Source organism: Streptomyces sp. SAS_270 (genome assembly GCF_052543295.1).
This window is the reverse complement of sequence record NZ_JBMNDS010000074.1, coordinates 1-52,147: the sequence shown is the minus strand read 5'-3', so window position 1 is coordinate 52,147 and position 52,147 is coordinate 1. Positions and strand designations below refer to the sequence as shown.

The window sequence follows — 52,147 nt, the reverse complement described above, 5'->3', positions numbered from 1 at the left end:
GTGAAGGAAAAGCGGACAGGTCCGCTTTCCCGTCACGGGCAACCACCTTCGCCGTGACCGCGTCGGCCGGCAGCCTGCCCGCGGTGAGCGACTGGTCGTCGCCCAGGCCCGGATAGAGCACCGAGTTGTTCCAGTGGACCGCCGGCAGGCCGTTGGTGCTCTGCAGCACCGCCACCGCGCTCTGATAGGTCCAGGTGCCGCCCGCCACTCGGGCCGTGACCTCGAAGGTGACCTTGGCGGCGCCCGGTGTCACCGTCGACGAACCCGCCGAGGCGATGTGCTGGAAGGTCAGCGCCTTCAGGTGCAGGCCCTCCGCGTAGTGCCGCATCTCCGAGGCGGCCGTGTCCGCTGAGTCGGTGGCGCCCGCCGCCGCGTCGAGATGTTGCTTGGACCAGCTGTCGAGAAAGGTTCGGGTCAGCTTGACGGCCTTGGCGTCCGACGGGGGCTCGCTCGATGCCGTCGCGGGGTCGAAACTGCGCGCCGCCTTGGGCTCACTGCTGTCCGTCGTCCCGTTGGACAACGCCTGCACGACGCTGTAGGCGCCGATTCCCCCGACGACGAGCAGCGCCGTACTCGTACCGGCTATGCCGATCTTCACAGCTCTGTTCATGCAGTGGATCGTATGTTTGTTTGCACTGTGCAGGTGTCGGCTGCACATGGATCGTTACCGAACTGCCAAGGTGAGTTGGGAGCGAAGGACCAAGGGTCCCACGGACGCCGTACGGCCGCCCCACCGACCTGCTGTGGGCGCTCCATATCGATCCCGCGAACCGGCCCGCCGACAGTCCAGACATCGCCCTGTACCACCCGACGTTCCTGTGCGAGTCGCTGTGGGACCTCGGCGTGATGGTGCTGCTGCTGTTGCTCGACGCCCGTCACCACCAGCGACTGCGCCGCGGTCGGCTGTTCGCCTGTCGTGATGGAGACCACGAAGGCATCGCCACTCGCGCCCGAGCGGCCGCATCCGGGAAGGCATATGGGTCCACTGCTGCCCGCCCGACTGCGCTCCCTGACCCGCCCCCGACTGTAGGTGAGCCTTTCCCACCGACAGCGGCGGCGCCGGGTCTTGGGAGGCCGCCCGGGCCGTTCCCTTCGTACGCCTTGGCACCGGCCTCTGCTCCCGGCCGACGTGCCCCGGAGCCGCAGTAACACATGGTGCAATTGGCGACGCACTGCGCCCGGAGCGAAAACACCCCGAAGGACTGGCGATCACATTTTGCACTGTGCAACAATTGCATCTGGGAGACCGATTCGTCGGTTGAGGGTGGCCCAGCGCCCAGGAGTGACCGGCAGAATATCGCGGGTCCGGGCCGCATCGGCCGCCGGCAGGTCGCCCACCACCTGGGCCTCGGCGATGCGCCACGCTCCGGCCCTCTTCCGCCGGTCCGCGCGGCCAGCAGCGGCCCGCAGTTGTATGCCGGTCGAGGAGGAGAGAAGCCGTGGTCGCTGAAGGCCCAGGCCAGGGCGGAACACCGGGCGACGGGGACGGTGTTCCGCCCACCCCAGACGCCGTATGGCGAAAGTTCCTCCAAGACACCGAGCATGCGATCCGGGCTTCGGCACCTAGGGAGCTCTCCGCGCGGGAGCGGGCGGCCGGGATCCGCCCTCGTCCAGCTGACCCGGAGGGTGAGCGGCAGGGGCACCCAGGGGACATGCGCGAGATCGGATCCGCCCCGTTGGAAGCGGTGGGCGAGTTGTGGGAGTTGGAGGACCGGCCACCCGGTCCGGCTTGGCGGGACATGGACAGCCGGGCCAGACGCCGACGCGCGGGCCGCGTCCTGGGTATGGCCGCCGCGGTCATCCTGGCCGTGGGTGCCCTGTCCCGGCTGCCCACGGGCTCCGGCTACCCTGACGGCACGTCCGGCGACGGTACCTCGCAGCAGTCCGAAGACGTGGTGCCCGACGGAGTGCCCACCCTCCCGTCCGCAACGGCCTACACGGGCACGCTCCCACCGACCCCCCGTACCAGGTGAGACACCCGGGAGCAAAGGTCCCGCCCCCGTAGAGTTCGGCCACGAGCAGGTCGAGCAGGGTTTCGTGTTCGTCCGCCGTGGCCCCGGTCAGCGGCCGCTCGTTGTAGCCGGGTTGCTGCAGCAGGTACGGGTAGAGGCGGCGCAGATGGACCCGGGTATTCCGGAGTCGACTGACCTCGGAGGCGAAACCGAGCATGGCACGCATCATCGCCATGGGGACCAGCTCGGCTTCCGTGAGCTGCGGCGCTGTCCCTACGGTCGGCCCGCACGGAGTCAAGTCCGGCCGCTCCTTCGGCAGACCCATCCGCGTCCTCAAGCGCAGGCTCTCCGATGTCGTCTACCGGGCCCTTCTCCGCGACGCTCACCCTGTGAGGAGTCACCGAACCAACTCTCAGCAGTCGCTTGACATAGAGCAAGCGGACGTGGCCTCGAAGTCTTGGAGGACCCTCGATCATGCCAGTCGATAGACAGCCTGGTCCTGATCCGGCCTCACGATCAGGCCGTCATCGGCGAGGTCCCGGAGATGGCGTCGAGCCTCCTTTCCTGCGGCCTCATCACTTGCCGGCACGTAGCCGGCAACGCGCAGGGCCAGTACGGCACGCTGGGTGTCCCAGATCCCACCCAACGCCTGGATCACTGCGGCGAGGGCCTGCTTGTGGGTGAACAGCTTCTCAGTCATCGCAACCTCCCTTTTCATACCGCCAGAGCGCGGCACACGTAGCGACAGCGCCACGAACCTGCCGCGCGTCATATGACCCCAGGTATCCACGCTGAGACTGCCGGCCGGCCCGACGGTTCGCGCTCCTGAACGCTCATTTGCCGCCGGACACAGGGCCATTACCGGCGACTCAGGCCATGACTACTGTGTCGATATTTGTCCAGCTGTCTGACGGAGCGCGTCACCGACCGCCTGGTAGGAGTCGATTCGGTGCTGTGCGCGGCGCGCGCGTTCCTCTGGGTCTCGTACAAAGAGCGCCTGTTGCCCGGGGTGGTAAGTGCTCACGACCTTCAGAGTCCGGTCACGGACAGCATCGGGGTGTGCCTTGAGCAGGCGGCGCCACACGTCCTGGGCTTCCTTGCCTTGGAGGAGCACGACCTCTGTCTTCGGCATCACCCCCAGCAGCTGTTTCAGGACCCCGGCGCCAGCCTGGAGTTCCGCCGCCTTCGGTGAGCGGTTGATGTACCAGGGGTAGGCGTTCCAGGGAGTGATGTCATGCGGCGCTACGCCGGCCTTCTCAAAGATCTGGGCCTGAAGTTCCGCCGTCGGATCGTCGTTCTCCACACACAGGAATCCGGAGCCGGCGCCTTCCAGCGTTTTCGGACCGGGGTCTCGCAGGATGGACAAGACGCGCGCACCGGCTCCTCCGTGCCAGGGGGCGACATGCGGCATCCAGCCGCGTCCCTCCGGTTCACGCAAGGCGTCGACCATCTCGTTGATCGGACGGACATGGGAAGCGTAGCGCCCCTGCTCCTGCTCAACCCGAAAAGCCTCGTCGCGCATACGTCTTGCCACACTTCCTCCAACGCCGGTCGCATCAAGTACGGGGACACTATCGGGCACGTCTGACACTGATCGATCGGACCTGCCACAGGCAGGCAAAACGACGCATCCGAGGAGGCCGCTGCCCGGGAAACGCACCGCGTCGACCCCGGTCAATGTGTCGTGCAGGATCACGCCGGTGGCCTGCGGCAGCAGCTTCGGCTCCGTGCCAAGCAGCCGGAAACGCACCAGAACGGTGACCAGGAGGGGCAGTACGACACCGAAGACAAAGCCGAGCAGAACCTCCAGCGCGATCTTCCCAGGCGACGCCTTCCATGTCGGCGGCCGTCAGGCGGCGGCGATCAGCAGGAAAACGACCGGCAGGGCGAAGCCGTCGTTGACGCTGCTCTCCACGTTCAGCAACTGCCGCAACTGTGCCGGACCCTCACTGCGGCCCACGATCGCCCAGGCGAAGTGAGTGGCCAGCGCCATGAAGACTAACGCAATCGGTATGCCGCGGCCCAGGGCTCAGGCCGGGTTCCCCGACTGGCACGCGGCTTCGGCAACGAGACGTGCAAGGAAGCGGATGCGGCGCGGCGACCTGATGGCATACGTCGTCATCAACGCCCTTCTCGTCACGGTCTGGGCGATCAGAGGTCTCGGCTGCTTCTGGCCGGGCTGGGTCCTGGGCGTGTGGAGTTTGTTGCCCCGGGCGTCGAGGGTTCGGGTGGCGTCGCACGGGTGCGCGACGGCATCGTAAAGGTGGCAGTGGTGCATGCCATGGCGCTGGCGTCCGTCGGCTACTGGGAGGTGGCGGTGAGCAGCTCGGAGCTGTTGCCGAAGGCGGCGACGTGGCTGGCCTCGCCATAACCCGGCTGCCCCTTGTCGGCTGCTTGCCGAAGTACCTGCGAATGGCTCATGTGTACGTCGCCAGAAGGGAGTTGTACGCTGCAAAGGTGGAGGGGGACACATATCGCTTCGGGGAGTACGAGCTGGACATGGCTCGGCACCAGCTCCGCAGGGCCGGCGAGTCGGTCCACGTCGAGCCCCGGGCGCTGGATCTGCTGCGTCACCTGGTCGAGCACCGGGACCGGGTGGTACCGAAGAGCGAACTGCTCGACGAAGTGTGGGGGGACCGCTTTGTCAGCGAAGCCGCGCTCACCACGGCGCTACGGACCGTACGTCTGGCGGTGGGCGACACCGGCAGCAGACAGCAACTGATCCGCACCGTGCACCGGCGCGGATACCAGTTCGTGGCTGCGGCGACGGTCATCGGGGCGGGTAGGTCCGTCGGCCCCGGCCTGGATGCCGGTATGAAGCCGGCAGCGGTCGGCGGACCGCTCGGTGCCGACCGTCAGACCATCCGGTTCTGCCAGGCCGGTGACGGCATCCGTATCGCCTATGCCTCCGTCGGCTCGGGCCCGCCACTGCTCAAGGCGGCCAACTGGATGACGCATCTCGACCTTGAGTGGACGACCCCGGTGTGGGCGCACTGGCTGAGCGGCCTCGCCCGGAACCGCCAGCTGATCCGCTATGACGAGCGGGGCTGCGGCCTCTCGGATTGGACAGTGCCCGGCTTCACGTTTGACGACTGGGTCGACGATCTCGATACCGTCGTCGAGGCTGCGGGACTTGACCGCTTCCCACTGCTCGGAGTGTCGCAGGGCGGTGCGGTGGCGATGGCCTATGCCGTACGCCGTCCAGAGCGGGTCAGTCGGCTCATCCTCGCCGGGGCCTACGCCCAAGGACGGCAGGTGCGAGCCCGGAATGATTTTGAGCGCGAGGAGGCAACCCTGGACCTGGATCTGGCCCGGGTGGGATGGAAAGACCAGGACCCCGGATTCCTGCGGGTCTTCGCCTCCCAGTTCCTGCCTGAGGGCACTCCGGAGGACTGGGACGAGTTCACAGTCTTCCTGCGGCAGACGACCTCGCCGGCCAACGGGGTCCGTTTCCTGGAGGAGTTCGCCCGCATCGACGTCTCCGACATCGCCCACCGGGTCGAGTGCCCAACGCTGATCATCCACTCGCGCGACGACGAACGGGTACCGGTCTCGCAGGCCAATGAGCTGGCCGCGCTCATCCCCGACAGCCGACTGGTCCTGCTCAAGAGCCGCAATCATCTGTTCACCGCGTTCGAACCGGCCTGGGACGAGTTTCTGTCCCACATCGATGCTTTCCTGTCCGAGTGACCTCAGCCGTCGGCGGCTTCGGGCCGCCGGAGCAGGCAGTCGACTGCCTGCGCGCTGGGGCGACGAGCGCGTGGGTCCCTGTCGTGAGCGGGGGCGACCCGCCGCGGCCCGGATGACCCCGGGCGGGGACGCCAGTGGCTCTGAAGTGACGGCGGGCTCCGCGTCTTCCGGGGCGCCCACGGCGAAGCCACCGCTAGAAGGCACCGCTAAACAGGACTGGATCGCATCCCTTCCGCGTGCTCGCCGGGTACGGTCCTGGGGCTGATCGCACTCGGCCGGTTGGTGCCGATGAGGCGTCGCCTCCCCATTGCGCGACGAGCTCCGTGTCCTGGCCGCCCCGAACCAGCGCATCGAAGCGCTTTCAGACGGACGCCGTGACACCCGAGGAGAGCGTCGCCTCCAACCGCTCTCACACCTCGCCATCGCCGGCGTCGACGACCACGCCCGAGCCGATATCCCGTAAGTCGTCCCACGGACCCGGCTGCCCGACCCGGCCCGCCGTCTGAGGATTGCGCCCTCAGCCTCCCCTCAGAAGAGCCTCAGAGTTCCACCAAGCTTTGGCCTGGTGGCGGGCGTGATGCTGGAGCGGTGCCGGGCCGGGGAGCAGTCACACGGACATCACCCCGGCCCGGAGATCACCTCACAGACACGAGAGAGAAGGACGACGATGCGAGTCGACAACACCAGGACGTCCGGCCTGATCCGGACTCGGCGGGGGCTGGCGCTGCTGATCGCCTCGGGGGCCGGGCTGGGCTCCCTGCTGCTCGGAGCGATTCCCGCGCAGGCCAACGACACCACCAAGACGGTCTCGGCGGACGGCCAGTCGGTCACGTTCGCCACGAACCACACCAGCCGGGGTGTCAGCGGCGGCGTCACCTTGGTGGTGAACTCGTCCGGCAACTGGTCGATCACGGGAAGCGGGCACAACTCGCACCTCCTCGTCCGCACCTTCCACTGGAAGTGCGACCTGACCTGGGACGCCTCGGCCGTCTCGCACGCGACCGCCAAGAAGGCCGTACCTGGCAACACGACCCGCACCATCAGCTCGGCGGCGTACGACCCGAACATCCAGGCTGGCTTCGCCGACATCGCCGATCACGGGAGGGCCGACTGCGACATCGTCATCGGCTAGCCGAGGCGAGGTCCGGCCTCCTGCGGGAGGCCACTGAATACCTTGTGGAGGGGCTGTCCGGCCATGGGGCCGGGCAGCCCCTTGCCGGGTCCGTCCGCGCAGGTTGCCGAGAGCCTGCCTGCCGGGCTATTCGGCGAGGAAGTTGTCGAGGTGGGAGAGGAAGGTCGGCCAGGCGGGATCGTCAGCGGTGAACAGGTGGTTACGGCTTTCGAGCAGGACCAGCCGGCTGTCGGGGATGAGCATGGCCAATTCCAGGGCCTGCGAGACGGGGATGCGCGCGTCGTCTCGGCAGTGGACAATCAGCGTGGGGCAGGTCACCTGGTGAGCGATGCCGGAGACGTCGATCCGGGCGAACTCCTCCAGGAACCGCAGGCCGTTGGCGGCTGAGGTCGTCTGCCGTTGATATGCGGCGAAGGCGTCCCACTCGGCAGGCGTGGCGTCGGCTAGGAACTGGGAGGCGACGTAGCGCAGGAAGCTGCTGTCCTGCGAGCGCCATCCGACGCGGGCGATGTTCAGGTCCACCTCCGCAGCATCGCGCTCGTCGTCACTGCCGGCACGGATCAACTGGCCCCGGGCATAGGCCGAGGTGAGGACCAGCCGACTGACCCGCTCAGGACGAAGCGCGGCATAGGCGACCGCCACCGCACCCCCCTGCGACACCCCGAGCAGAGGGAAACGGTCAAGGCCGACGGCATCGGCCACGGAGTCAAGGTCGGCGACCAGGTCGTCGAGGGCGAAGCTGCCCATGTCCCATGCCGAAAGACCGCAGCCCCGCTCGTCGTAGCGGATCAACTGCCGGCCACGGGTGAGCCCGTCGAACCAGTGGGCCCACATAGGGGTAGTCCGGTCGAGATCGAGGTGGGTCAGCCAGTTGGCAGTCTTCACCAGGGGCGGACCCTCGCCGGTGACCGCGTAGGCGATACGGGTGCCGTCGACGGACCGGCAGAACCGTATGACCTCGTGGTCCGCCTCCGACACCGCGCCCGTGACGCGGACGGTGGGCGAGGCTTGTACAGAGGTCGAGGCCGCCTTCATGCGCGCGACGAACTGGAAGCCGCGCCCCCGCACGGTGCGGATGGACTGTTGTCGGGTGCCGCTGTCCCCGATCGCGAGGCGGGCGGCACGTAACCAGGCGGCAAATGCGGCGTCGCTGACCGCGCGACCGCGTCCCACCGTACCCACGAGCTCCGCCGTGGGCACGGGGCGGTCGTGGTGCTCGACCAGGTGGCACAGCAGATCCAGGGCTTCAGGTTCGATGTGTACCTGCTGTCCGTCGTGGCTGAGCCGACGACGACCTGTGTCCAGCTCGTACTCCCCGAAGTGGTACATCGCGCCGCTCACAGCGCTGACTGTATAGCGTTTGTTCGAACCGGCGGAGCCATAATGCCCGGCCGGCCAGGTCAGTGAAGGGCCGTCAGTTACTCGGCGTGGACGTGTGGTTGATGCGACGAGCTACGCGGCACATCCCTGGGCCGCCCGCCGTGCTCGCCGAGCGTCCAGGGCGTCGCCGGCCGCGCGCGACCGCGCGGCCGACTGACTGCGACCCTGCCTACGGCACGTGTCGGGCGACCGCGAAACCATCAGTCCAATGCGTCGAGGGCGGCGAGGATGTCGGCCGGTTCGGCGCGGGTGGTGTAGTCGGTGGTGACGAAGGCCCAGCGGATCACGCCGTCGCGGTCGATGACGTAGGTCGCGGGCAGTGGGAGGGTCCGCGGGTGGCCGCCGTTGACGCGCTGGAGATCGAAGCCGAGCTTGTCGTAGACGGCGGCGAGGTCGTCGGGGAGGTCGAAGGCGAGGCCGTACTGCTTGGCGGTATCCGAACCCAGGTCGCTGAGGACGTCGAAGGTGAGGGAGTGCTTCTCGGACAGGGTGAGGGACTCGTCGGGGATCTGCGGGGAGATGGCCACCAGGCGGGCGCCGCGAGCGGCAATGGCCTCGTGGTGCTGCTGGAGGGAGCGCAGGGCGATGTTGCAGTACGGGCACCAGGCACCGCGGTAGAAGGTCAGCACGACCGGGCCGTGGGTGAGTAGGCCGTCCAGGGCCAGGGTCTGCCCGGTCGCGGAGGGGAGGCTGAAGCCCTGGGCCTGCGCGCCCGTGGTCAGGGCGCGATCGGCCTGGCCGGAGTCGGCGAGTTCCTGACCGGCCCGCCGCATGATCGTCCTGATCTCCGCGGGGATCTGCTGCTGGCGTGCTTGGTAGTAGATGCGCAGTTCGGCGTTCAAAGTGGTCGATGCGGCCATGGCGCTGATTCCTCCTGGCTGACGGCTGGAGCGAAGAAACTTGAAATGACCGTTCCAAGATAGGGTCCCGCGGGGCGCCGCACCAGCCGTACGGGAGTATCTTGGAATCCTTATTTCAAGATGGCGGGGTGGAGCATGCCGGACATCAAACACTTCGATCCGGACACCACCCTGGAGACCGTGGTGCGGCTGTTCTGGCGGCAGGGCGTGGCCTCGACCGGCATCCAGGACGTGGTGAGCGCGACCGGGCTCAACCGCTCCAGCCTGTACGGCACGTTCGGCGGCAAGCAGGAGCTCTACCTGGCCGCACTGCGCCGCTACCTGGAGCAGCGGTCCCAGCCGATGTTCCGGCGCCTGGCCGAGGACGAGCGGGGGCTCCCGGCCGTTGCCGAGTTCTTCGACGGCCTGATCGAGGCCCGCTGCTCAGGTGAGTACGCCCGCTGGGGCTGCATGGTCGCCAACGCCCACGCCGGGGCCGAGAACAGCGATCCGGACGTGCGCACCGTCCTGGACCAGCACCACCGAGAGCTGCGCGACGCGATGTACACGGCGCTCGTCACCGCCGAACACGAGGGGCAAATCACCCCCAGCATCGCCCCCGATGTCTCCGCGGATCTGCTGACGCTGCTCGCTTATGGCGTCAACCTGCGCTCCCGAGCCGGTGCCGACGCCGCGACGTTGCGAAAGACTGTGACCGCCGCCCTGGACTCGATCGCCGACAGGGCAGCGGCACGAACGTGAGTGGCTCGGGCTGCCAACGGGATGGAGGGCGACAACGGCCCGCCGCCCTATGCCTGAACCGAAACGCAGTACCCGGCCGACCCGGAATCCCCCGCCAAGGTGCCTGGCACTCCAACAGAACGAGCGGCAGATGAGCGTCACGAGCGTCATTTCAGCATCAAGATGTCGCCCGTTACGCCCACACCACACATAATGCGCACGCACAAAACACCAGGTCAGGATCCCTTCGCGGCCGGTTCAAGCATGGCGACACACTCCACGTGATGCGTCATCGCGAACGGGTCGAGACGACACCGCCGCCCCCCGTCGGCAGCGCGTGATCGAACAAATGCCGATGGTGCCCCGCCGCTCGACGAGGCACCAGCCAAGTACCGCCGACGTCGGACCTCACCCGGCACATAGAGTGACCAGGCGATTTAGCGCCTGAACCTCGTCGGCAAGCCTCTCTGCAGGGCAAGCCCCTGGGGAGAATCTGGGGAGAATTGAGCCCCCTGGGGAGCCCCTGGGGAGAATCGGCCGCGCAAGGCCGCACGAACATGAAAGACCCAGAAAGACACGTCAGTGCAGGTCAGGACGCCTCCCGAGCCCGAACGCCCAGGTCAGCGGGGCGAGGTGGAGGACTTCATGACGTACATGCCGAGATCGTCGGCCTCGACGAGCCCCGGCAGCGAGCCGCCCTCACGCAGCGGCGTGATGTATCTGGTGGCGGCGACCTGTCTCAGCATTCTCCAAGGCCCCATCGTTCATTTGCCTTACGTTCCACGGCACATCCAACGCGATGCAATCCGGAGAAACGTCCGCGATCAGCCCTGAGGGGAATCCGGGGAGTTTCGAGGGGCACAGTCGCCTCCGTACCTCACCAGCAGCCCGTCAACGGCGGTGCGCCCCTTGCTTCCGGCCTCCGGCATGAAGTGAGCATAGTAACCAAGCGTGACAGCAGGGGAGGCACGCCCGAGCGACCGCGCCACACGATTGTCCTGAGCTCGCTCCGGATCTCGATACGTGTCTGGTCCAAGGTCCCTTGATTGCCCTGATCAATGCGTATCGAGCGATAGTTGCGACGTTGACTCCGGTACCGGCAGACGACGGCCGTAGTACGTCATCACAAGATGCTGCACACCCAACGTGACACCCAGGCCGAGCCACAGAGCGTTTCCGTTGAACGGCTCATCAAACGCGGCTTCCGCGACGGCGCCCAGGCCCAGCTTGACGGCGATGGTGGCGAGCCACAGCAGCAGCGTCTCCCGACCGCCCTTGCGGTACAGCCGCCCGTCCCCTTCCCGCCATATCGGCATGGTGCGACCGCGTAGGACGCCGGCCAGGACCGAAACGATCAGCCCGGCGACGAGGAACGCGATTCCGGCCGAGGTCATGCGACTCGGACCCGGTGGAACGCAGCCGCGCACGATGAGGAGGGCGACCCACACATAGGTCAGTGACCGGACCGGCCGCGCGGAGAACTGACTCCACATGATCACGGCAGTGATGCCGATGATTAGCAGCAGACTGTGTGTCACTGATCTGCGGTCCTTCCGGTCAGGCAGGCGAGCGTGGATGACAGGGCGGCACGCGCCGTTCCTATACTCCACGATCACGGGTCTGCACCGGGAGGGGTGCCGCCGACCGGGCTTCTCGCCGGGGCAGTTGGCGCTGGTGTCCTGACCGCCCGACATCACCAACTGGGTTACGGCATTGCCTCCAGCAGGGGCTGGATGTTCAGGTCAGGCCGGAGAGGCGGTGCGGGGCCGGGCACTGACCCAGGACCTGTTCGGGTTCAGGAAGCTGCCGATCTCCAGGTCCGCCAGCGCCAGTTCGTGTTCGAGGGAGTCGTCGTCCACAGGCCTGGTGATGACCGATTGCGACCAATGCGAGCCGTCGATCTCGTAGTCGAGGGTGAAGGCCAGTAGCCCGGACGACGCCTGGCTCAGGTCGCGCATGGTGATCGTGCACCCGGGCGCGACCTCCCGTTTGAACGCCGGCTCGTCGACGTAGCTCCGCTCCGGCGGGTCCCGCTGGATAAGAACCTGTCCCTGGTCCTTCACATGGGCCCGGCAGATTCTGAGAAATGCCCGGGCCAGCTCGATATCCGGGTTCTCGATCAGATGCGACATCAGGAGAACCACGTCGAATCGGCGACCGAGCGCCAGGTCTTGGATCCGGGATTCGACAGTTTCGGCGCCTTTGATGTACGCCAGCATTGCGGGCGATTCGTCGACCGCGACCACTTCGTGACCCATTTCCAGCAGAGGATGGGTTATTCTCCCCGCGCCCGCACCCAGCTCGAGGATGCCGGCGCCCGCCGGAATCGAATCGTGGATCAGGGTCGGGCTCGAGCCGGCCGACAAGCGGGCGTAGAACTCCACCGGAGAGCCGTCGGGTGAGAGGGGAATTCCAGTCTGCGTCACTTTGCCTACCACCTATGACTAGTCCTGTAACTGCCGGCCACAAAGATCATTTACGGGACAGGTTCAGGTAAGGCACTGGATGTTGTTGTGCGGTGAGAAGAGGCCGCAGCAGTCGCCGTCCAGATCCTCGTCGAACACGCCTTCTTCGATGGCCGGGTGCTCGCCGGTCAGATCCTTGAAGTCCTGACTTCTCAGCGGTGGCCGGCCGGCGATCTCGATCACGCAGTCGGACGTGATGAAGTCGACATGCACGTCGCAGGAGTGGACGAGACCTCGCGCCTGATTGCTCTGCCCGAAGCCGATGTGCACGCTCGGGAACCGCTCGTTGAGATGCGAGTTCAGGGAAATGAACCGCTCGATGCCGATGTTGGTGCCGAATCCCAGTTCGCCGACCCGGTCGGCGTTCGGCAACCGCAGGCAGCGTTCGATCAATTTCTTGACCTTGGGACTGTCGCACTGGTAGTCCACCATGATGCCGTTTTCGATCTCGAACACGGCGGGGTGTTCCTGAAGTCGTGCGTCGAGCGTGGTGTACGCGGTCGAATTGAACGCACCGTCCGCGACGAGCGTGCCGCTTATCTGCGCGGGGTAGGTCGCCACCTCGCCTGCGGGCAGGAGCACGAAGGCTCCCTCCCGGTGGAGCCCGCGATTGCTCACCCAGCGGTAGCGCGCGGGATCCAGCACGACATCCAGCTCGGATCCGGAGGACGTTCTGACCTTGAACTGCTCGGCGGACCTGAGATTGTGCAGGAGTCCGGCGTTGATGTTGTTCAAGGTGGCGGGCGACGTCGTCACCGCCTGCTTGAAGAACTCCGCACCGGTCATCACCGTCCGGAAGACTTCGGTCCTCTTTCCGGAGAACGGCTCCAGTGCGTCGCGAATCGAGTCCGACGGCGCGACAATGTCGTATTCGATACAGAGCACGAGAAGCCGGTCGGTGATCTGGTCCAGGCCGAATTTCGCGCTGCTGAGCGACTGCTTGATCGCGGCGGCGGACAGGCCTTCGAGATCCATGAGTATTGCGGGAATGCCGCGAATGTCCAGCTCGGCCGCGACCCAGGCGGCGGGTTCACGTGCGCTGCGCGCGTACAGCAGGAGCACTCGATCCTGATCATTGAGATGCATGTACTGATCGAGCATCAGCGAGACACCGCGCCAGACCTGGTCGTCAGGCCCGCCATGGGCGCGGGAAACATCTTCGGTCAAACCGCTGTTTTCCATAGTATGAGGCATTCCTAGGAAATAGACTCCAGCGCAATACGTAGTAACGGTGCGCGCGAAGGGTTTTCACTCTTCGCGCGCACCGTCGACTCAGGTCAGTCTTCGGTCTCCCACGCGGAGGTGAAGTTGACCGCTTCGCTGTCGCTTCCCGAAAGAATGTCCACCGGAGCTGCAGTAGCGACTGGCCTCTCCTGGATCAGCATGGCGTTCAGCGTTGTTGCCACTTGCGCATTGCGCGCGGCTTCCAAGGTTTCGGTGGTCATCGAAACATCGCCTCCCAGCTGGTTTACTGAACGTGCGAATTCAACAACTGACCAGACGTCAGTCAGCAGAGGGGATCTTCCCCTGTGTCGGATCGCAGTGATGGGTCCGATCGCTGCGATTGATCCCCTGGTGCCTCAATGTAGGTTCTGCCAAGGGGCGGCCGCCAACGATTCGAAGACCGTGGAAGGGTGACCGGCCGCGCAACTCCGGTCGGTCCCACAGTTCATCCGCTGCGGCGTACGCCGGGATCAGGATGCGGGGTCCGGCGAAGCGCGGGCACGAGCACGAGCAGGACAGCGAGTGTCCCGGCGCCGGCGAGGACGAACGTGGCGCGTGCGCCGACCAGGTTCACCGACAGGCCACCGGCGAGATAGGCGAAGCCCGCGCCCAGTTGGGCGGCGGTGCCCAGGGTGCCGAACACGCGGCCGAGCATCGGGCGGGGCACGACGTTCTGGATGACGGTGTCGTAGCCGATGTTCTCCCCGGCGTTCCCCGTACCGGCGAGCAGCTGTGCCACCAGCACGACGGCGAGGGCGGGAGCCAAGCCCGTAAGGACCGTGCCGGCGCCACTCGCGGCGATGGCGACGACCAGCAGAGCCACTGGTGAACGCCCGCGGGCCAACCGTGTGCACGCGACCGACGCCAGCAGCATGCCCAAACCGAACGCGCTGGCGGCGAGGCCGTACCCGGCCGGGCCGCCGCCGAGCTGATCGCCGGCGAGGAACACCAGCGCCACGTTGTCCACGCCGGCGAAGGCGACGATGACGAACAGGGTGAGGATCAGGGTCCTGACCTGCCGGTCCGCCGCGACATGACGAAGACCCGCGGCCGCTTCGGCCCAGACTCCGGTGACCGCGGCGGGATCACGAGTCGGCTCCAGCACCGGAAGTCCGGTGAGCAGCAGTGCTGAGACGGCGAAGGTAGCGGCGTCGGCTGCCAGCGCGGTGTGAATGCCTCCTGGTCCGGCCGCCAGCAGTCCGCCGAGGCCGGGGCCGACGGCGAGTTGCAGGGTGCGGGCGAACCCGAACAGGGCGTTGGCCGGGGCACGATCAGGGGCGTCGACCAGCACCGGCACGAGACTGCGCCCGGCCGGGTTGCGGATGGTGGCCAGCGCCCCGGCGAGCACGACGAGCGGGATCAGGATCATCAGCGGCGGCAGGGTGACGGCGATCAAGCCGATGACGAGCGCCGAGGCAAGTTCGCAGCGCATCATCAGCCGACGGGTCGGGATGCGGTCGGCGAGCACTCCGGCCAGGGGGCCGGCAAGTCTCGGCAGCGCGTTCGCGAGCAGCAGCAGGCTCACCCCGACAGGCCCGTCCTGCCGGGCGGCGAGGACCACGAGCACCGTGGTGGTGATCCCGTCGCCGACGAACGACACCGCCCGCGAAGCACACAGTGCCCGGAAAGCCGGGTTTCCCCGCAGCAGCCGGGTTCGCGGCGGAGGCGCCATCGGTGTCGGCGAAGGTTCGACCATGACCGTCAGGGTGCCGTCCTCGGAGACGGCAGGGCATGGATTCGGCGCATACCGAATCCATGCCTGTCATCGTTGGCGGTATGACGCTGGTGCTGAGGTTCGGGTCGGGTGATGCGGCGCGGTGCCGGTTCGCGGTGTCACCGTTGCAGGAAACGATGTCCGCGCTGCTGGTGCTGAACGCGCCGAGCCGTCACGCCTGGTACTTGCCGTGGCTGCGCGGCATCCAGGACGTCGTCGCCGAGCTCGACCTGGGACTGCTCGGCATCGCGGTGCCGGTGCGCGGGCACGGGCCGGATTTCCTGTGGCCGAGCCCGACCGGCCCGCTCACCACCATCGAGGACGACCTCGCCCGGGTCCAGGCCACCGATCCGGATGTCGTCGCCACGGAGCTCACCGAGCACGCCCGCCGCCTCGACCCCCGGAGCGCGCCCGCGCACCTGTACCGCGCCCTCACCGGGGACCCCGTGGAAGCCCGGGACAAGCTGGTCGCGCACCAGAGCGAGGCCTGGCGGATCCTGATCGCACCGCTGTGGGACCGCATCCGCGGCTTGCTCGACGCGGACATCACCACACGCGCCCGGCAGCTGGCCGACGGCGGTCTGGAGGGGCTGTTCGCCAACCTGCACCGGCGGGCCAAGTGGGAGAGCGACTCCTTGCACCTGACCGGTCTCCGCCGCGGGAGTCTCGACCTGCGCGGCCGCGGCCTGATCCTCGTCCCGACCGCCTTCGGCTGGCCGAACCTGGGCCTCGGACCCACCAGCGACACTTCCGCCGCACCCCCGGCCCTCGTCTACCCGATGCTCGGCGCCGCGCGACTGTGGGACCCCCCTGCGGGATCACCGGCCATCGCGCGGCTGCTGGGCGCCGGGCGCGCGGCCGTGCTGGCGCAGACGCTCATCCCCAGCACGACCAGAGGCCTCGCCCGCCGGGTGGACCTGGCCCCGGCAACCGTTTCCCAGCACCTCACCGTTCTCCGCGACGCCGGCCTTGTCACCGCTGAACGGCGCGGCCGCGAAGTGTTCTACCAGCAGACGCCGCTCGCGGCCGCGCTGACCTCGGGTACGCACCTGAGTTCGCCTCCAGCCGACCCCCGTTGACCTACGGGTGGACACCCTTCATGACATACGTCCCGAGATCGCCGGACGCGGCTGATCGGCACCGGATCTCGTTCCGGTGAAGATCTCGCAGCCCTCTGAACAACGGCTGCCGTAGGCCCGTACTCCCTTACAGATCATCAACGTCCGCGGAAGGAAACGTCGGCATGACCAGCGAATCGCTTCAGCCCGCCTCGGGACCGGCCCGCCGTACCGTCATCGCGGCGGCCGGAGCGGCGGGGATCGCCGTCGCGCTGACCGCGTGCGGTTCGGAGGACGCCTCGTCCGACTCCGCGGGAGCCGCGGGCACGGTCCTCGCGAAGACCTCGGACATCCCGGAGGGCGGTGGCAAGATCTTCAAGGACCAGGGTGTGGTGGTCACGCAGCCCGCCGCCGGCACCTTCAAGGCGTTCTCGTCCAAGTGCACCCATCAGGGCTGCGCGGTGACGGGCATCACCAACGGCGTCATCACCTGTCCGTGCCACCACAGCGAGTTCTCCATCGCCGACGGCAGCGTGAAGAAGAGCCCTGCGACCCAGCCGCTCGCCGCCGCCGACATCACCGTGGACGGCGACTCGATCAAACTCGCCTGACCGGGCGGGAGTTCAAGCCCGCTGCGCAGCCCGGCGCGGCCGTCCGAAGCAGGCCAGCACGTCGTCGGTCGTGGTGATCGTGGCGACCAGGGCGAGCGTGTTGCGGATCATCGCGGGGGTGTAGTCGGAGGGCACCCCCGCGATGGCGTCCGCGGGAACGACGGCGGCGTAGCCGCGGTTCACGGCGTCGAACACCGTGTTGGGCACGGCCACGTTGGCCGAGACGCCGGTCACGACGAGGGTGCGGCAGCCAAGGTTGCGCAGCAGCGGGTCGACGTCGGTGCCCGTGATCGGCGACAGCCCGTGCAGGCGCCGTACGACGAAGTCCTCCTCCGCGACCTCGACGGGCGCGGCGATGCGCACGGCGGTGGACCCGGACAACTGCTGCACCGGCAGCCGTTCGGCCGCGCGGAACAGCCGGGCGTTGCGGTTGGCGCCCCGCCCGTCCGGGCGCCGCTCCGCGACAGCGTGGATCACCTGCACCCCGCTCCTGTGCGCGGCGTCCACAAGCCGGGCGACGTTGGCGAGCATCCCCGACCCGCGTGCCTCCTTGGCGAGTTCGGGAAGCACGCTGTCCGGGCCGACGACGCCCTGCTGGCACTCGACGGTGAGCAGCACCGTCGTCGCGGGGTCGAGGAGTTCACTGAGCTGTTCGTACGGCGGCATGGCTTCCCCCGGTCGCGGGCGGGCTGGGCGAGCTTGCGGAGCGGGCGAGAGTAGCCGCCATTGCGTGCGGACGGAAGACGCCCCATGCTGTTCTGACGAAGCGTCAGAGGATCTTCTCGGGTGCGCTGCCGGTGCAGCCGTTCAGGCGTGGCTCCCAACGAGCCCCGGAGGAGCCGGAGAAGAGCCGGAGAAGAGGGGGACCGTATGGCCGTCACTCAGCGTCGGGGCCGCAGGATCATGATGACCCCGGGTGAACTGGACGAGTTCCTGACCCGCCAGCGCACCTGCCGTGTCGCGACCGTCTCGGCGGACGGCGCCCCGCACGCCAGCACCCTCTGGTTCGCCTGGGACGGCACCTCGCTGTGGCTGTACTCGATCACCCGCAGCAGGCGCTGGGCCGATCTGCGCCACGATCCGCGCGTCGCCGTCGTCGTCGACACCGGCGAGGAGTACGGCGAACTGCGCGGCGCCGAGCTGTCCGGCAGCGTCGAGTTCATCGGCGAAGCCCCCCGCACGGGCGAGCCCTGCCCCGAACTCACCGCCGTGGAAGCGCTGTTCGCCCAGAAGAACTTCGGCCTCACCGAGATGCCGCACGACGGCCGCCACGCCTGGATGCGCCTGACGCCGAAATCCATCGCCTCCTGGGACTTCCGGAAGATGGCTTCGTCGTAGCACGGCGATCGATGGCGCAGGGTGGGGCGGGGCGGGTCAGGACGATACGGGGCTCGCCCTCGCGGCCCGCGCCTCATGCGACGGCCTCTCCCGCCGCGCGCAGCGCCTGGACGGCCGCCCGAATCGACGGGCGGCGGTCGGCGTCCGCTCGCCACACGACGTAGACGTGCCGACGGACGCGCTGGCGCAGCGGCACGGTGACGACTCCGCCGGGCATCGGGTGGCGGCCGAGCAGCGGTGCGATGCACACGCCGAGACCCGCGGCGACCAACGCGAGCTGGGTGTGCGTCTCGGCGGCGCGGTGCCCGATGCACGGCTCGACGCCCTTGGAGCGGAGCGTGAAGATGAGCCACTCGTGGCAGAACTCGCCCTCGCCCCAGGTGATCCACTCGTCGTCCGCGAACTCCCCGAGGTCCACCTCGGCACGGTCCGCCAACCGGTGGCCGACCGACATCGCCACGTCCGCCGGGTCGTCGAGGATCGCTGCCTTCACCAGGCCGTCGGGCAGCGGCATCGGCTTGTTGTACCAGTCGAGTACGACCGCCAGGTCGAGGTCGCCCCGCACCACCCCGGCGACCCCGGCCTCCGGCTCCAGCTCGCTTGAGCGCACCCGCAGCGCGGGATGACCTGCGCGCAGTGCGGCGAGCGCGGCGGGGAGCAGCCCCCGTGCGGCCGTGGGGAACGCGGACAGGCGCAGCTCACCCACCACCTGCCCGCGCTGCGCCTCCAGGTCGGACTGCGCGAGCTCGACCTGGGACAGGATGCGTGCGGCATGCTCGGCGAGCAGCCGTCCGGCGTCGGTGAGGCGCACTCCCCTGCCGTTCTTGGCGAGAAGTTGCTGCCCCACCTCGCGCTCCAGCTTGGACATCTGCTGCGAGACGGCCGACGTCGTCACGTGCAGCCCCTCGGCCGCACCGCTCACGGAGCCGTGCCGGGCAAGGGCATCGAGGGTGCGCAGCCGCTCCAGGTTCAACATGTAAGCAATGCTACGAGATGTGGTGCGAGAAATCTCGCTTGTGCTACGAGAATCTCCTCCCCCATCGTGGGTTCCATGAGCACCGCCGCCGAGCACCGAGCCGCACGTGAACGCGACACCGACCCTGAAATCGCCCCCGGCGCCGAACCCGATACCGGATCGACCGCCGCCCCCGCGACGGCCACGGACACAGCCACCGCTCGCGTCGCGCAGCCCGGCCCTCGCCGCCGCGCCCTGGACTGGCGGATCCGCTTCGGCGCCCTCTCCCTGATCTGGGGCTTCAGCTTCCTGCTCATCAAGGTCGGCACGGACGGCTTTGCCCCCTTCCAAGTCACCCTCGGCCGGCTGTTGTTCGGGACCGCGGTGCTCGCGGCGGCGATGGCCGTGAAGCGGGAGCGGCTCCCGCGCGGCGCGCGCACCTGGGGGCACCTCGCGGTGGCGGCCTTCCTCCTCAACGCGCTGCCGTTCTCGCTCTTCGCCTACTCCGAGCTGACGATTCCGTCGACGCTCGCGGGCATCTGCAATGCGACCTCGCCGCTGTGGGGCATGGCCCTGTCCCTCGTCGCCCTCTCCGAGGACCGGCCCACCCGGCTCCGCGTCGCCGGCCTCGGCCTCGGTTTCCTGGGTGTCCTCACGGTCCTCGGCGCCTGGCAGGGCTTCAGCGGCCTGGACGCCACGGGCACGGCGATGGCTCTGCTGGCCTCGCTGAGCTATCCGATCGGCTGGATCTACGTCCGCCGTACCCTGGCCGACTCCGGCCACTCCCACCTGTCGATGACCGGCGCCCAACTGCTCCTGGCGACCGTCCAACTGGCCTTTGTGACACCGCTGTTCACCACGTTGCCGAGCCATCTCCCGCTCGTCCCGCTGCTGGCCACAGCGGCCCTGGGCGCCCTCGGCACAGGGCTGGCCGTGCTTCTGCAGTACGGCCTGGTCGCCGAGGTCGGCCCGACGACGGCCCAGATGGTCACGTACTTCATCCCGGTCATCGCCGCCGCCGCGGGCGTCGCGATCCTCGGCGAGTCGCTGGCCTGGTCGACGCCGGTCGGCGCGGTGATCGTGCTGGCGGGCGCCGCGCTCACGCAGATCAGGGCGCGGCGGTGACTCACACGTAACGCCGGGCGGGCGCCGGGGCGACGGCGGAGGCGACCGCGTCCGCCACCGGCGCGATGTCCTCCGGCGCCAGGGCGGAGACGGTGATCCGGATACCGGGCGGCGCGTTCATCCGGAACCGGGCGCCGGGCGCGACGGCCCACCCGGCGTGCAGCAGCCGGGCGACCGCCCCGGTCTCGTCCGGCACGGGAATCCACACGTTCATCCCGCTGCGCCCGTACGCCTCGACACCGCGCTCGGCGAGGGCGTCGATGAGCCCGGCGCGGCGCCGTCCGTACGAGGCGGCCACGGCCGGTACGTCCACGGCACGGTCGGCCCACAGCCTTACGACGGCCCGTTGCACCAGCCGGCTCACCCAGCCGGCGCCCACCTGCTGCCGGCCCCTCACCCGGTCGACGGTGACGCTGTCCCCGGTGAGCACGGCGAGCCGCAGGTCGGGGCCGTAGGCCTTGGCGGCCGAGCGGACCAAAGCCCAGTGCCGCGTCGTACCGGCGAGCGGGTGCAGCGGCAGGTCGACGATGTGGTGTCCGTGGTCGTCCTCGATGAGCAGCGTCTGCGGGTGCTGTCCGAGCACCGCACGCAGGGCACGTGCGCGTGCGGCGCTCACCGCGGCGCCCGTCGGGTTCTGCGCGCGGTCCGTGACGATCAGGGCGCGCGCCCCGTTCTCCAGGGCGCGCCGGACGTCGTCGGGGATCGGCCCTTCGTCGTCGACGCCCACTGCGGCCGTGCGCAGTCCGAGCGCCGGCACCAGGTCGAGCAGGCCTCCCCAGCCGGGGTCCTCGACGGCGACCGTGTCCCCGGGTTTGAGGTGGGCGGCGAGAACACGCTCCAGGGCGTCGAGCGAGCCGGACGTGACGACGACGGGTCCGTCCGGCACACCGTCCGCGTCGAGATCGGCGCGCGCCAGCCGCGCCAACTCCGGTTCGACGGCGGCCTCTCCGTAGAGCACGGGGTCGCGGTCCGAGAGGGCGGCGGCCGCGGCGAACGCCCCGGCGAGGGCGGGCAGCAGGGCGCGGTCGGGGTTGCCGTCGGCGAGGTTGCGCACCCCGGGCGGCACCTCGACGCGGATGTACTCCCGCCCGGTCGTCGCGGGCTTCGACCGGACACGGCTGCCGCGGCGGCCCGCCGTCTCGATGACTCCGCGTTCGCGCAGCGTGCGGTAGGCGGCGGCGACGGTATTCGGATTCACCCCGAGTTCGAGCGCCAACTCTCGCATCGGTGGCAGCGGTTGACCGGGCCACAGCTCTCCCGACCCCACCGCGCGCTCCACGCTCGCGGCAATCTCTGCTGCGCGCCTGCCTTCGATCCGATACTCTCCTAGCACAAACAAGATTATGCACTAGTGCAATGGAGAGCGCAATGACGGTGACGAGCCCCAAGCCCGGGACGCCCCAGCCCGCCGCCTACACCCCGACCGACCGCACCGTCCCCACGCGCTCCCGCGAGCGCGCCGCCTACGACCACGAGATGGTGCACTCGATACTCGACGAGGGCTACGTCTGCCATCTCGGCTTCGTCCGCGACGGCGCCCCGGTCGTGCTCCCCACCCTCTACGGCCGGGTCGGCGACCGCCTCTACCTGCACGGTTCGACTGGCTCGCGCCCGCTGCGGATGACCGGCCAGGCCGACCCGGGACTCGCGGTCTGCGTCACCGTCACGCACGTGGACGGCCTGGTCCTGGCCCGGTCGGCCTTCCACCACTCGATCAACTACCGCTCTGTGGTGGTGCACGGCATCGCCCGCCAGGTGACGGACCCGGACGAGAAGCGGGAAGCCCTGGACGCGCTGGTCGACCACGTCGTTCCCGGCCGCTCCCTCGACTCGCGGCCCGCCGACGCCAAGGAACTCGCCGCCACCGCCGTGATCCGCCTCGACCTGGAAGAGGTCTCCGCGAAGATCCGCACCGGCGGCCCGAACGACGAGCCCGAGGACCTGGACCTCCCGCACTGGACCGGCGTCCTCCCGCTGGCCAAGGGCTACGGCACACCGATCCCCGCCGCCGACCTGGCCCCCGGCATCGAACTCCCCGACTACCTGACGACTCTGTGATGCTGATCCACCCCTGGGACGCGCCCCACGACGCACACGAGTGGCAACAGTGGCTCGCCGCCCACGACTTCGGGCAGCTCGCCGTCAACGGCCTGCCCGGCGAGCCCCCGCACGTCCAGCCCCTGCACTTCGCGTACGAGGCCGGAGACGGCCCGAACGGCCGCGTGATCACCCATCTCGCGCGCCCCAACCCGCTGTGGCCCGCCCTGGAGGCGAACCCGGTTGTACTGCTGAGCGTGGTGGACGACTACGTCTATGTACCCGGCCCCTGGCAGGCCGCCCCGGACACCCCGCCGGAGCACGGAACGCCCACGAGCTTCTACGCGGCCGTCCAACTCCGCTGCACCGCCCACCTCGTGGACGATCCGACGGAGAAGGCCGACCTGCTCAACCGCCAGGTCGGCCACTTCCAGCCGGAGGGCGGCTCCGCACGCGTCGCGGTCGGTGAGGCACCGTACGGGCGCATGCTCTCCGGCATCCGCGGCCTGCGGCTCGAAGTGACCGACGTACGGGCGAAGTTCAAGTTCGGCGGCAAGCGGACGGAAGAGGTGCAGGACCGGATCGCGGCCGCGCTCACCACGCGGGGCGGTCCTGGTGACGTGGCAGCGCGAGAACACCTGGTGCGCAGGCGGGGCGCCGGGGCGTAGGGCGCGGGCCTTCTCGGGCCCGCACCCCCGCCCTCGGTTCAGGAAAGCGCGGCCTCCTGGAGCGCAGCCTCCGCGCGGGCGGCTCGCTCGAGCGCGGCCTCCTCCGAGGCTGCTTCCTCAGAAGCCGCTTCCTCGGAGGCCGCCTGCGCGGCGGGCGCGCTTCGTGCCTCCGCCGCCGCGAGTCCCGCGACCGATCCCAGCATCAGCAGGGTGCCCACGAGGGTCGCCGCGGTCAGCCGCTCGCCGAGCAGCCCCACGGCCAGTACGGCGGCGCTGACCGGCTCCAACAGCATGATCACGGAGACGGTCGCGGAGCGGACCACGGCGGCGCCCGCGAAGTACAGGGCGTAGGCCAGGGCCGTGGGAACGGCAGCGATGTACGCCAACAGGCCCAGGACATGGGCAGGTTGGGCGGTGTGCGGGACGAGCCCCTCGGTCAGGCCGAGCGGCAGCAAACAGACCGTGGTCACGGCGAACGCCCACACCGTCGTGCCGGACGCGTCGGCGGAGCCGTCCCGTCCCCACCAGCGCGTGAGCAGGGTCATCACCGAGTACCCGGCGGCGGACACGACGGCGAGCGCGAGGCCCCAGGGCCGTACCGCCGCTCCCCCGCTGCCGAGCACCAGCACCACCAGCCCGGCCAGCGCCCCGGCGACGGCGGCGATCCCGCCGCGGCCGAGCCGCTCTCCCATGGTGAGCCGCGCCCCCAGCGCGATGAGGACGGGACCGGCGCCGAGCGTGACGACGGTCGCCACGGCCAGCCCGGTCGACTCGACGGCGGCGAAGTACGCCGTCTGGAAGACGGCGAGGGCGATTCCGGTGACCGTGACCCGCAGCACCTTGCGGTCCAGCGGCTCACGGACGACAGGCCGCCCCCGGCGGCGCAGCAGATGCACGGCGAGCAGCAGGACGAGCCCGCCCGCGCAGCGCCAGAAGGACAGGGCGACGGGTCCCAGGTCGCTGGTCCGGTAGACCAGCGACGCGGCCGCGCCCGCGGTGCCCCAGGCGGCACCGGCGACGGTCAGATAGAGGAGGCCTCGCCCGACGGGCAGGCCGGAAGCAGCGCCGGAGACGGCGCTGGATGCAGCATTCGACACGTGTTCTCTCCGCAGGATGCAGAAGTTCGGGAAAGGACCACGTCGCAGCCGGTGCGCGGGGCACGGGCGTACGGAAAGGTCCTCGGACTTCTTCTGCGGGCAGCACCGTTCCGCCCGGCACTCAAGCCGGGCAAAGGTTCCGGAGGGCCCGCCTCAGGCGGCCGGAGGCGGAAGAACGAGTGCGTCCGAATGCATGATCAGCAGCCTAGGCGGCGCCGGTGCGGGAGGACAACTCACTTTCGGCGCCCTCGGCACCCGCACGGTCCGCTCCCCTGGCCACCGGCCCGTCCGAGGGCTGCACGGGCGCCGACGACTGCGCGATGAACGCACCGGCCAGCACCACCGCCCCGCCGACGATCTGCGGTGCCGAGAGGTGTTCGCCGAGCAGCACCCAGGCGAGCACGGTCGCGATGACCGCTTCGAGACAGGCCACGACGCCCGCGACCTGCGGCGAGAGCCTGCGTACGGAGAGCACCCCGGTGCCGTACGCGGCGACGGTCGCGATCAGCACGATCCAGCTCAGCAGCAGGCCGGCGGCGACGGACGTGCCGTTCATCTCGGCGCTGCCCCCGAGCACGGACCAGTCCATGGTCCAGGGCCGTGCGACGGCAGTCAGCAGGAGGGTGCCGACGATCAGGCCGTACGCGATGACGCCCAGCGGGTCCGGTGCCTCCTGCCCGGGCTTGCCGCCCGGGTCGGACAGAACGAAGTAGCCGACCTGGCAGCAGGCCGCGCCGAGCGCGAGCAGCAGTCCGACGACGTCGAAGCTCAGCCCCGACCACACCTCGACGACACAGGCGAGTCCGGCCACCGCGAGGACGACGCCGAGCGCCGCGGCGCGCGTCACGGGCCTGCGCTGCACGAACCGCACCCAGCCGAGCACGAGCGCGGGGGCGAAGTACTCGACGAGCAGCGCGACCCCGACGGGGATCCGTGAGATCGAGGCGAAGTAGCAGGCCTGGACGCCGGCCACACCGAGCAGTCCGAACCCGGCGAGCAGCGCCGGCCGCCGCCGTACGAGTGCCCGATGGCGCACGGCCAGCGGCAGCATCACCAGCGCGGCGCCGGCGACGCGCAGCCACACCACGTGGAGCGGGTCGAGGCCCGCTTCGATCAGCGGCTTCGCCGCGACACCCGATCCGCCGAAGGCGATCGCCGACACGACGGCGAGCCCCAGCCCGACGCCCTTGCCACGGTTGCCCGGACTGCCCTGAAACGTATGCACCGGCACATGATGACAGGCGATGACATGACCGTCACCCCCAATGGCACCTGTCTCAACGCATGGACTTCGACGGATCGCCGAAGGGACCGTCGGGGCAACGGCCTGGAGACTAGGTGTGAAGCCATGAGCAGGGCGGGCCCGAAGCGACGACGGGCTGTCAGCAGGCGGCTTCGCCGTCCGCGACCCGCTCCTCGAAGGGGACGCCGCTCTCGATGCGCAGCAGCAGCGCCGCGGCGTCCACGCCCGCGCGCCCGAGGACCTCGACGGCGCGCGAGCGGCCGTCCGCCACGACGGCGGCGAGCAGGTCGAGGCCGCGGGCCCGCTCCTCCCCGCGCCGCCCGGCGCGGGCGCACGCGTCCCCCATCGCTCCGGCGGCCGCCGGGGACCAGCCCGCCACCTCGGCCACCACCGGCACGGCGCCGGAGTCCTCGACGGAGCCCTGCCAGCGCAGCCCGTAGCCGATGCTGCGCTGGACCAGGTAGCCGAGCAGTCGGGCGATCTGCGGCCCGCTGTCGAAGGCGGCGCGCACCTCGGGGTCGGACTCCAGCAGCGAATGCAGCAGATGAGCGGTGTCGATCTGCCGGTCCCCGTCCCTCAGCGCCCTCCTGCGCGCCCCGGCGACCACCGAGGCCAGCTCGGCGGTGAGTCCGGCGGCGAGCTCGGCATCGAGTTCCGCGCGGTGGGAGCCGCTGTCGGCGGCCGACTGCTGGGGGGTACGGGGGTGCACAACCTCCACCCCATCAACGTCCACGCACCCGGTCATCCCCGATGGGGAGCATTTCCGCGTCCCACACAGGTTGGGCAAGAGGGCCCGCCCCTCCTCCTTACGGATGACATCGCGCCGTTCTCCGTCTCGGGGCGCGCGCCGCCTTGCGTCGCGCCCCGCACGCAACCGTGGCACTCCGGTGTTCGTCAAATCCTGCATGGAGAGCAGGTGTTGGATGGTCGCCCTGCCTGCGGTCGACGGCAGGCACTACGTGTACCGGGTGTACGCACCCGAGGACGCGCTCCTCGCCGACCTGTTCTGGGACGCGTGGCACTGCCACGACGAAGGGCCCTTCCCGCGCGCCTGGGACGTGTTCGACGCGGCGGAGATACGACAGGTGGGCTGAACACCCTGCCGCGCCCAGGGCCGGAGCCACCTCCACAATTCCTGACGGTTCATCAGTATTGAATGTTCCAGACCCTCCGGCTACGTTCCGCGACACCGTAGCTGCGCCGGGCGCAGCGCCCGACACGAAGAGGTGGTCGCATGGCCGAAGTCAGCGCGGAGGCACGCATCGAGGCCCCTGCCGAGAAGATCTGGGCGCAGCTCACGGACTTCTCCTCGTACGGAGAGTGGAACTCGACGCACACCAGCTTCCCGAAGGGTGGCCCCACGACGCTCGAAGTCGGTGGCACCTTCGAGGAGAACATGAAGCTCATGGGCTTTCCGGCCGAGGTGAACTGGACCATCGAGGAGTTGGAACCCGCCCGGACCCTCGCCATCCGCGGCAAGGGCCCGATGGCGGTGGTCGTCGCCACGCGCTACACACTCGTCCCGGACGGCGACGCCACCACGGTGCGCATCGACGGGGAGTTCACCGGCGCCGCCGTCTCCCTGATGGCGGGCAAGCTGAAGGACTCGGCGACGGCCGCCCTGAACGAGTCACTGCGGAAGCTGGGCGGACTGGTGGCCTGAACCCCGAGCGGGAGCCGGGCCGGGTAGAGGGAAAGGCGCCCCGCGGAAACACTTCCACGGGGCGCCGGCGCGTACCACAGCACGGCCTCAGTCCTCGTCGGCGAGGATCAGGTACAGCTTCTTGCGGGCTTCGTTGATGACCGTCAGCGCCTTGGCGCGCTGGTCCTTGCTGCCGGTCTTCCAGACCTGACCGAAGGCCTCCATGAGACCGAAGCCGGCCTGCCGGATCTCGGTCAGCGCCTCCCAGTCGACCCCGCGCCCGGCCTCTTCCCACGGCGCGTCGGCGCCCTCGTCGGCCGCCGCGCGGCCGGACTCGGTGAGCGAGAACAGCTTCTTGCCGCCTTCGCTCTCACTGGTGATGAGGCCCTCGTCCTCCAGCAGCTGGAGGGTGGGGTACACCGAACCCGGGCTGGGCTTCCACGCCCCGCCGCTGCGCTCGGCGATCTCCTGGATCATCTCGTAGCCATGCATGGGCCGGTCCTTGAGCAGGGCCAGGATCGACGCGCGTACGTCGCCGCGCCTCGCCCTCCCCCGCGGTCCGCCCCTGCCGCCACGCCCACCCCAGGGGCCCGGGCCGAAGCCGCCGGGTCCACCGAAGCCGGGGCCACCGGGACCACCCGGTCCGAAGGGCCCGAAGGCCCCACGCCGCCCCTCGAAGCCGCCCCGACCCCGATGGCCGGGTCCGCCGTGGTGCCCGTGTCCGTGCTCGTATCCGAATTCCTGTCCGGAACGCATCGCAATCACTCCATTCCATCGTTGATCGGTCGCGATGCGTCAACGATATATCGGAATAGTTCGTCTGGCAACCCGTCGCCGGTGGACATGTCCTGTCTCGCCCGGCTGAGGGGGCAGCGGACAGAAGCCGGACACAGTCCTTGCCATGCCGCCCTGACGCTGGAAATCCGATGGCTCTCGACCGTCGAATCAGCCAAGGTGCCGGAGTGAGCACTGAAGTGAGTCCCCGGAATCGCAGGACGTCGCAGCGGCCCTCGCACCAGGTGATCCGGTCCGAAGCCGCGTTCCGAGTCGGACCAGTGGAAGAGCGTGCGAGCGATGACCATGCACGATGACCAAGTGGACGTGACCGCCGAAACCGTTGCGGCTTTGGTCCGGGAACAGTTCCCCCAGTGGAGCGGCAAGGCGATCCGACCCCTGCCCTCGACCGGGACGGTCAACGCCATCTTCCGCATCGGGAACGACCTCTCGGCGCGTTTCCCCCTGCGTCCGGCCGATGCCTCCGAGGCGCTGGCGTCTCTGAAACAGGAGGCCCAGGCGAGCGCGGAGCTGGCGCAGGTGTCCCGGTTCCCCGTCCCGGAACCCGTCGCCCTGGGAAATCCTGGAGCGGGTTACCCCATGTCCTGGTCGGTCCAGACATGGCTGCCGGGAACTGTCGCCTCGGATGCCGACCCGAGTGGGTCGGACGCCTTTGCCGAGGACCTCGCGGCGTTCATCGCAGACCTGCGGGAGGCCGAGACGCAGGGGCGGCACTTCGACGGCGAAGGTCGTGGCGGAGTTCTCGCTCACCACGACGATTGGATGGCGAAGTGCTTCGAGGAGAGCAAGGGGCTGCTTGACGTGCCCCGGCTGCGCCAGGTCTGGAGCCACCTTCGGGAGTTGCCACGCACGGGTGCCGACGTGATGAGCCATCGTGACCTGATCCCCGGCAATGTACTGGTCGCGGGAGACCGGCTCAGCGGCGTACTCGACACCGGCGGCTTCGGCCCGGCCGACCGCGCGCTGGATCTGGTCAGTGCCTGGCACCTTTTGCAGCCAGGTCCGCGGGCAGTGCTCCGGCAGGCACTGGACTGCGACGATCTGGAGTGGGAGCGCGGCAAGGCATGGGCGTTCGAACAGGCGATGGGAGTTGTCTGGTACTACGTCGAGAGCAATCCGACGATGAGCAGAATGGGGCGCCGGACACTCGACCGCATTCTGGAGTCGACGGAGTGATGTCGCCCCGGTGATGGGCCGTGCTCAAAGACGATCGCTTGCCGCCCCCACCGACAGCAGCACAGAGCAAATGTCCGCCGGGCAGCGGACCACACCGTCGATACAGGTCGGAAGTGGGAGTGGCGTGGCGGCGATATCGCTGAAGGCCCTGGAGGACGTGCCCTGGCACCGGCTCGAGTCGGCGCTGCCTCAGCACCCGGTGACGGGAGTGCCCCGCGCGCTGCGGCGGCTCGCGCTGGCGGGCGGTGCCGCGACGGACGAGGACTGCGGCCCGCTCTTCTCCTGCCTCGCCGCGGGCAACGGCCGGGTGACCTCGGCGGCGACCGCCGCGCTGCCGTTCGTCCTGGCGCTCGCCGCCGATCCGGGCATGGCGGTGCGGGTCACGCTCGTGGACCTGCTGCACTGCATGGTCCGCACGGCGGCAACGGCCGAACCGCACCTGGTGGACAAGGGGTGGGCCACCGCCTGGGAACATCACCGGCCCGCCATCCTGGCACTGCTCGCGGACCCGGACCCCGAGGTACGGCGGTCGGCCCTGTCCCTCGCGGGCGATGCGGCCCCGCTGCTGGAGCGCTGGCGGGCCGAGACCGATCCGACGTTGCGCGTATCAGTGCTGCTCGCGCTGGGCGAGGCCGCTGCCGCCGGCGGGGCAGGCGATGTCGAGGAGACGCGGGCGGTGCTGGCCGACCTGATGCGGGAGGGCGAACCCGTCATGAAGGTCGCGGCCGTGCACGCCTGGGCGAGCCTCGCCCCGGAGGTACCGGTCCAGCACGCCGACCTCCTGCTGGAGACCCTCTCCGACCCCTCCCTGCGGCCGAGGTTCGAGGAGGTCTGGTACGTGCCGGGCGTCGACGATCCCTTCAGCCGCGACGACGTCGCCCGCTGGACGGCCGGCCTGTTCGACCACACCCCCGATACGGCCATCTCGTTCCTGGTCCGCCTGGCCGGACGAGCCCACCGGCCCGAGGACACCGGGCTGCGCCGGACCGTGCTGGACGAGGCATGGCGGCTGCTGGTCGTCCGGCCGTCCGCGGCGCCCGCGCTGCTGACGGTCGCGGGTGACCTCCTCACCGACCCGGACGACGAGGTACGCCTCAAGGCGGCGAACCTCCTCGCGGTGCTCGGCCCCCGGGCGGCCGCGTACGCCGACGGGCTCGCCGAGCTGGTCGACGACCCGGGCGAGTACCTGATGACAGAGGGCAGCGTGGGCGACTTCGCACGCTGGGCGCTGGCCCGGATCGGCGACCCGCGCGCCCTCCCGGGGCTCGTCGAGCGGCTCTACGAGCCCTACAAGGAGCAGTACTCGCGCAGCTACTGCGCGGGCGACCCCCGGCTTCCCGACATCGACGACATCCTGGTTCCGCTGCGGGCGCACGCCGACATCCTGCTGCCGGCGCTGCGGAACGTGATGCGGCACCACGACGCGCACCACGGCGCCCCCGGGCCGCTGACGGGCGCCTTCCTCCGAGTTCTGGAGGCGTGGGGGCCCGCGTCGCTGCCCGCGCTGCCGGAGGTGATGTCCCTGTTGAACGAGCCGCGCGGCGCATGGCTGGTCGCCGACGTCGTGGCAGCGATGGGACCGGCGGCCGCATCCGCCGCGCCCGCCCTGCGCAACTGCACCACCCTCGACCGGCCGGAACTCCGCACCAAGTTGGCATGGACCGCCTGGCGGATCGGTGAGGACGAGGGCGGATCGGCCCTGCGGTCGGTCGGCGACGCGGTGCTGCACGCCCAGGACCCGAACCACGGACCGCTCCACCTGCTTGCCGACTTCGGCCCCGCGGCAGCGCCGTACGCCGACCGGGTGCGGCACATCATGGAGCACACCGTGGGCGGGCGCAGACTGCAGGCGGCGATCACACTGTGGTCGATCACCGGTGAACCGCAGCCGAGCCTGGCGGTCCTGGAGGAGTTCGTCCTGCCGGCGGCCGACGGCGGCGACGACGACTACGCAAGCTTCGGCGAGGCGCTGCGGGCCCTGTGGCGGATCGGCACGGCCACCCCGGCACTGCGTGCCGCCCTGCGGACGGTCCAGAGGCTCGATCACCGCCTGTCGCCGTACCGCGACTACCGCGCCTTCCTCGACGACGAGAGTCTCAGGGGCACGATCGCGGAGGTCCTCGCGATGCCGGCGTGACCGCGGGGAGAGGTCTCCACGAGTCGGCGTTCGGTGCGGGACACCGTCGAAACGGTCCAGATCCCCGGAATTGGCCTTGTCCCGCGGCCCTCCGCGACGGCTAACGTCGCCCCATGCGGATTCGAATCGTCGACGCCTTCACCGATCGCCCCTTCTCCGGCAACCCCGCCGGTGTCCTGCTGCTCGACGCCTTCCCCGGCGACGCCTGGATGCAGAACGTGGCCCGCGAGGTCAACCACGCCGAGACGGCGTTCGCCCACCGACTGCCCGAGAGCGGCGAGGCGGACTGGGCGCTGCGCTGGTTCACGCCCGCGACCGAGGTCGCGATGTGCGGTCACGCGACGCTGGCGACCGCGCACGTCCTGCACACCACGGGCGCGCACAAGGGACCCGTACGGTTCGCCACCCTCAGCGGCGTCCTCGTCGCGACGCCCGACGAGGACGGCACTTTCACGCTGGACTTCCCGACCGCACCGCTCACGCCGGTCGACATCCCGGACGGCGTCGCGCAGGCGCTGGGCGCCGAGCCCCTCACGGCGTTCGACACCGGTCCGAACGTCGGCGACCTGCTGGTCGAACTCGCCGACGAGAAGACGGTCCTCGGCCTCACCCCCGACCACAAGGCCCTCATGCGGCACTCCGCGCGCGGCATCATCGCGACCGCCCGCGCCGAAGACCCCACCCGGGGCCACGACTTCGTCTCCCGCTGCTTCTTCCCGAACGTCGGCATCGACGAGGACCCGGTCACCGGCAGCGCCCACACCGCGCTCGCGCCCTTCTGGTCCGAGCGCCTCGGCCGCCCGCGCCTCACCGGTCTGCAGGCCTCCCCGCGCTCCGGCCTCGTCCGCACGGCACTGCACGGCGACCGCACCCACCTCACGGGCAGCGCGGTCACCACCATCGAGGGCGAACTGCTGGTCTGACGGCACGGCGGGGACGTACGAGAATCCCGTACGCCCCCGCCCGCACCGCGACCGCAGCCCACTCAAGCCGTCGGCAGCCACCCCACCTTGCCCGCCAGCAGCGCGTATCCCACGAACGCCCCGATGTCGAGCAGCGAGTGCGCCACCACCAGGGGGCCGACCCGCCCCCAGCGCCGGTACAGGTAGACGAAGACCACGCCCATCACCATGTTGCCGACGAATCCGCCGATGCCCTGGTAGAGGTGGTACGACCCGCGCAGCACGGCGCTCGCGACGAGTGCCGTGCCCGGCGTCCAGCCCAACTGGCCCAGGCGGCGCAGCAGATACCCGACGACGATGACCTCTTCGAGGACCGCGTTCTGAATCGCGGAGAGGATCAGCACCGGGTGCTTCCACCACACGTCGGGCAGCGCCTCCGGCACCACCGTGAGGTTGAAACCGAGGCCCCGGGCCGCCAGATAGAACGCGATGCCCGTGCTGCCGATCACCGCCGCGATCGCGGCCCCGCGGCCGAGGTCCGGCCACGGGCGCGTGCGGTCGAAACCGATCACGCGCAGCCCCTCGCCCTCGCGCAGCAGGAGGTGCGCGACGAGCGCGACCGGCACCAGCGAGGACGCGATACCGAAGAGCTGCCAAGCCAGATCCAGCCAGGGACGGCCCGGCGCGGCCGAGCCGACGAGCGTGGCCGCCTGGTGCTTCAGACCCCCCGGTTTGGTGACCGACCCGACAAAGCTGATCAGCGCGGACACTCCGCTCGCACCGAGCGAAAGCCCCAGAACGAGCAGCGTCTCGTCCCGGAGTATCCGTCGCGTCAGCCCCTCCTTCGGAAAAGATTCGGCCACCGACCCCGCCTCCACCTGCACTCCCGCCTCCAGTTGAGTAATCCCGCCTCATCCCCATCTTCGCCCCGCTAGGGTCTCGAAAGAAGTTACGAAGATCGTGCGCGACAGGCCGTCGGGGGGACGGACGCCGTACGGGGCGTACCTCCCCTTTTCCTGCCTTACGGCTGTTTCACGGCTCAAGGCTCAACAGGGAGGGCACCACCGTCATGGGACGTCACAGCTTGCCCGACGCGTACGGAGCGGGCGCCGCCGACCCCCGACCCCGCGTGCGCCGCCGCAATGTGGCCCTCGCGACGGTGCTCGTGCTCGCAGTCGCCGCGGGCACGGCAGGCGCGGTCCGCGGCGGGCTGTTCTCGTTCGGCTCCTCCTGCCGGGACGACGCGGTGCGCGTCAACGTCGCCGCGTCGCCGGACATGGCTCCCGCCCTGCGTGCCACGGCGGCGTACGCCCGCGCCCACAACATCACCTCCGACGGCCGGTGTCTGGACATCGGCGTCACCGCACGCACGTCGTACGAGGTCGCGGACTCCCTGGCATCGGGCGGGAAGTCCGACGTCCAGGCGTGGGTGCCGGACTCCGACCTGTGGGTGCAGCGTGTCGCCGCGGACAGCAGGTCGACGCAGGTGACTCCGGCGGGCAGCGTGGCGTCCTCTCCCTTGGGCGTCGCCATGGTCCCGGCGGCCGCCGAGTCGCTGGGGTGGCCCGAGAAGACATACAGCTGGACCGAGTTGACCGGTGCGGCGATGGCGGACGACAAGCTGCGGCTCGGCGCCGCCGACCCCTCGCGCAGCGCCACCGGCCTGCTCGCCCTCACTCAGCTGAGCGCCGCCGCCGCGGGGACCAAGGGCGGCGACACCCGCGCGGCGGCCCTCGCGAAGGCGCTCTCGCAGCGCACGTCCGACAGCGACAGCCGGCTCCTGGACACCCTGCCCCGAGACTCCTCCGGCGCCGAGCAGGGCAACCCGAAGCGCAACCGGGCCGTGATCCTCTCGGAGCAGGCGGCGTTCACGCACAACGCCCCGGCCCACGGCGACGGCGGGCTCGACCTCTTCTATCCCAAGGACGGCTCGCCCCGGCTGGACTACCCCTTCGCCCTGGTCGACGAACCGCAGCTGACCACCGACGTGAGCCGCGCCGCCCTCCGGTTCATGACGCTGCTGAGCGAACCGACGGGCCGGCGGATCCTGGAGAAGCACGGCTTCCGCACGGATGACGAGACCGTCCCCGACGCGCTGGTCACCAGGGCGGGCGGCCGCGCCCCTCAGCCGTACGACGAGATCGCACCCGAACCGGCCCCGGCCAAGGCGGTGCAGGAGGCCCTCGGCATGTGGACGATCACAGTGCAGAGCGCACGGATCACCACCGTCGTCGACGCCTCCTCGTCGATGGCGGAGCCGGTGCCGGGCACCGGCAAGTCACGGATGGACGTCACCAAGGCGTCCCTGCTCCAGGCCCTCGCCACCTTCACCCCGCAGGACGAGATCGGGCTGTGGAAGTTCTCCACACGTCTCGACGGCGAGCGCGACTACCGCGTCCTCGTGCCGACCAAGCCCCTGGGCGACCGCAAGGACAAGGGCACCCAGCGGGACAGGCTGTCGGCGGCCTTCAGCGCTCTCACACCCGTCCCGAACGGCGCGACGGGCCTCTACGACACCACGCTCGCCGCGTACAAAGCGGCCCTCTCCTCCTACGCGAAGGGGAAGTTCAACGCGCTGGTGATCCTGACGGACGGCGTCAACCAGGACCCGGGAAGCATCTCGCGCTCCCGACTCGTCGCCGAGCTGCAGCAGCTCACCGATCCGGAGCGGCCGGTGCCGCTGATCGCGATCGCGGTGGGCCCGGACGCCGACAAGGACGAGGTCGAGGAGATCGCGAAGGCGACCGGGGGCTCCGGCCAGCAGGTCAGCGATCCCGCGCAGATCCACTCGGTGATCCTGAAGGCCATCGTCGAGGCGGGCAGCCAGAGCTGAGTCTCACGCCAGGGACACCGGCTCCGGCAGCCCGACCGGCCAGCTGTGCACGGGTTCCCCGAGGTGCATCAGTTCGCAGTAGCGCCTGGTGGTGGCCGCCAGCGCCGCATCCCGCCCGAGGCCACGCTCCAGGGCCTCGTGGAAGGTGGCCGCCTGCCAGGTCGCCCCGTTGGTGCGCAGCCGGCACCGGGCCTCGATGACCCCCAGCAGGAAGTCGCGGTCGGCCGGCTCGATCCCCCAGGCGTCCAGCCCCGCCGCGGCGAGCGGCAGCAGCTCGTCGCGGACCAGAGCCACCGCCTCCACCCGCGTCGTGCCGCCGTAGCGTCCGTGTCGCGGCCACTCCAGTGTTGCGTCGATGCCGTGCCGGCAGGCCGCGTCGAAGTTGGCGGCTGCGGACGCGAACGGCAGCCGCGTCCACACCGGGCGCGACTCCTCGGCGAGCGCGCGGACGAGCCCGTAGTAGAAGGCCGCGTTGGCGACCACATCGGTCACGGTGGGGCCCGCGGGCAGCACACGGTTCTCGACGCGCAGGTGCGGGACGCCCTCGGCGATGCCGTACACGGGCCGGTTCCAGCGGTACACCGTGCCGTTGTGCAGCACCAGCTCGGCGAGCGTCGGGACGCCGCCGGCGTCGAGCACGCCGAGCGGATCCTCCTCCTGGCAGATGGGCAGCAGCGCCGGGAAGAAGCGCAGGTTCTCCTCGAAGAGGTCGTACGCCGAGGAGATCCACCGCTCCCCGAACCAGGTCCGCGGCCGCACCCCTTGGGCCACGAGTTCGGGCGGCCGGGTGTCGGTGGACTGCTGGAACAGCGGGGGCCGCGACTCGCGCCACAGCTCGTGGCCGAACAGGAAGGGCGAGTTGGCGCCGATCGCGACCTGCGCGGCGGCGACGGCCTGCGCGGCGTTCCACACGTCCGGGAACCTGGCGGGGGTGACCTGGAGGTGCAACTGCACGGAGGTGCAGGCGGCTTCCGGCGCGATGGACCTCGAGGTGCAGACCAGCCGCTCCACGCCGTCGATGTCGAGAGCGAAGTCCTCGCCGCGGGCGGCCACGATCTGGTCGTTGAGCAGCGTGTAGCGGTCGACGTCGGAAAGGTTCGAGGAGACCAGGTCCTCCTGCCCGAGCGTCGGCAGAATCCCGATCATCACGATTCCGGCGTCGACCTCTCCAGCTTTCCGATGCGCATAGGCGAGGGAGGTGCGCAGTTCCTCCGTGAGCCGGTCGAATACCCGCCCACCCAGTCGGTGTGGAGCTATGTTGACTTCCAGATTGAACATGGCGAGTTCTGTTTGGAAATCGCGGCTCGCAATCCTTTCGAGTACTTGCGCATTCATCATTCTCGGCATGCCGTCGGGGCCTGCGAGATTCAGCTCGATCTCCAGACCCATGAGATTCTTCGGGCGGTCGAACCTCTTCTCCTCCAGCAACCTCGCCAGCCCCGCCAGACACTGCTGGAGCTTGGCGCGGTACCGCTGGCGATCGGACAGGTCGAACGGCCCTGCCACGACCTTCTCCCCCATCGAAGTGTCCTTCCTCGGATGGGCGGGCCGGCGTTCCGGCTCCCGGCGTACAGGGTCACGTGGGATGATGCCCAGGCAGGGCGATCAATAACGCCCCGGACGGGACCGTCGCCCGCTAGGCTGGAACCGACCGTCCGGGGGCACATTCACCAGGCATGAGGCAATGTGCAGTTTCACTCCCTCACGATCTCGTGAAAAACGCCGACGAGAATCAGCCGACCGCTTCCGCGAAATATTCCGAGGTCACCGTGTCGCACCGGCGTGGAATCGGGATGAACTTCTCGTTTCCATGGCCGATTTACGCCTTGCTCTTCATATTCCGTGCGACTAGATGAAACACCGTCTGAACACGTGTCGTATAAACTCCGCGAACGAGGCAGAGAGTAGGCACTCGTGGTCCCGGATCCTGATGTCGAAGTGCGCGCGGCAGGCAGCACCTCGTCGGCAGGGTACGGATCCCCGCCCCTCTGACCCCGAGAGCTGACAGCGCCGTCCGCCCCCGCCCTCGCGCCACTGTGCCTGTCGAAATGAGAGGCGACCCACCATGCCGCTGCACGTACCCCCGGCTCCCGCGCCCGCCCTGCGCACCGTCCTCACGGCCCTCGGTTCCCCCACCGCCGTCCGCGAGGCGCGCACTCCGTCCCTGCGCAAGGCCCAGGGACCCGCCACCCCCGAACTCCCGTTGCCCCTGCACGTCCTCGACCGGATCACCCCAGCGGGCGCGTCCACGACCCGGCTCGCCGGGTGGCGCTTCCTGATCCGCTGCGGCGACCGTGCCGTGGCCGCCGCGGAGACCATGCTGACCCCGGACGGCTGGGCCTTCTCGCACTTCTTCGAAGGCCCCTACGTCACCGCCACCGAACGCGCCCTGCGCCAGGCCGAGAACATGAAACAGCCCTACCAGGCACGCCTGCTGTCCGTGCCCGAGCTGTACATGCTCACCCTGTGGCTGCACGGGGACTGCACCGCCGACGGCGCCACCGGCCATCCGGCCGCCACCGATCTCCTCGTGCCGCTGGCCCCGGCCCCGCCCGGCATCGCCGCGCACCGCCCGCACCGCGTCGCCGAGCTGCTCCCGGTCCTCACCCTCCGCCTCGCCCCCGCGCCACTTCTCAGCTCGCCGGCCTGAGCGCTCCCGCGCCGCCTCTCCTCCCGTGCCCCGCCGCCGTCACCGGCAGCGGGGCACGCCGCTCGTTCGGGCCACGCAGCGCTCGTACGAGGCAAAACGCGCTCCTCGCCCCACCGGACTAGCCCCATTCGGCCACGTCGAACCACCCGAAGAGACAGTGCAGTTGGGATGAACCGTCCGCACGGGTGATGCGTCATCAACCTGTGAGGAGCGCTGCTGTCAAATCCCTGCGGATTGACGTCCGTAGGGCAACACTGGGTTCAGACCACACACCAACGGGGGGCGGCCATGAGCATGTCGAGCCGCGGGACAGACACCACAGCGATCACTGACATCACAACCCAGCGAAAGATCCCATCAATGTGCCAGCACCAGCCACCGTGTCCGACAGCCGAATCCGCCGACCGGGAGTCCGCCCGTCTCGTGGCGCACCACCCGGAGCAGGGATGGAGCCTGCTGTGCAACGGCGTTCTGCTCTTCGAGGACACCGGTGAGCTCCTGCCCGACGGCCAGATCATCGCCCCGCACCGCCCCATGGGCATCGACCAGGTGATGACGGCCGCCTGAGCGGCAGCGCACGACGGGCGGCCTGGCCGCCCGGACACAAGAGGGGCCGGCCCGGAGTAACACCCTCCGAACCGGCCCCGACGCATGTCCGAGGTCGACTACTCCTCGTGAGCGCCCGCGTCCTGCGCGGTGATCAGTCCTCGTACGCGTCCAGCGGCGGGCAGGAGCAGACCAGGTTCCGGTCGCCGTAGGCCTGGTCGATGCGGCGCACCGGCGGCCAGTACTTGTCCGCGGCCGAGACACCGGCCGGGAAGACGGCCTCCTCGCGGGTGTACGCGTGCTCCCACTCCCCGCCGAGCGCGGCAGCGGTGTGCGGCGCGTTGCGCAGCGGGTTGTCGTCCGCGGGCCATTCACCGGAGCCGACCTTCTCGACCTCCCCGCGAATCGCGATCATCGCCTCGCAGAAACGGTCCAGCTCGATCAGGTCCTCGGACTCGGTGGGCTCGATCATCAGCGTGCCGGCCACCGGGAAGGACATCGTCGGCGCGTGGAAGCCGTAGTCGATCAGACGCTTGGCGATGTCGTCGACGCTGACACCGGTCGACTTGCTCAGCGGGCGCAGGTCGATGATGCACTCGTGGGCGACGAGGCCGCCGGGGCCGGTGTACAGCACCGGGTAGTGCGGCTCCAGGCGCTTGGCGATGTAGTTCGCGGACAGCACGGCCACCTGCGTGGCGCGCTTGAGACCTTCGCCGCCCATCAGCCGGACGTACGCCCAGGAGATCGGCAGGATGCCCGCGGAGCCCCAGGGCGCGGCCGAGATCGGGCCGACGCCCGTCTCCGGACCGGCGGCGGGCTGCAGCGGGTGGTTCGGCAGATACGGCGCCAGGTGCGCGCGCACACCGACCGGGCCGACGCCCGGGCCGCCGCCGCCGTGCGGGATGCAGAAGGTCTTGTGCAGGTTCAGGTGCGAGACGTCGCCGCCGAAGTGACCCGGCTTGGCAAGGCCGACCAGGGCGTTGAGGTTGGCCCCGTCGACGTACACCTGGCCGCCGGCCTCATGCACCTGGGCGCAGATGTCGGCGACGTGCTCCTCGAACACTCCGTGCGTCGAGGGATACGTGATCATCAGCACCGACAGCTCGTCGCGGTACTGCTCGATCTTGGCGCGCAGGTCCTCGACGTCGATCTCGCCGTCCTCGGCGGTCTTCACGACGACGACCTTCATGCCGGCCATCACGGCGCTCGCGGCGTTGGTGCCGTGCGCGGAGGACGGGATGAGGCAGACGGTGCGCTGCTCGTCACCGTTGGCGCGGTGATAGCCGCGCACGGCGAGCAGCCCGGCCAGCTCGCCCTGGGAGCCCGCGTTCGGCTGGAGCGAGACCTTGTCGTAGCCCGTGACCTCGGCGAGCTGATCCTCCAGCTCGTGGATGAGCGTGAGGTAGCCCTGCGCCTGCTCGGCCGGCGCGAAGGGGTGCAGCTGACCGAACTCGGGCCAGGTGACCGGCTCCATCTCGGTGGTCGCGTTGAGCTTCATGGTGCAGGAGCCCAGCGGGATCATGCCGCGGTCCAGCGCGTAGTCGCGGTCGGACAGCTTGCGCAGGTAGCGCAGCATCGCCGTCTCGGAGCGGTACTGGTGGAACACCGGGTGCGTGAGGTACTCGTCGGTGCGCAGCCGGTCGGCCGGCAGCGTGTCCTCGGTCGCAGCGTCCAGGGCCTCGATGTCGCCCTCGACGCCGAACGCGCTCCAGACGGCGTCCAGCTGGGCCCGCGTGGTGGTCTCGTCGCAGGAGATCGAGACCTGGTCGGCGTCGACGAGGTGGAGGTTCACACCGTTGTCGCGCGCGGCGGCGACGACCTCGGCGGCGCGGCCCGCCACCCGCACGGTGAGCGTGTCGAAGTAGGAGCCGTGCACGACCTCGACGCCGCCCGCCTTCAGACCCCCGGCGAGGATCGTGGCGTAGCGGTGGGTGCGCCGGGCGATCGCCCTGAGCCCCTGCGGCCCGTGGTAGACGGCGTACATGCCGGCCATCACGGCGAGCAGCACCTGAGCCGTACAGATGTTGCTGGTGGCCTTCTCCCGGCGGATGTGCTGCTCCCGCGTCTGCAGGGCGAGCCGGTACGCCTTGTGGCCGTCGGCGTCGACGGAGACACCCACGAGCCGCCCGGGCAGGCTGCGCGCGAACTTCTCGCGCACCGCCATGTAACCGGCGTGCGGGCCGCCGAAGCCCATCGGGACACCGAAGCGCTGCGTCGTGCCGACGGCGATGTCGGCGTCCAGCTCACCGGGCGAGGTGAGCAGCGTGAGGGCGAGCAGGTCGGCCGCGACGGTGACGACCGCGCCGAGCGCGTGCGCCTGGTCGATGACCGGCTTGATGTCACGTACGGCACCGGAGGCGCCCGGGTACTGGAGCAGCACGCCGTTGATCTCGCGCTCGGCCAGCTCGGCGGGGATGCCGCCGCTCAGGTCGGCGACGACGACCTCGACACCGGTGGGCTCGGCGCGCGTCCGGATCACGGCGACGGTCTGCGGCAGGGTGTCCGCGTCGACGAGGAAGAGGCCCTTCTTGTTCTTGCCCATCCGTCGCGACAGGGCCACGGCCTCGGCGGCAGCGGTGCCCTCGTCGAGCAGCGAGGCACCCGACGTCGGCAGTCCGGTCAGCTCGGCGACCACGGTCTGGAAGTTCAGCAGCGCCTCCAGGCGGCCCTGCGAGATCTCCGGCTGGTACGGCGTGTACGCGGTGTACCAGGCCGGGTTCTCCATGACGTTGCGCAGGATCACCGGAGGCGTGAAGGTGCCGTAGTACCCAAGGCCGATCATCGAACCGAGGACCTGGTTGCGGTCGGCGAGGGAGCGCAGCTCGGCGAGCACCTCGGCCTCGGTGCGGGCACCGGGAAGGCCGAGCGCGTCGGCGTTCTGGATGACATCCGGTACCGCGGTGGCCGTCAGCTCGTCGAGCGAGCCGTATCCCACCTGCGCGAGCATCTTGGCCCGGGCCTCGTGGTCGGGGCCGATGTGGCGCTGCTCGAAGGGGATGCCCTGTTCGAGCTCGGAGAGCGGAATGCGACTGGCGGTCATTACGGAGGCCTCCTGGTCGATACGACCTTCGAGGGGCACCACGGCACGGGTACCCCGACGGCCTCCCCCTCTGTCATCTCAACCTGAGAGCTTCACCGGACCGTCGACTGTGCTCGACGCTCCGGCTTTCACCGTCGGTGAGAGCGGGAGCCGTTGACACCCGCTCTGCTTTCCAGAGTGACCTCGTCCGTGCGGTACGTGGGCCTGAGAGATTCCGGGGAGGATTTGCTCCTTCGGCGTCTCCGATGATGTCTGGAGACTCTCCCGCACGGGGTCAGCAGCCGGTGCCAGCCTACCAGCGGGGACAACGCACGAGCCTTCGAGTGGCCACCTCGCCCAATGTGCTCTTTTGTAGTGCTTACGGATGACTTGCGACCAAGTGGAGGGCCCGTGCAGACCGACATCGATCCGCGCAACCTGATCGGCCGCAAGGCACTCGACCGCAACGGCACCAGGATCGGCACCATCGACGAGGTCTACCTCGACGACGCGACCGGCGTTCCTGAGTGGGCGGCCATACGCACCGGCCTGTTCAGCAGGGACGCCTTCGTGCCCCTGGAGCCCAGCGAGCTCGTCGAGGGCACCCTCCGGGTCCCCTTCGAGCGGGCCCTGATCAAGGACGCTCCCGACTTCGGCGTCGGCCGCCATCTCTCACCGGAGCAGGAGATCCAGCTCTACCACCACTACGGACTCGACGTGGCCTCCCCGCCCCCGTTTCCACCGGACCTCGACTTCGGCCGGCTCGCGGGCACCGAAGAGACCTGAGACCCCTCCTCCGCGGCCACGGGCCCCGGCTCCTCGGGTCTTCGCGCCACCAACGGCAGCGGGTCCGCCGGCTCCAGATCCGGGTCGTCGGTCCGGAACGTCCGCACGCGCCCGGGCTCGGAGTACGGCGTCTCGAACCGCACCGTGACCCGCCCGAGCCCGCTGCCCTGCACCCAGCCGTGCCCGTACCCGGCATGCCGTACGTCGTGCCCCGCGGGCCAGCGCCGCTCGGCGACCGGCACCTGCTCCACGACGGCCTCCTCCGCGGGCTCCTCCTCGGGATGCTCCTGCGCCGCCCGCTCCCCCGCTGCGGCCTGCGCCTGCGCGAAGAGGTCCTCCTGCGTGTAGTCGGCAAGCCCCGACACCCCGACGCCCAGCAACCGCACGCCTCCCGTGGTGTCCACGGCCTCCAGCAGCCGCGCAGCCGCCTCCCGGACCACCGCCATGTCGTCCGTGGGCCCGCGCAGCGTCTCCGAGCGGGTCAGCGTCGAGAAGTCGTACCGCCGCACCTTCAGGACGATCGTCCGCCCCGACAGGCCCGCACCGCGCAGCCGCTGCACACACCGGTCGGCGAGCCGCTGCACCTCCAGGCCGACCCGGACCCGGTCGTGGATGTCCACGTCGTACGTGTCCTCGACCGAGACCGACTTCGTCTCCCGCTCGGCCACCACGGGGCGCTCGTCGTGCGCCAGCGCCATGGCGTACAGCGCGTGCCCGTGAGCCTTGCCCAGCAGCCGTACGAGCTCGTCCTCGCCCGCTTCGGCGATCTCCTCGACCGTGCCGATCCCGGCCCGCCGCAGATGGTCCCCGGTCGCCGGACCGACGCCCGGCAGGGTGCGCACCGACATCGGCCCCAGCAGCGCCCGCTCGGTGCCCGGCTCTATCACGACGAGCCCGTCGGGCTTCGCCTGTTCCGAGGCGATCTTCGCAAGCATCTTCGAGGCGGCCAGCCCCACCGATCCGGTCAGCCCCGTCACAGCCCGGATGTCCGCGCGCAGCTTCGCCCCGGTCAAACGCGCCGACCGCTCGTCCCAGGCCGTCCCCCCGGCCTCCAGGTCCACGAACGCCTCGTCCAGGCTGAGCGGCTCCACCAGCGGCGACAGCGCCCCCAGCAGCCCCATCACCTGCTCGCTGACCTCGCGATAGAGCCCGAAGCGCGGCACCAGGTACGCGGCGTTCGGCGCGAGCCTGCGTGCCTGCGCCATGGGCATCGCCGAATGCACCCCGAAAACCCGTGCCTCGTACGAGCAGGTGGCGACCACACCGCGCGGCCCGAGCCCGCCCACCACAACCGCTTTCCCGCGCAGGCTCGGCTTGGCTGCCTGCTCTGCCGAGGCGAAGAAGGCATCCATGTCGAGATGCAGGATCGTGGGCGTGGTTCTCACATCTCCGATGCTGCCCTACGCCACTGACAATGCCCCGGCACGCCGGGGCATCATCGCGCACAACCTGCTGATCCCGGACGTCAGGACACTCCGCTGATCCCGTCCCTGCCGGCTGTCAGACGTATCAGACCGCGCGATTGCGGCGCCGCGCCAGTTCGTCCGCCGGGTTGGGCCCGACCAGCGTCTCGCCGGTGTCCACACGCTCCCCGTGCAGCTGTGAGAGTGCGCTCTCCACGTCCCGCCACACCACGCCCACGGCGATCCCGAAGATGCCCTGGCCGCCCTGGAGCAGCGCGTGGACCTCGTCCGGCGAGGTGCACTCGTAGACGGTCGCGCCGTCGCTCATCAGCGTCATCCGCTCCAGATCCCGGAAGCCGCGCTCCCTGAGGTGCTGGACGGTCGTGCGGATGTTCTGCAGCGAAACCCCGGTGTCGAGAAAGCGCTTCACGATCTTCAGGACGACGACGTCCCGGAAGCTGTACAGACGCTGTGTCCCCGACCCGTAGGCGGGCCGCACGCTGGGCTCGACGAGACCTGTTCTGGCCCAGTAGTCCAGCTGCCGATAGGTGATGCCCGCGGCAGCACACGCCGTGGGACCGCGATACCCGATCTCCTCGGAAACGGCCCCTCCCTCGCCGGACACTGCCGTCGGCCGCTGCGGAACATGACCGGCCGCGCTGCCGTGAAGCGGGTACGGGCTGCTCTCCCCCAGACTGCGTCCGGGGGCACCCCCAGCCGTACCGTCGCCGCTGCTTCTCACGCCGACCTCCGTCCTTGACCTGCCCTCTCGACGGTAGGCAGTCACCAGGGGCGCGTCAACGATCGCCACACTCGGCACGCCGAGTGATAATCACCCTAGGAGTGGTTTCCCGTGCTCCACCGCGGGGAAAGGCTAGCCGAATGCTCTGACGACGGACGGCAGCACGCCACACTGGCCGCAGGCAATTGCCAATCCGGCCGCCTGCCGCCCGGCGGCCTCACTGGCTGTTGGTCCCGAAGTCCTCGGGCGAGATCTGGTCGAGGAACTCGCGGAACTTCTCCACTTCGTCCTCCTGCTCGTCCGGGATCGCGATGCCGGCGTCATCGAGCACTCCGTCACTGCCGTAGATCGGCGTGCCGGTGCGCAGCGCCAGCGCTATGGCGTCGGACGGCCGGGCGCTCACTTCCACCCCGCTCGCGAACACCAGCTCCGCGTAGAAGACGCCCTCACGCAGATCGGTGATGCGTACTTCCGTGAGTTCCTGACCGACGGCTTCCAGCACGTCCTTGAACAGGTCGTGGGTCAGCGGTCGCGCGGGGGCCATGCCCTGCTGTGCGAAGGCGATCGCCGTCGCCTCCCCCGGCCCGATCCAGATGGGGAGGTAGCGGTCGCCTCCCACTTCACGCAGGAGCACGATCGGTTGGTTGGAGGGCATTTCGACCCGGACACCTACGACATCGAGCTCGTTCACACAGCAACCCTAGGCCGTGCCCGGGATGTTTGGGTAGTCGGGCACAGAACGGGTGGACGATCCGGCCGCCGGCCGGCACTCCGGTTCAGGGCAGCCGTACGCCGAGCGCGGTCTGCACCAGCGCGGCGTGCAGCTTCACCGCGAGGCCCGCCAGTTCCTTCGTACGGGCCTCCGCGTGCGCCCTGGTCTGCGGATTGCGGTGGCGCCGCAGCGGGGCCACCACCTGGTCGACAAGGCCCGCCTCGCGGTCGGCCGCCGCCTTCATGACCCGCAGATGCCTCGGCTCGATCCCGAACCGCCCCAACTCGACGACGAGCGAGGCGACCGTCACCGCCTCGGCGTCGTAGGCCCCGTCCGGCAGCGGTGCGACGAGCCCGTACGACTCCCACTCCTCGAGCTGCTGCTCCTCGATCTCGGCGGCGGCGAGCAGCTCGGCCCGCCCCACCCGCGCGACGGTGGGCGTCTCGGCCTCACCGAAGAGGTCGACAGCGGGCTCCGCGTCGCCGGAGTCGCGCTGGCGCCCCAGGGACGGCAGGCGCACCTGCTCACCACGTTCCAGGGCGTCGAGATGTTCGCGGATCACCTTCAGCGGCAGATAGTGATCCCGCTGCATCCTCAGGACGTGGCCCAGCCGCTCGACGTCGGCGGCACTGAACTTGCGATACCCCGAAGGGGTCCGCTGCGGCTCGATGAGCCCCTCCGACTCCAGGAAACGGATCTTGGAGATGGTGACTTCGGGGAACTCGTCACGCAGCGCATTGAGCACCGTGCCGATGCTCATCAGCCCACTGTCCGCGGCGGCGGTGCCGCTACCCGCACCGCCGCTCGGTGTTTGAAGCATGGACCTTCCTGGGGATCCCTCCGGACCGGGTCCGGAGGACGGTCAGATGCCCCGCTGGCTCGCGTAGAAGACCAGCCGGTACTTGCCGATCTGCACCTCGTCGCCGTTGGACAGCGCGACTGAGTCGATCCGCTCCCGGTTGACGTACGTACCGTTGAGGCTGCCTACGTCGGCCACCGTGAACGCCCCGTCCGAACCGCGACGGAACTCCACATGGCGACGCGACACCGTCACGTCGTCCAGGAAGATGTCACTCTGCGGATGACGCCCCGCCGTGGTCAGCTCGCCGTCCAGCAGGAAGCGGCTGCCCGAGTTCGGACCGCGGCGCACCACCAGCAGCGCCGAGCCGAGCGGCAGCGCGTCTACGGCCGCCTGCGCCTCCGGAGAGAGCGCCGGCGACGCCGTCTGCCCCGTCACCTCGGCGTCGTACGCCTCAAGACCGGAGATGGAGATCGTGGACGTCGTCTCGGACGGACGCTCGGCGGCCACTCCGGGCCGCAGCGGCGCACCACAGTTGGAGCAGAACCGACTGTTCTCCGCGTTGCGGTTCCCGCACCTCGTACACACCAGGGCCGACATGGACGGATCCTCCTGCCGCGGCTGCCCTCCAGGGGCATGGGACGCATACGGATCGGAGGCAAACCCTCCACCCGTACTTGAGGTTGACGGTTCCCCGAAACCTATGCGGCTGGACTGGGCAGGGTCAACAGACGGCGCGCCCTGACCACCGGAAATGTCACCACCCGGGCCGGATACCTGGTCCCGGAACAGCGGACGCTCACCACTCTGGCCCTCTTCACCAGGGCGCGGTGCGCGATGACGGGCGGACGCGTTGTCATTGCCCTCTCGCGCGCTCTTGCCGAACAACTTCGCAAACAACTTCACGGGCGATTCCCCTTGACCGAAACAGACCCGCCCGTGGGGCAGGACGAACCCTGACTGCACTCACCGCCGGTCGACCCGGACATCTTCACAACGTCCGTGTCCACCAGACAGTTTCCACCACGCACCACCCATTCGGTGCGCCGACCCCCCGCAACCTCATGCCCGGGCCCGACAACCCCCATGCACCGCCGGTTCACCGGGAGGACGACCGAGCGTAGTCAGGCCGCTTCGCCGGTCGCAAGGCGTCCACGACGATCTTCGTCGAGCGGTCCACCGTGACGGTGGCCTGCTCCTTCTCCAGCGTCTGCACCACACCTCCGGGGATGTTCAGCGCCGGTTCGAGATCCTGCGGTTTGCCGATGACCTTGAAACGATAGGGCTGGGAGATCTTGTTCCCGTCGACCTTGACTGCCTTGTCGGCGTCCGTCAGATAGGTGCCGGCGACGACGCGTACGCCGTTCACCTGGATCGCCTCCGCGCCGGCCGCGCGCAGCTCCTGGATCGCGTCGAGCAGCATGTCCGCTTCGACCGTTCCCTTCGTGTCGTTGATCGTCAACGTGATGCCGGGCCCCTGCGCCGCCACCGTGCCCGCCAGAATGCCGAGTTGCTTCTCCTTCTCGACCGTCTGCTTGCGAGCCTCCTCGGCCTGGTCCGAGCTGGTCTCCAGCTCGGTGCGCTGGTCCTCCAGACCCTGCTTCTCGTCCTCAAGACGCTGCGTACGGTTGTCGAGTTCATCGAGAATGCGTACGAGATCTTCCTGACGTGCTCCACGCAGGGCGCTGCCACTGTCGCTGTTGGACGCGACCTGGATGGCCAGACCGAAGCCGAGGCCGAACAGCAGCACCGCGACGATGAGTTGGGCGCGGCTCATGCGTGGCGGCCAGATCCCCTGCACGAGCCGCTGACGGCCGGTCAGCGACGGCTCCGGGGCCTTCTCGTCCCGCTCGGTCTCCGCGGCCTCGGGGGCCGGGACCTCCTCGGGCAGTTCCTCGCGCAGCCGGTTCTTCGGGGTCTCGTCGTCGTTGCTCATCGGCCTCACGCCCGGAAGACGTGCCGACGGATCGCCGCGGCGTTGGAGAAGATGCGGATACCGAGGACGACCACGACCCCCGTGGACAGCTGGGCGCCGACACCCAACTTGTCGCCCAGGAAGACGATCAGTGCGGCCACGACCACGTTCGACAGGAACGACACCACGAAGACCTTGTCGTCGAAGATGCCGTCGAGCATGGCACGCAGGCCACCGAACACGGCGTCGAGCGCCGCCACGACGGCGATCGGAAGGTAAGGCTCGACGACCGCCGGAACCTCGGGCCGGACCAACAGTCCAGCCACGACTCCCACGACGAGGCCCAGTACGGCGATCACGATGTGCCCTTCTCTGTGCTCGGCTGTGCTGTACGTACGATCACACTCGGTGCGGCGGGCAGCCGGACGTCACTCTCCACGGAGATGCTGGTCCGGATGCCGTAGTTCTCCTGCAGCGCATGCAGATACTGTCCGTCGGCGCTGTTCTGGAACTTCGTGCTCAGCCGTTTGCCGTCCCCCACCGCGAGCACGGTGTACGGCGGCACCAGTGGCTTGTTGTCGACCAGTATGGCGTCGCCCGCGGCCCGGATCGCCGACAGTGCCGTCAGCCGCTGCCCGTTGATCGCGACGGCCTCGGCGCCCGATTCCCAGAGCCCGTTGACGACGCGCTGCATGTCGCGGTCGCGGACCCGTCCGGTGTCGGAAAACCCGGAGGTCTCACGCGGATCGCCGTCACCGCCGGTGCTCGCTTCCTTGGCGTCGTTCACGACAAGCTTCACGCCCGGGCCGTGCACCTCCGTGGCACCCGACAGGATGTCCACCACATCGGTCTGGCCCCCGCCGTCCTTCTTCAACGCCTCGCGCTGGCGCGCGCTCACGTCGTCGCGCAGGGTGTCGACACTGCTCTCGAGCTTGTCCGCCGCGTCCGTCTCCCGCTCGATGCGGTCGATGAGCTCCTCGCGCTCCTTGGCGACCACAGGGGCCGCTATCCGCGCGTTCGCCGCTCCCACGGTCACCACGAGAGCCGCCAGTACGAGACCGACGGCCAGACCGAGCTTCGCCCGTACCGTCTTGGGCATGCCCCCGGCGCCTTCGGCCTGCTTCCGGGCCGCTGCTTCGGCGTATCCGTCGTCAAGGCTGTGGTCCATGACGTTGGTGAGCAGCGACATGGAGGCATCCGGGCGCGCGGGGCGCGCGGGGGTGCTCCGAACGGGGGGCTGCTGCGGCATGCCGCACATCGTCGCACGTCGCGGGCGCTACCTCCGAATGGCCCCACCGGCGTGCCGGACAGGCCCCCTTGGTGGCATTTGTCCGGCACGCGCGCGTGCTCAGCGCCCGGCGCTGTCCACCACGGACGACCACTCGTCGAGCAGGGCTTGCGCGGATGCGTCGTCGGGTCCTTCGGCCCACAGATGGGTGACCGCCTCGGCCGGATCGGGAAGCACCATCACCCAGCGCCCGTCGGTCTCCACGACCCGCACGCCGTCGGTGGTGTCCACGAACCGCTCCCCGGCCTCCTCCACGACCCGGCGCATCACGAGTCCCTTGACCGCCCAGGGAGTCGCGAGATCGCGCTTGAGGACGTGGGCCCGCGGGATCCGCGCATCGATCTGGCTGAGCGTGAGCTGCGTCCGCGCCACCAGGCCGATGAGCCGTACGAACGCGGCCGTACCGTCGAAGACGCTGCTGAACTCCGGGATGATGAACCCGCCCCGGCCGTCGCCGCCGAAGATGGTGGAGTCGTCGCTCCCGACCCGCGTCAGGTCGTCGGGGGACGTGGTCGTCCACTCGACCTGCGTCCCGTGGTACGCCGCCACCTGCTCGGCGATCCGCGTGGTGGTCACCGGCAGCGCCACCCGCCCGCTGCGCCGCTCCGCGGCCACCAGGTCGAGCATGACGAGCAGCGCCCGGTCGTCCTCGACGATCCGGCCCTTCTCGTCCACGAGCGAGAGCCGCTCGCCCACCGGGTCGAAGCGCACCCCGAAGGCGGCCCGCGCGGACGCCACGATCTCGCCGAGCCGCACCAGCCCCGAACGGCGCGCGTCCGCCGTCTCCGTCGGCCTGGACTCGTCCAGTCCGGGATTGATGGTCAACGAGTCGACCCCGAGCTTGCCCAGCAGGCTGGGCAGCACAAGCCCCGCGCTGCCGTTCGAGGCATCCACGACGACCTTCAGCCCGGACTCGGAAATCCCGGTGCTGTCGATGTTCCTCAGCAGCGATCCCGTGTACGAGTCGAAGACACTGGCCGGGAAGTGCAGATCGCCGATCTCGCCGGGGAACGCCCGCCGGTACTCCTGTCGCGCGAACACCCGGTCCAGCTTCCGCTGGCTCCCTTGCGACAGATCCGCCCCCTGGCTGTCGAAGAACATGATGTCGACGGAGTCCGGCACGCCTGGCGTGGTCCGGATCATGATCCCGCCGGCACTGCCCCGAGCCGTCTGCTGCCGCGCCACCGGCAAGGGGACGTTCTCCAGATCCCGTACGTCGATGGCGCTGGCCTGCAGCGCCGAAATGACCGCCCGCTTCAGCGCACGCGCACCCCGGGAGTGGTCGCGGGCCGTCGTGACGGTGGAGCCCTTCTTCAGCGTCGTCGCATACGCGCCGGCAAGCCGCACCGCGAGCTCCGGAGTGATCTCCACATTCAGGATGCCGGAGACACCGCGGGCGCCGAAGAGATGCGCCTGGCCCCGCGACTCCCAGATCACCGAGGTGTTGACGAAGGCGCCGGCCTCGATGGTCTTGAACGGATAGACCCGCACGTTCCCCTGAATGATCGATTCTTCACCGACGAGGCACTCATCGCCGATGACAGCACCGTCCTCGATCCGCGCGGCCCGCATGATGTCGGTGTTCTTCCCGACGACGCAGCCGCGGAGATTGCTGTGCTGGCCGATGTACACGTTGTCGTGCACAACGGCCTTGTGCAGAAAGGCCCCGCTCTTGACGACGACGTTGGAGCCCACGATGGTGTGCTCGCGGATTTCGACGTCCGCTTCGACCTTGGCGTAGTCACCGATGTAGAGCGGCCCGCGCAGTACGGCGTCGGGGTGCACCTCCGCACCTTCGGCGACCCATACGCCCGGGGAGATCTCGAAGCCGTCGAGTTCGACGTCGACCTTGCCCTCCAGGACGTCGGCCTGTGCCTTCACATAGCTCTCGTGGGTGCCGACGTCTTCCCAATATCCTTCGGCGACATAGCCGTAGACCGGCTTGCCTTCCTTCATCAACTGGGGGAAGACGTCACCGGACCAGTCGACGGGCACATCGGCTTCGACGTAGTCGAAGACCTCCGGCTCCATGACATAGATGCCGGTATTCACCGTGTCCGAGAAGACCTGGCCCCAGGTCGGCTTCTCGAGGAAGCGCTCGACCTTGCCTTCCTCGTCGACGATGGTGATCCCGAATTCCAGTGGATTCGGCACACGTGTCAGACAGACAGTGACAAGCGCACCCTTTTCCTTGTGGAAATTGATGAGATCGGTGAGATCGAAGTCGGTCAGCGCATCACCGGAGATCACGAGGAAGGTGTCGTCTTTCAGCGCTTCCTCTGCGTTCTTCACGCTCCCTGCAGTACCGAGTGGCTTCTCCTCATTGGCATAGGTGAGCTCCATACCGAGCTCCTCGCCGTCACCGAAGTAGTTCTTGACCAGGGAGGCCAGGAACTGGACAGTAACGACGGTCTCGTTGAGCCCATGCCTTTTGAGCAGCCGTAGCACATGCTCCATGATCGGGCGGTTGGCCACGGGCAGGAGCGGCTTGGGCATGCTTGAGGTCATGGGGCGAAGGCGTGTGCCTTCGCCTCCGGCCATCACAACGGCCTTCATGTCGGAAGCGTCCTCCTTGAAGAGACGACGGTCAGCCGACCTCACCCGTCCTGATTGTCCCGCAATTTTCGTCAGCGGGCCATCGAGCCATTACAGCCGCGCAATCGGCGAGCTCAATCGGCCGTGGTGTCCGCCCTGACCAGGCGGCGGACCTGAACCACGTAGAGGATCCCTGCCCACCAGTACAGCGTTGTACCCCACCCAGCGAACGCCCATCCGAAAATAGCACCCACTGACGCGATCCACCCGCTACCGTCGCTGAGCAGCAGCAACGGGAAGGCGTACATCAAGTTGAAGGTGGCTGCCTTCCCGAGGAAGTTCACCTGCGGCGGCGGATAGCCGTGGCGCCTGAGGATGCCCACCATCACCAGCAGGACCAGCTCCCTCGCCAGGAGCAGGCCGGTCAGCCAAAGCGGAAGAATCCCACGCCAGGTGAGGCCTACGAGAGTGGACAGAATGTAGAGCCGGTCAGCTGCGGGATCGAGCAGCCGGCCGAGGCTGCTGATCTGATTCCAGCGTCGCGCGAGCTTTCCGTCGAGGTAGTCACTGATGCCGCTCAGCATGAGCACGAGCAGCGCCCAAGTATCGCTCTTGGGACCGCCGAACTCGGGCCTGAGGATCAGCCACAGGAAGACGGGTACGCCGACCAGGCGCGCCATGCTGAGGATGTTCGGGATGGTGAGGACCCGGTCTGTCTGGACGCGGGTCTCCTGGACCTCCACCCGGGGGCCTCCTGTGGGAAACGAGCCAACGATGCCCCCTGACCTTACCCTCAGCGTTCACACCGAGGTACTGAGGGGTGGATGCGCAGTCTGGCAAACGGCCCGGAAAACAAAAAAGCTCCGGTCCCTGGGCTGTATGCCCAAGAACCGGAGCTCTAAAAGGAGTTCGGCGGCGTCCTACTCTCCCACAGGGTCCCCCCTGCAGTACCATCGGCGCTGTGAGGCTTAGCTTCCGGGTTCGGAATGTAACCGGGC

At 69.4% G+C, this 52,147-nt stretch carries 50 protein-coding genes, 1 rRNA gene, 3 pseudogenes and 1 riboswitch; of the genes and pseudogenes, 20 read left to right on the top strand and 34 right to left on the bottom strand.

What is annotated here, in order from left to right; genetic code table 11:
• Positions 1-610 (bottom strand): NTF2-like N-terminal transpeptidase domain-containing protein (locus tag ACN6LB_RS35505; RefSeq protein ID WP_445029435.1); only part of this gene is annotated, 610 nt, incomplete at its 3' end.
• 122 nt (positions 611-732) lie between these two features.
• Between ACN6LB_RS35505 and ACN6LB_RS35500 the strand changes: the two are divergent.
• Together ACN6LB_RS35500 and ACN6LB_RS35495 are read left to right on the top strand one after the other, a co-directional pair.
• Positions 733-1,149 (top strand): annotated as a pseudogene (locus ACN6LB_RS35500) (prolipoprotein diacylglyceryl transferase); the annotation flags it as partial.
• Between the two features lie 503 nt (positions 1,150-1,652).
• Complete coding sequence (locus ACN6LB_RS35495) at positions 1,653-1,973, top strand: hypothetical protein (protein ID WP_445029437.1); 321 nt, start codon at positions 1,653-1,655, stop codon at positions 1,971-1,973.
• 94 nt (positions 1,974-2,067) lie between these two features.
• On the opposite strand, the pseudogene ACN6LB_RS35490 reads toward ACN6LB_RS35495, so the two are convergent.
• The 4 genes and pseudogenes from ACN6LB_RS35490 to ACN6LB_RS35475 all read right to left on the bottom strand — a co-directional run.
• Positions 2,068-2,277: pseudogene (locus tag ACN6LB_RS35490) on the bottom strand (IS982 family transposase); the annotation flags it as partial.
• A gap of 147 nt (positions 2,278-2,424) precedes the next feature.
• Positions 2,425-2,652, bottom strand: a complete 228-nt coding sequence (locus tag ACN6LB_RS35485; protein WP_445029434.1) for a hypothetical protein — start codon at positions 2,650-2,652, stop codon at positions 2,425-2,427.
• A 180-nt stretch (positions 2,653-2,832) separates the two neighbouring features.
• On the bottom strand, positions 2,833-3,474 hold the full coding sequence (locus tag ACN6LB_RS35480; RefSeq protein WP_445029433.1) for a uracil-DNA glycosylase: 642 nt from the start codon (positions 3,472-3,474) through the stop codon (positions 2,833-2,835).
• Between the two features lie 327 nt (positions 3,475-3,801).
• Positions 3,802-3,945 (bottom strand): hypothetical protein, encoded by a 144-nt coding sequence (locus ACN6LB_RS35475; RefSeq protein ID WP_445029432.1) that lies wholly within the window; start codon positions 3,943-3,945, stop codon positions 3,802-3,804.
• Between the two features lie 464 nt (positions 3,946-4,409).
• Here ACN6LB_RS35475 and ACN6LB_RS35470 point away from each other — a divergent pair, with 464 nt between their 5' ends.
• Positions 4,410-5,642, top strand: coding sequence for an alpha/beta fold hydrolase (locus ACN6LB_RS35470; RefSeq protein WP_445029431.1), 1,233 nt, complete (start codon positions 4,410-4,412; stop codon positions 5,640-5,642).
• Positions 5,643-6,309: 667 nt separating this feature from the next.
• Positions 6,310-6,774, top strand: a complete 465-nt coding sequence (locus ACN6LB_RS35465) for a hypothetical protein (RefSeq protein WP_445029430.1) — start codon at positions 6,310-6,312, stop codon at positions 6,772-6,774.
• 126 nt (positions 6,775-6,900) lie between these two features.
• Here the strand turns inward: ACN6LB_RS35465 and ACN6LB_RS35460 are convergent, their stop codons facing one another.
• Positions 6,901-8,115, bottom strand: a complete 1,215-nt coding sequence (locus ACN6LB_RS35460; protein ID WP_445029429.1) for an alpha/beta fold hydrolase — start codon at positions 8,113-8,115, stop codon at positions 6,901-6,903.
• 239 nt (positions 8,116-8,354) lie between these two features.
• On the bottom strand, positions 8,355-9,014 hold the full coding sequence (locus ACN6LB_RS35455; RefSeq protein ID WP_445029428.1) for a peroxiredoxin-like family protein: 660 nt from the start codon (positions 9,012-9,014) through the stop codon (positions 8,355-8,357).
• Positions 9,015-9,149: 135 nt separating this feature from the next.
• On the opposite strand from ACN6LB_RS35455, the gene ACN6LB_RS35450 reads away from it, so the two are divergent.
• Complete coding sequence (locus ACN6LB_RS35450) at positions 9,150-9,755, top strand: TetR/AcrR family transcriptional regulator (protein ID WP_445029427.1); 606 nt, start codon at positions 9,150-9,152, stop codon at positions 9,753-9,755.
• Between the two features lie 620 nt (positions 9,756-10,375).
• Here ACN6LB_RS35450 and ACN6LB_RS35445 read toward each other — a convergent pair.
• The 6 genes and pseudogenes from ACN6LB_RS35445 to ACN6LB_RS35420 form a co-directional block, all read right to left on the bottom strand.
• Positions 10,376-10,480, bottom strand: a pseudogene (locus ACN6LB_RS35445) (HipA family kinase); the annotation flags it as partial.
• 309 nt (positions 10,481-10,789) lie between these two features.
• Positions 10,790-11,272, bottom strand: coding sequence for a hypothetical protein (locus ACN6LB_RS35440; RefSeq protein ID WP_356138766.1), 483 nt, complete (start codon positions 11,270-11,272; stop codon positions 10,790-10,792).
• Between the two features lie 204 nt (positions 11,273-11,476).
• Positions 11,477-12,118, bottom strand: coding sequence for a class I SAM-dependent methyltransferase (locus tag ACN6LB_RS35435; RefSeq protein WP_445029426.1), 642 nt, complete (start codon positions 12,116-12,118; stop codon positions 11,477-11,479).
• Positions 12,119-12,223: 105 nt separating this feature from the next.
• Complete coding sequence (locus tag ACN6LB_RS35430; RefSeq protein WP_445029425.1) at positions 12,224-13,381, bottom strand: hypothetical protein; 1,158 nt, start codon at positions 13,379-13,381, stop codon at positions 12,224-12,226.
• A 95-nt stretch (positions 13,382-13,476) separates the two neighbouring features.
• Positions 13,477-13,644 (bottom strand): hypothetical protein, encoded by a 168-nt coding sequence (locus ACN6LB_RS35425; RefSeq protein ID WP_445029424.1) that lies wholly within the window; start codon positions 13,642-13,644, stop codon positions 13,477-13,479.
• A gap of 224 nt (positions 13,645-13,868) precedes the next feature.
• Positions 13,869-15,119, bottom strand: coding sequence for an MFS transporter (locus ACN6LB_RS35420; RefSeq protein ID WP_445029423.1), 1,251 nt, complete (start codon positions 15,117-15,119; stop codon positions 13,869-13,871).
• 59 nt (positions 15,120-15,178) lie between these two features.
• Here ACN6LB_RS35420 and ACN6LB_RS35415 point away from each other — a divergent pair, with 59 nt between their 5' ends.
• Positions 15,179-16,216 carry a DUF5937 family protein gene (locus tag ACN6LB_RS35415; protein ID WP_445029422.1) on the top strand — a complete coding sequence of 346 codons (1,038 nt, stop codon included), beginning with the start codon at positions 15,179-15,181 and terminating at the stop codon, positions 16,214-16,216.
• 164 nt (positions 16,217-16,380) lie between these two features.
• Positions 16,381-16,806: a Rieske (2Fe-2S) protein gene (locus tag ACN6LB_RS35410; RefSeq protein ID WP_445029421.1), complete on the top strand. Its 426-nt coding sequence runs from the start codon at positions 16,381-16,383 to the stop codon at positions 16,804-16,806.
• 12 nt (positions 16,807-16,818) lie between these two features.
• On the opposite strand, the gene ACN6LB_RS35405 is transcribed toward ACN6LB_RS35410, so the two are convergent.
• Positions 16,819-17,472 (bottom strand): cysteine hydrolase, encoded by a 654-nt coding sequence (locus ACN6LB_RS35405; protein WP_445029420.1) that lies wholly within the window; start codon positions 17,470-17,472, stop codon positions 16,819-16,821.
• A 204-nt stretch (positions 17,473-17,676) separates the two neighbouring features.
• On the opposite strand from ACN6LB_RS35405, the gene ACN6LB_RS35400 reads away from it, so the two are divergent.
• The gene (locus tag ACN6LB_RS35400; protein ID WP_445029419.1) at positions 17,677-18,144 is read left to right on the top strand and encodes a pyridoxamine 5'-phosphate oxidase family protein; all 468 of its coding nucleotides are present in this window, start codon (positions 17,677-17,679) and stop codon (positions 18,142-18,144) included.
• Between the two features lie 73 nt (positions 18,145-18,217).
• Here ACN6LB_RS35400 and ACN6LB_RS35395 read toward each other — a convergent pair whose 3' ends face one another.
• Positions 18,218-19,120 carry a LysR family transcriptional regulator gene (locus ACN6LB_RS35395; protein WP_445029418.1) on the bottom strand — a complete coding sequence of 301 codons (903 nt, stop codon included), beginning with the start codon at positions 19,118-19,120 and terminating at the stop codon, positions 18,218-18,220.
• A gap of 75 nt (positions 19,121-19,195) precedes the next feature.
• On the opposite strand from ACN6LB_RS35395, the gene ACN6LB_RS35390 reads away from it, so the two are divergent.
• On the top strand, positions 19,196-20,224 hold the full coding sequence (locus tag ACN6LB_RS35390) for a DMT family transporter (RefSeq protein ID WP_445029417.1): 1,029 nt from the start codon (positions 19,196-19,198) through the stop codon (positions 20,222-20,224).
• Between the two features lies 1 nt (position 20,225).
• Here ACN6LB_RS35390 and ACN6LB_RS35385 read toward each other — a convergent pair whose 3' ends face one another.
• Positions 20,226-21,557 (bottom strand): aminotransferase class I/II-fold pyridoxal phosphate-dependent enzyme, encoded by a 1,332-nt coding sequence (locus ACN6LB_RS35385; RefSeq protein ID WP_445029416.1) that lies wholly within the window; start codon positions 21,555-21,557, stop codon positions 20,226-20,228.
• A 35-nt stretch (positions 21,558-21,592) separates the two neighbouring features.
• Here ACN6LB_RS35385 and ACN6LB_RS35380 point away from each other — a divergent pair, with 35 nt between their 5' ends.
• A complete protein-coding gene (locus tag ACN6LB_RS35380) occupies positions 21,593-22,282 on the top strand; it encodes a pyridoxamine 5'-phosphate oxidase family protein (protein WP_445029415.1) in 690 nt (229 codons plus the stop codon).
• Positions 22,282-22,929 (top strand): FMN-binding negative transcriptional regulator, encoded by a 648-nt coding sequence (locus ACN6LB_RS35375; RefSeq protein WP_445029414.1) that lies wholly within the window; start codon positions 22,282-22,284, stop codon positions 22,927-22,929. Before ACN6LB_RS35380 ends, ACN6LB_RS35375 begins: the two co-directional genes overlap by 1 nt.
• A 38-nt stretch (positions 22,930-22,967) precedes the next feature.
• Here ACN6LB_RS35375 and ACN6LB_RS35370 read toward each other — a convergent pair whose 3' ends face one another.
• From ACN6LB_RS35370 to ACN6LB_RS35360, 3 genes are all read right to left on the bottom strand, one after another.
• A complete protein-coding gene (locus ACN6LB_RS35370) occupies positions 22,968-24,026 on the bottom strand; it encodes a DMT family transporter (protein ID WP_445029413.1) in 1,059 nt (352 codons plus the stop codon).
• A gap of 205 nt (positions 24,027-24,231) precedes the next feature.
• A complete protein-coding gene (locus ACN6LB_RS35365) occupies positions 24,232-25,257 on the bottom strand; it encodes an EamA family transporter (RefSeq protein WP_445029412.1) in 1,026 nt (341 codons plus the stop codon).
• Between the two features lie 151 nt (positions 25,258-25,408).
• Entirely contained in the window at positions 25,409-26,014 is a 606-nt protein-coding gene (locus ACN6LB_RS35360; RefSeq protein ID WP_445029411.1) for a Clp protease N-terminal domain-containing protein, read from the bottom strand.
• 160 nt (positions 26,015-26,174) lie between these two features.
• Between ACN6LB_RS35360 and ACN6LB_RS35355 the strand changes: the two genes are divergently transcribed.
• Positions 26,175-26,363 (top strand): hypothetical protein, encoded by a 189-nt coding sequence (locus tag ACN6LB_RS35355; RefSeq protein ID WP_356138802.1) that lies wholly within the window; start codon positions 26,175-26,177, stop codon positions 26,361-26,363.
• 140 nt (positions 26,364-26,503) lie between these two features.
• Complete coding sequence (locus tag ACN6LB_RS35350; RefSeq protein ID WP_445029410.1) at positions 26,504-26,932, top strand: type II toxin-antitoxin system Rv0910 family toxin; 429 nt, start codon at positions 26,504-26,506, stop codon at positions 26,930-26,932.
• A gap of 87 nt (positions 26,933-27,019) precedes the next feature.
• Here ACN6LB_RS35350 and ACN6LB_RS35345 read toward each other — a convergent pair whose 3' ends face one another.
• On the bottom strand, positions 27,020-27,667 hold the full coding sequence (locus ACN6LB_RS35345) for a PadR family transcriptional regulator (protein ID WP_356138806.1): 648 nt from the start codon (positions 27,665-27,667) through the stop codon (positions 27,020-27,022).
• Positions 27,668-27,985: 318 nt separating this feature from the next.
• On the opposite strand from ACN6LB_RS35345, the gene ACN6LB_RS35340 reads away from it, so the two are divergent.
• From ACN6LB_RS35340 to ACN6LB_RS35330, 3 genes are all read left to right on the top strand, one after another.
• A complete protein-coding gene (locus tag ACN6LB_RS35340; RefSeq protein ID WP_445029436.1) occupies positions 27,986-28,882 on the top strand; it encodes an aminoglycoside phosphotransferase family protein in 897 nt (298 codons plus the stop codon).
• Positions 28,883-29,006: 124 nt separating this feature from the next.
• The gene (locus tag ACN6LB_RS35335) at positions 29,007-31,019 is read left to right on the top strand and encodes a hypothetical protein (RefSeq protein WP_445029409.1); all 2,013 of its coding nucleotides are present in this window, start codon (positions 29,007-29,009) and stop codon (positions 31,017-31,019) included.
• 113 nt (positions 31,020-31,132) lie between these two features.
• Positions 31,133-31,942 carry a PhzF family phenazine biosynthesis protein gene (locus ACN6LB_RS35330; protein WP_445029408.1) on the top strand — a complete coding sequence of 270 codons (810 nt, stop codon included), beginning with the start codon at positions 31,133-31,135 and terminating at the stop codon, positions 31,940-31,942.
• A 62-nt stretch (positions 31,943-32,004) separates the two neighbouring features.
• Here ACN6LB_RS35330 and ACN6LB_RS35325 read toward each other — a convergent pair whose 3' ends face one another.
• Positions 32,005-32,805: a CPBP family intramembrane glutamic endopeptidase gene (locus ACN6LB_RS35325; protein ID WP_356138814.1), complete on the bottom strand. Its 801-nt coding sequence runs from the start codon at positions 32,803-32,805 to the stop codon at positions 32,005-32,007.
• Between the two features lie 185 nt (positions 32,806-32,990).
• Between ACN6LB_RS35325 and ACN6LB_RS35320 the strand changes: the two genes are divergently transcribed.
• Positions 32,991-34,754 (top strand): substrate-binding and VWA domain-containing protein, encoded by a 1,764-nt coding sequence (locus ACN6LB_RS35320; RefSeq protein WP_445029407.1) that lies wholly within the window; start codon positions 32,991-32,993, stop codon positions 34,752-34,754.
• A 3-nt stretch (positions 34,755-34,757) separates the two neighbouring features.
• On the opposite strand, the gene ACN6LB_RS35315 is transcribed toward ACN6LB_RS35320, so the two are convergent.
• Positions 34,758-36,275 (bottom strand): glutamate--cysteine ligase, encoded by a 1,518-nt coding sequence (locus ACN6LB_RS35315; protein ID WP_356138820.1) that lies wholly within the window; start codon positions 36,273-36,275, stop codon positions 34,758-34,760.
• Positions 36,276-36,819: 544 nt separating this feature from the next.
• Here ACN6LB_RS35315 and ACN6LB_RS35310 point away from each other — a divergent pair.
• Entirely contained in the window at positions 36,820-37,404 is a 585-nt protein-coding gene (locus ACN6LB_RS35310; RefSeq protein WP_445029406.1) for a hypothetical protein, read from the top strand.
• 360 nt (positions 37,405-37,764) lie between these two features.
• Positions 37,765-37,971, top strand: a complete 207-nt coding sequence (locus ACN6LB_RS35305) for a DUF5999 family protein (RefSeq protein WP_356147101.1) — start codon at positions 37,765-37,767, stop codon at positions 37,969-37,971.
• A gap of 133 nt (positions 37,972-38,104) precedes the next feature.
• Here the strand turns inward: ACN6LB_RS35305 and gcvP are convergent, their stop codons facing one another.
• Positions 38,105-40,990 (bottom strand): aminomethyl-transferring glycine dehydrogenase, encoded by a 2,886-nt coding sequence (gene gcvP, locus ACN6LB_RS35300; RefSeq protein WP_445029405.1) that lies wholly within the window; start codon positions 40,988-40,990, stop codon positions 38,105-38,107.
• Positions 40,991-41,172: 182 nt separating this feature from the next.
• Positions 41,173-41,267: riboswitch (glycine riboswitch) on the bottom strand.
• Between the two features lie 113 nt (positions 41,268-41,380).
• Here gcvP and ACN6LB_RS35295 point away from each other — a divergent pair.
• Complete coding sequence (locus ACN6LB_RS35295; RefSeq protein ID WP_356147094.1) at positions 41,381-41,755, top strand: PRC-barrel domain-containing protein; 375 nt, start codon at positions 41,381-41,383, stop codon at positions 41,753-41,755.
• Here the strand turns inward: ACN6LB_RS35295 and ACN6LB_RS35290 are convergent.
• The 11 genes from ACN6LB_RS35290 to rrf form a co-directional block, all read right to left on the bottom strand.
• Positions 41,674-43,140: a DNA polymerase IV gene (locus ACN6LB_RS35290; RefSeq protein ID WP_445029404.1), complete on the bottom strand. Its 1,467-nt coding sequence runs from the start codon at positions 43,138-43,140 to the stop codon at positions 41,674-41,676. The two genes, ACN6LB_RS35295 and ACN6LB_RS35290, sit on opposite strands and share 82 nt — an antisense overlap.
• A gap of 124 nt (positions 43,141-43,264) precedes the next feature.
• Complete coding sequence (locus tag ACN6LB_RS35285) at positions 43,265-43,900, bottom strand: MerR family transcriptional regulator (RefSeq protein WP_445029403.1); 636 nt, start codon at positions 43,898-43,900, stop codon at positions 43,265-43,267.
• 217 nt (positions 43,901-44,117) lie between these two features.
• Complete coding sequence (locus ACN6LB_RS35280) at positions 44,118-44,591, bottom strand: bifunctional nuclease family protein (protein ID WP_006123076.1); 474 nt, start codon at positions 44,589-44,591, stop codon at positions 44,118-44,120.
• An 85-nt stretch (positions 44,592-44,676) separates the two neighbouring features.
• A complete protein-coding gene (ftsR, locus tag ACN6LB_RS35275) occupies positions 44,677-45,432 on the bottom strand; it encodes a transcriptional regulator FtsR (RefSeq protein WP_356147085.1) in 756 nt (251 codons plus the stop codon).
• Positions 45,433-45,474: 42 nt separating this feature from the next.
• Positions 45,475-46,011, bottom strand: coding sequence for an FHA domain-containing protein (locus ACN6LB_RS35270; protein WP_445029402.1), 537 nt, complete (start codon positions 46,009-46,011; stop codon positions 45,475-45,477).
• 499 nt (positions 46,012-46,510) lie between these two features.
• Positions 46,511-47,347 carry a DUF881 domain-containing protein gene (locus tag ACN6LB_RS35265; protein WP_445029401.1) on the bottom strand — a complete coding sequence of 279 codons (837 nt, stop codon included), beginning with the start codon at positions 47,345-47,347 and terminating at the stop codon, positions 46,511-46,513.
• Positions 47,348-47,352: 5 nt separating this feature from the next.
• Complete coding sequence (locus tag ACN6LB_RS35260; protein ID WP_003988855.1) at positions 47,353-47,685, bottom strand: small basic family protein; 333 nt, start codon at positions 47,683-47,685, stop codon at positions 47,353-47,355.
• On the bottom strand, positions 47,682-48,584 hold the full coding sequence (locus tag ACN6LB_RS35255; protein ID WP_356147072.1) for a DUF881 domain-containing protein: 903 nt from the start codon (positions 48,582-48,584) through the stop codon (positions 47,682-47,684). The genes ACN6LB_RS35260 and ACN6LB_RS35255 overlap by 4 nt, the downstream gene beginning before the upstream one ends.
• Before the next feature lie 90 nt (positions 48,585-48,674).
• Positions 48,675-51,170 (bottom strand): sugar phosphate nucleotidyltransferase, encoded by a 2,496-nt coding sequence (locus tag ACN6LB_RS35250; RefSeq protein ID WP_445029400.1) that lies wholly within the window; start codon positions 51,168-51,170, stop codon positions 48,675-48,677.
• 113 nt (positions 51,171-51,283) lie between these two features.
• Complete coding sequence (locus ACN6LB_RS35245; protein WP_445029399.1) at positions 51,284-51,892, bottom strand: CDP-alcohol phosphatidyltransferase family protein; 609 nt, start codon at positions 51,890-51,892, stop codon at positions 51,284-51,286.
• A gap of 164 nt (positions 51,893-52,056) precedes the next feature.
• Positions 52,057-52,147 (bottom strand): 5S ribosomal RNA (gene rrf, locus ACN6LB_RS35240); the annotation flags it as partial.

Excerpts from the sequence above, each read along its gene's own strand:
- ACN6LB_RS35495 (WP_445029437.1), top strand. The coding sequence starts at position 1,653 with ATGCGCGAGATCGGATCCGCCCCGTTGGAAGCGGTGGGCGAGTTGTGG.
- ACN6LB_RS35485 (WP_445029434.1), bottom strand. The coding sequence starts at position 2,652 with ATGACTGAGAAGCTGTTCACCCACAAGCAGGCCCTCGCCGCAGTGATC.
- ACN6LB_RS35480 (WP_445029433.1), bottom strand. The coding sequence starts at position 3,474 with ATGCGCGACGAGGCTTTTCGGGTTGAGCAGGAGCAGGGGCGCTACGCT.
- ACN6LB_RS35475 (WP_445029432.1), bottom strand. The coding sequence starts at position 3,945 with ATGGCGCTGGCCACTCACTTCGCCTGGGCGATCGTGGGCCGCAGTGAG.
- ACN6LB_RS35465 (WP_445029430.1), top strand. The coding sequence starts at position 6,310 with ATGCGAGTCGACAACACCAGGACGTCCGGCCTGATCCGGACTCGGCGG.
- ACN6LB_RS35455 (WP_445029428.1), bottom strand. The coding sequence starts at position 9,014 with ATGGCCGCATCGACCACTTTGAACGCCGAACTGCGCATCTACTACCAA.
- ACN6LB_RS35450 (WP_445029427.1), top strand. The coding sequence starts at position 9,150 with ATGCCGGACATCAAACACTTCGATCCGGACACCACCCTGGAGACCGTG.
- ACN6LB_RS35430 (WP_445029425.1), bottom strand. The coding sequence starts at position 13,381 with ATGGAAAACAGCGGTTTGACCGAAGATGTTTCCCGCGCCCATGGCGGG.
- ACN6LB_RS35425 (WP_445029424.1), bottom strand. The coding sequence starts at position 13,644 with ATGACCACCGAAACCTTGGAAGCCGCGCGCAATGCGCAAGTGGCAACA.
- ACN6LB_RS35420 (WP_445029423.1), bottom strand. The coding sequence starts at position 15,119 with ATGGTCGAACCTTCGCCGACACCGATGGCGCCTCCGCCGCGAACCCGG.
- ACN6LB_RS35415 (WP_445029422.1), top strand. The coding sequence starts at position 15,179 with ATGCCTGTCATCGTTGGCGGTATGACGCTGGTGCTGAGGTTCGGGTCG.
- ACN6LB_RS35410 (WP_445029421.1), top strand. The coding sequence starts at position 16,381 with ATGACCAGCGAATCGCTTCAGCCCGCCTCGGGACCGGCCCGCCGTACC.
- ACN6LB_RS35405 (WP_445029420.1), bottom strand. The coding sequence starts at position 17,472 with ATGCCGCCGTACGAACAGCTCAGTGAACTCCTCGACCCCGCGACGACG.
- ACN6LB_RS35400 (WP_445029419.1), top strand. The coding sequence starts at position 17,677 with ATGGCCGTCACTCAGCGTCGGGGCCGCAGGATCATGATGACCCCGGGT.
- ACN6LB_RS35395 (WP_445029418.1), bottom strand. The coding sequence starts at position 19,120 with ATGTTGAACCTGGAGCGGCTGCGCACCCTCGATGCCCTTGCCCGGCAC.
- ACN6LB_RS35390 (WP_445029417.1), top strand. The coding sequence starts at position 19,196 with ATGAGCACCGCCGCCGAGCACCGAGCCGCACGTGAACGCGACACCGAC.
- ACN6LB_RS35380 (WP_445029415.1), top strand. The coding sequence starts at position 21,593 with ATGACGGTGACGAGCCCCAAGCCCGGGACGCCCCAGCCCGCCGCCTAC.
- ACN6LB_RS35375 (WP_445029414.1), top strand. The coding sequence starts at position 22,282 with ATGCTGATCCACCCCTGGGACGCGCCCCACGACGCACACGAGTGGCAA.
- ACN6LB_RS35360 (WP_445029411.1), bottom strand. The coding sequence starts at position 26,014 with ATGACCGGGTGCGTGGACGTTGATGGGGTGGAGGTTGTGCACCCCCGT.
- ACN6LB_RS35355 (WP_356138802.1), top strand. The coding sequence starts at position 26,175 with ATGGAGAGCAGGTGTTGGATGGTCGCCCTGCCTGCGGTCGACGGCAGG.
- ACN6LB_RS35350 (WP_445029410.1), top strand. The coding sequence starts at position 26,504 with ATGGCCGAAGTCAGCGCGGAGGCACGCATCGAGGCCCCTGCCGAGAAG.
- ACN6LB_RS35345 (WP_356138806.1), bottom strand. The coding sequence starts at position 27,667 with ATGCGTTCCGGACAGGAATTCGGATACGAGCACGGACACGGGCACCAC.
- ACN6LB_RS35340 (WP_445029436.1), top strand. The coding sequence starts at position 27,986 with ATGACCATGCACGATGACCAAGTGGACGTGACCGCCGAAACCGTTGCG.
- ACN6LB_RS35330 (WP_445029408.1), top strand. The coding sequence starts at position 31,133 with ATGCGGATTCGAATCGTCGACGCCTTCACCGATCGCCCCTTCTCCGGC.
- ACN6LB_RS35320 (WP_445029407.1), top strand. The coding sequence starts at position 32,991 with ATGGGACGTCACAGCTTGCCCGACGCGTACGGAGCGGGCGCCGCCGAC.
- ACN6LB_RS35315 (WP_356138820.1), bottom strand. The coding sequence starts at position 36,275 with ATGGGGGAGAAGGTCGTGGCAGGGCCGTTCGACCTGTCCGATCGCCAG.
- ACN6LB_RS35310 (WP_445029406.1), top strand. The coding sequence starts at position 36,820 with ATGCCGCTGCACGTACCCCCGGCTCCCGCGCCCGCCCTGCGCACCGTC.
- ACN6LB_RS35305 (WP_356147101.1), top strand. The coding sequence starts at position 37,765 with ATGTGCCAGCACCAGCCACCGTGTCCGACAGCCGAATCCGCCGACCGG.
- gcvP (WP_445029405.1), bottom strand. The coding sequence starts at position 40,990 with ATGACCGCCAGTCGCATTCCGCTCTCCGAGCTCGAACAGGGCATCCCC.
- ftsR (WP_356147085.1), bottom strand. The coding sequence starts at position 45,432 with ATGCTTCAAACACCGAGCGGCGGTGCGGGTAGCGGCACCGCCGCCGCG.
- ACN6LB_RS35270 (WP_445029402.1), bottom strand. The coding sequence starts at position 46,011 with ATGTCGGCCCTGGTGTGTACGAGGTGCGGGAACCGCAACGCGGAGAAC.
- ACN6LB_RS35265 (WP_445029401.1), bottom strand. The coding sequence starts at position 47,347 with ATGAGCAACGACGACGAGACCCCGAAGAACCGGCTGCGCGAGGAACTG.
- ACN6LB_RS35255 (WP_356147072.1), bottom strand. The coding sequence starts at position 48,584 with ATGTGCGGCATGCCGCAGCAGCCCCCCGTTCGGAGCACCCCCGCGCGC.
- ACN6LB_RS35250 (WP_445029400.1), bottom strand. The coding sequence starts at position 51,170 with ATGAAGGCCGTTGTGATGGCCGGAGGCGAAGGCACACGCCTTCGCCCC.